Source organism: Hymenobacter perfusus, from assembly GCF_003944765.1.
GTDB classification, from domain to species: domain Bacteria; phylum Bacteroidota; class Bacteroidia; order Cytophagales; family Hymenobacteraceae; genus Hymenobacter; species Hymenobacter perfusus.
Window position 1 is genome coordinate 1 of the sequence record NZ_RWIU01000004.1, and the last position, 54908, is coordinate 54908.

At 61.2% G+C, this 54908-nt stretch carries 57 protein-coding genes (1 of these 57 running past the window's edge); 32 read left to right on the forward strand and 25 right to left on the reverse strand.

Annotation, left to right across the window (positions count from 1 at the left end; genetic code table 11):
• Positions 1 to 410: 410 nt before the first annotated feature.
• Together EI293_RS12295 and EI293_RS12300 are read right to left on the reverse strand one after the other, a co-directional pair.
• Complete coding sequence (locus EI293_RS12295) at positions 411 to 1253, reverse strand: DUF4382 domain-containing protein (RefSeq protein WP_125438089.1); 843 nt, start codon at positions 1251 to 1253, stop codon at positions 411 to 413.
• Positions 1254 to 1364: 111 nt separating this feature from the next.
• Positions 1365 to 4454: an AsmA family protein gene (locus EI293_RS12300; RefSeq protein WP_125438092.1), complete on the reverse strand. Its 3090-nt coding sequence runs from the start codon at positions 4452 to 4454 to the stop codon at positions 1365 to 1367.
• Positions 4455 to 4717: 263 nt separating this feature from the next.
• Here EI293_RS12300 and EI293_RS12305 point away from each other — a divergent pair, with 263 nt between their 5' ends.
• Together EI293_RS12305 and EI293_RS12310 are read left to right on the forward strand one after the other, a co-directional pair.
• Positions 4718 to 5776, forward strand: coding sequence for a PorP/SprF family type IX secretion system membrane protein (locus EI293_RS12305; RefSeq protein WP_125438095.1), 1059 nt, complete (start codon positions 4718 to 4720; stop codon positions 5774 to 5776).
• Positions 5777 to 5844: 68 nt separating this feature from the next.
• Positions 5845 to 7113 carry an SUMF1/EgtB/PvdO family nonheme iron enzyme gene (locus EI293_RS12310; RefSeq protein WP_211339580.1) on the forward strand — a complete coding sequence of 423 codons (1269 nt, stop codon included), beginning with the start codon at positions 5845 to 5847 and terminating at the stop codon, positions 7111 to 7113.
• A gap of 218 nt (positions 7114 to 7331) precedes the next feature.
• Here EI293_RS12310 and EI293_RS12315 read toward each other — a convergent pair whose 3' ends face one another.
• On the reverse strand, positions 7332 to 8036 hold the full coding sequence (locus EI293_RS12315; protein WP_125438098.1) for a ComF family protein: 705 nt from the start codon (positions 8034 to 8036) through the stop codon (positions 7332 to 7334).
• A 137-nt stretch (positions 8037 to 8173) separates the two neighbouring features.
• Between EI293_RS12315 and EI293_RS12320 the strand changes: the two genes are divergently transcribed.
• The 3 genes from EI293_RS12320 to EI293_RS12330 are packed head-to-tail and all read left to right on the forward strand — an operon-like array spanning position 8174 to position 9681.
• Positions 8174 to 8551, forward strand: a complete 378-nt coding sequence (locus tag EI293_RS12320) for a carboxymuconolactone decarboxylase family protein (protein WP_125438101.1) — start codon at positions 8174 to 8176, stop codon at positions 8549 to 8551.
• Positions 8551 to 8910: a hypothetical protein gene (locus EI293_RS12325; protein WP_125438104.1), complete on the forward strand. Its 360-nt coding sequence runs from the start codon at positions 8551 to 8553 to the stop codon at positions 8908 to 8910. Before EI293_RS12320 ends, EI293_RS12325 begins: the two co-directional genes overlap by 1 nt.
• A complete protein-coding gene (locus tag EI293_RS12330; RefSeq protein WP_125438106.1) occupies positions 8911 to 9681 on the forward strand; it encodes an exodeoxyribonuclease III in 771 nt (256 codons plus the stop codon). It abuts the gene before it with no gap.
• A 93-nt stretch (positions 9682 to 9774) separates the two neighbouring features.
• Here the strand turns inward: EI293_RS12330 and EI293_RS12335 are convergent, their stop codons facing one another.
• The 5 genes from EI293_RS12335 to thrA form a co-directional block, all read right to left on the reverse strand.
• Complete coding sequence (locus tag EI293_RS12335; RefSeq protein WP_125438109.1) at positions 9775 to 11052, reverse strand: protoporphyrinogen/coproporphyrinogen oxidase; 1278 nt, start codon at positions 11050 to 11052, stop codon at positions 9775 to 9777.
• A 45-nt stretch (positions 11053 to 11097) separates the two neighbouring features.
• Entirely contained in the window at positions 11098 to 11775 is a 678-nt protein-coding gene (locus EI293_RS12340; RefSeq protein ID WP_170170361.1) for a Tll0287-like domain-containing protein, read from the reverse strand.
• Positions 11776 to 11835: 60 nt separating this feature from the next.
• Positions 11836 to 13128 (reverse strand): threonine synthase, encoded by a 1293-nt coding sequence (gene thrC, locus EI293_RS12345; RefSeq protein WP_125438115.1) that lies wholly within the window; start codon positions 13126 to 13128, stop codon positions 11836 to 11838.
• A gap of 128 nt (positions 13129 to 13256) precedes the next feature.
• Positions 13257 to 14195 carry a homoserine kinase gene (locus tag EI293_RS12350; RefSeq protein WP_125438118.1) on the reverse strand — a complete coding sequence of 313 codons (939 nt, stop codon included), beginning with the start codon at positions 14193 to 14195 and terminating at the stop codon, positions 13257 to 13259.
• Positions 14196 to 14232: 37 nt separating this feature from the next.
• A complete protein-coding gene (gene thrA, locus EI293_RS12355) occupies positions 14233 to 16671 on the reverse strand; it encodes a bifunctional aspartate kinase/homoserine dehydrogenase I (protein WP_125438121.1) in 2439 nt (812 codons plus the stop codon).
• Between the two features lie 516 nt (positions 16672 to 17187).
• On the opposite strand from thrA, the gene prfA reads away from it, so the two are divergent.
• From prfA to EI293_RS12375, 4 genes are all read left to right on the forward strand, one after another.
• Complete coding sequence (gene prfA, locus EI293_RS12360; RefSeq protein ID WP_125438124.1) at positions 17188 to 18258, forward strand: peptide chain release factor 1; 1071 nt, start codon at positions 17188 to 17190, stop codon at positions 18256 to 18258.
• A 160-nt stretch (positions 18259 to 18418) separates the two neighbouring features.
• On the forward strand, positions 18419 to 19948 hold the full coding sequence (locus EI293_RS12365; protein WP_125438127.1) for a hypothetical protein: 1530 nt from the start codon (positions 18419 to 18421) through the stop codon (positions 19946 to 19948).
• A 116-nt stretch (positions 19949 to 20064) separates the two neighbouring features.
• Positions 20065 to 20487, forward strand: a complete 423-nt coding sequence (locus tag EI293_RS12370; RefSeq protein ID WP_125438130.1) for a secondary thiamine-phosphate synthase enzyme YjbQ — start codon at positions 20065 to 20067, stop codon at positions 20485 to 20487.
• A gap of 95 nt (positions 20488 to 20582) precedes the next feature.
• Positions 20583 to 21164, forward strand: a complete 582-nt coding sequence (locus EI293_RS12375; protein WP_125438132.1) for a hypothetical protein — start codon at positions 20583 to 20585, stop codon at positions 21162 to 21164.
• A 91-nt stretch (positions 21165 to 21255) separates the two neighbouring features.
• Here the strand turns inward: EI293_RS12375 and EI293_RS12380 are convergent, their stop codons facing one another.
• Complete coding sequence (locus tag EI293_RS12380) at positions 21256 to 21837, reverse strand: hypothetical protein (protein ID WP_125438135.1); 582 nt, start codon at positions 21835 to 21837, stop codon at positions 21256 to 21258.
• Positions 21830 to 23377 (reverse strand): 2,3-bisphosphoglycerate-independent phosphoglycerate mutase, encoded by a 1548-nt coding sequence (gpmI, locus tag EI293_RS12385; protein WP_125438138.1) that lies wholly within the window; start codon positions 23375 to 23377, stop codon positions 21830 to 21832. The genes EI293_RS12380 and gpmI overlap by 8 nt, the downstream gene beginning before the upstream one ends.
• Before the next feature lie 145 nt (positions 23378 to 23522).
• Here gpmI and EI293_RS12390 point away from each other — a divergent pair, with 145 nt between their 5' ends.
• From EI293_RS12390 to EI293_RS12420, 7 genes are all read left to right on the forward strand, one after another.
• Positions 23523 to 23921 carry a DUF4783 domain-containing protein gene (locus tag EI293_RS12390; protein WP_125438141.1) on the forward strand — a complete coding sequence of 133 codons (399 nt, stop codon included), beginning with the start codon at positions 23523 to 23525 and terminating at the stop codon, positions 23919 to 23921.
• Between the two features lie 147 nt (positions 23922 to 24068).
• Positions 24069 to 24923 (forward strand): carboxylating nicotinate-nucleotide diphosphorylase, encoded by an 855-nt coding sequence (gene nadC, locus EI293_RS12395; protein WP_211339582.1) that lies wholly within the window; start codon positions 24069 to 24071, stop codon positions 24921 to 24923.
• Positions 24924 to 25036: 113 nt separating this feature from the next.
• Complete coding sequence (locus tag EI293_RS12400; RefSeq protein ID WP_125438147.1) at positions 25037 to 25642, forward strand: hypothetical protein; 606 nt, start codon at positions 25037 to 25039, stop codon at positions 25640 to 25642.
• 58 nt (positions 25643 to 25700) lie between these two features.
• On the forward strand, positions 25701 to 26111 hold the full coding sequence (locus EI293_RS12405; RefSeq protein WP_125438150.1) for a hypothetical protein: 411 nt from the start codon (positions 25701 to 25703) through the stop codon (positions 26109 to 26111).
• A gap of 8 nt (positions 26112 to 26119) precedes the next feature.
• On the forward strand, positions 26120 to 26395 hold the full coding sequence (locus EI293_RS12410; RefSeq protein ID WP_125438153.1) for a heavy metal-binding domain-containing protein: 276 nt from the start codon (positions 26120 to 26122) through the stop codon (positions 26393 to 26395).
• A gap of 121 nt (positions 26396 to 26516) precedes the next feature.
• The gene (locus EI293_RS12415; protein ID WP_125438156.1) at positions 26517 to 27257 is read left to right on the forward strand and encodes a class I SAM-dependent methyltransferase; all 741 of its coding nucleotides are present in this window, start codon (positions 26517 to 26519) and stop codon (positions 27255 to 27257) included.
• Between the two features lie 122 nt (positions 27258 to 27379).
• Positions 27380 to 28111 carry a ZIP family metal transporter gene (locus tag EI293_RS12420; protein WP_125438159.1) on the forward strand — a complete coding sequence of 244 codons (732 nt, stop codon included), beginning with the start codon at positions 27380 to 27382 and terminating at the stop codon, positions 28109 to 28111.
• Between the two features lie 53 nt (positions 28112 to 28164).
• Here EI293_RS12420 and EI293_RS12425 read toward each other — a convergent pair whose 3' ends face one another.
• The 4 genes from EI293_RS12425 to EI293_RS12440 form a co-directional block, all read right to left on the reverse strand.
• Positions 28165 to 29238: a TlpA disulfide reductase family protein gene (locus EI293_RS12425; RefSeq protein ID WP_125438162.1), complete on the reverse strand. Its 1074-nt coding sequence runs from the start codon at positions 29236 to 29238 to the stop codon at positions 28165 to 28167.
• Between the two features lie 142 nt (positions 29239 to 29380).
• A complete protein-coding gene (locus EI293_RS22575) occupies positions 29381 to 30949 on the reverse strand; it encodes an OmpA family protein (protein ID WP_125438165.1) in 1569 nt (522 codons plus the stop codon).
• Positions 30950 to 31135: 186 nt separating this feature from the next.
• Complete coding sequence (locus tag EI293_RS12435; RefSeq protein WP_125438168.1) at positions 31136 to 31459, reverse strand: hypothetical protein; 324 nt, start codon at positions 31457 to 31459, stop codon at positions 31136 to 31138.
• 51 nt (positions 31460 to 31510) lie between these two features.
• The gene (locus EI293_RS12440) at positions 31511 to 32419 is read right to left on the reverse strand and encodes a DnaJ C-terminal domain-containing protein (RefSeq protein WP_125438171.1); all 909 of its coding nucleotides are present in this window, start codon (positions 32417 to 32419) and stop codon (positions 31511 to 31513) included.
• A gap of 205 nt (positions 32420 to 32624) precedes the next feature.
• Between EI293_RS12440 and EI293_RS12445 the strand changes: the two genes are divergently transcribed.
• The gene (locus tag EI293_RS12445) at positions 32625 to 33038 is read left to right on the forward strand and encodes a DUF6799 domain-containing protein (RefSeq protein ID WP_125438174.1); all 414 of its coding nucleotides are present in this window, start codon (positions 32625 to 32627) and stop codon (positions 33036 to 33038) included.
• 79 nt (positions 33039 to 33117) lie between these two features.
• On the opposite strand, the gene EI293_RS12450 is transcribed toward EI293_RS12445, so the two are convergent.
• Genes EI293_RS12450 through EI293_RS12460 form a run of 3 tightly spaced genes read right to left on the reverse strand, consistent with a single transcriptional unit; the run spans position 33118 to position 34584 of the window.
• Positions 33118 to 33321 (reverse strand): hypothetical protein, encoded by a 204-nt coding sequence (locus tag EI293_RS12450; protein ID WP_125438176.1) that lies wholly within the window; start codon positions 33319 to 33321, stop codon positions 33118 to 33120.
• A gap of 27 nt (positions 33322 to 33348) precedes the next feature.
• Positions 33349 to 33738, reverse strand: coding sequence for a septal ring lytic transglycosylase RlpA family protein (locus EI293_RS12455; protein WP_125438179.1), 390 nt, complete (start codon positions 33736 to 33738; stop codon positions 33349 to 33351).
• Between the two features lie 15 nt (positions 33739 to 33753).
• Positions 33754 to 34584 (reverse strand): glycoside hydrolase family 25 protein, encoded by an 831-nt coding sequence (locus EI293_RS12460; RefSeq protein WP_125438182.1) that lies wholly within the window; start codon positions 34582 to 34584, stop codon positions 33754 to 33756.
• 134 nt (positions 34585 to 34718) lie between these two features.
• Here EI293_RS12460 and EI293_RS12465 point away from each other — a divergent pair, with 134 nt between their 5' ends.
• Positions 34719 to 34994: a VF530 family protein gene (locus EI293_RS12465; protein ID WP_125438185.1), complete on the forward strand. Its 276-nt coding sequence runs from the start codon at positions 34719 to 34721 to the stop codon at positions 34992 to 34994.
• 146 nt (positions 34995 to 35140) lie between these two features.
• On the forward strand, positions 35141 to 35467 hold the full coding sequence (locus EI293_RS12470) for a hypothetical protein (RefSeq protein ID WP_125438188.1): 327 nt from the start codon (positions 35141 to 35143) through the stop codon (positions 35465 to 35467).
• A gap of 108 nt (positions 35468 to 35575) precedes the next feature.
• On the opposite strand, the gene EI293_RS12475 is transcribed toward EI293_RS12470, so the two are convergent.
• Complete coding sequence (locus EI293_RS12475) at positions 35576 to 36013, reverse strand: Hsp20/alpha crystallin family protein (protein ID WP_125438191.1); 438 nt, start codon at positions 36011 to 36013, stop codon at positions 35576 to 35578.
• A gap of 179 nt (positions 36014 to 36192) precedes the next feature.
• Between EI293_RS12475 and EI293_RS12480 the strand changes: the two genes are divergently transcribed.
• Positions 36193 to 36852 carry a hypothetical protein gene (locus EI293_RS12480; RefSeq protein ID WP_125438194.1) on the forward strand — a complete coding sequence of 220 codons (660 nt, stop codon included), beginning with the start codon at positions 36193 to 36195 and terminating at the stop codon, positions 36850 to 36852.
• 20 nt (positions 36853 to 36872) lie between these two features.
• Here the strand turns inward: EI293_RS12480 and EI293_RS12485 are convergent, their stop codons facing one another.
• The gene (locus EI293_RS12485; RefSeq protein WP_125438197.1) at positions 36873 to 37943 is read right to left on the reverse strand and encodes an acyltransferase family protein; all 1071 of its coding nucleotides are present in this window, start codon (positions 37941 to 37943) and stop codon (positions 36873 to 36875) included.
• A 69-nt stretch (positions 37944 to 38012) separates the two neighbouring features.
• Complete coding sequence (locus tag EI293_RS12490; RefSeq protein WP_125438200.1) at positions 38013 to 38381, reverse strand: VOC family protein; 369 nt, start codon at positions 38379 to 38381, stop codon at positions 38013 to 38015.
• Positions 38382 to 38473: 92 nt separating this feature from the next.
• Here EI293_RS12490 and EI293_RS12495 point away from each other — a divergent pair, with 92 nt between their 5' ends.
• Positions 38474 to 39217: a PPK2 family polyphosphate kinase gene (locus EI293_RS12495; RefSeq protein ID WP_125438203.1), complete on the forward strand. Its 744-nt coding sequence runs from the start codon at positions 38474 to 38476 to the stop codon at positions 39215 to 39217.
• Positions 39218 to 39372: 155 nt separating this feature from the next.
• Here EI293_RS12495 and EI293_RS12500 read toward each other — a convergent pair whose 3' ends face one another.
• The gene (locus EI293_RS12500; RefSeq protein WP_125438206.1) at positions 39373 to 39939 is read right to left on the reverse strand and encodes a GNAT family N-acetyltransferase; all 567 of its coding nucleotides are present in this window, start codon (positions 39937 to 39939) and stop codon (positions 39373 to 39375) included.
• Between the two features lie 80 nt (positions 39940 to 40019).
• Between EI293_RS12500 and EI293_RS12505 the strand changes: the two genes are divergently transcribed.
• Complete coding sequence (locus tag EI293_RS12505; RefSeq protein ID WP_148103279.1) at positions 40020 to 40472, forward strand: hypothetical protein; 453 nt, start codon at positions 40020 to 40022, stop codon at positions 40470 to 40472.
• Between the two features lie 92 nt (positions 40473 to 40564).
• On the opposite strand, the gene EI293_RS12510 is transcribed toward EI293_RS12505, so the two are convergent.
• The 4 genes from EI293_RS12510 to EI293_RS12525 form a co-directional block, all read right to left on the reverse strand.
• Positions 40565 to 40819, reverse strand: coding sequence for a phosphopantetheine-binding protein (locus tag EI293_RS12510; protein WP_125438212.1), 255 nt, complete (start codon positions 40817 to 40819; stop codon positions 40565 to 40567).
• Between the two features lie 57 nt (positions 40820 to 40876).
• Positions 40877 to 41464 (reverse strand): efflux RND transporter periplasmic adaptor subunit, encoded by a 588-nt coding sequence (locus tag EI293_RS12515; protein ID WP_125438215.1) that lies wholly within the window; start codon positions 41462 to 41464, stop codon positions 40877 to 40879.
• Positions 41465 to 41615: 151 nt separating this feature from the next.
• A complete protein-coding gene (locus EI293_RS12520) occupies positions 41616 to 42065 on the reverse strand; it encodes an Rrf2 family transcriptional regulator (RefSeq protein WP_125438218.1) in 450 nt (149 codons plus the stop codon).
• 205 nt (positions 42066 to 42270) lie between these two features.
• On the reverse strand, positions 42271 to 43125 hold the full coding sequence (locus tag EI293_RS12525; protein ID WP_125438221.1) for a pirin family protein: 855 nt from the start codon (positions 43123 to 43125) through the stop codon (positions 42271 to 42273).
• A gap of 215 nt (positions 43126 to 43340) precedes the next feature.
• On the opposite strand from EI293_RS12525, the gene EI293_RS12530 reads away from it, so the two are divergent.
• From EI293_RS12530 to EI293_RS12575, 10 genes are all read left to right on the forward strand, one after another.
• Complete coding sequence (locus EI293_RS12530) at positions 43341 to 44411, forward strand: NADH:flavin oxidoreductase/NADH oxidase (protein ID WP_125438224.1); 1071 nt, start codon at positions 43341 to 43343, stop codon at positions 44409 to 44411.
• A 119-nt stretch (positions 44412 to 44530) separates the two neighbouring features.
• Positions 44531 to 44950, forward strand: a complete 420-nt coding sequence (locus EI293_RS12535) for a hypothetical protein (RefSeq protein WP_125438227.1) — start codon at positions 44531 to 44533, stop codon at positions 44948 to 44950.
• Positions 44951 to 45099: 149 nt separating this feature from the next.
• On the forward strand, positions 45100 to 47202 hold the full coding sequence (locus EI293_RS12540; RefSeq protein ID WP_125438230.1) for a M13 family metallopeptidase: 2103 nt from the start codon (positions 45100 to 45102) through the stop codon (positions 47200 to 47202).
• A 217-nt stretch (positions 47203 to 47419) separates the two neighbouring features.
• Positions 47420 to 49549 (forward strand): M13 family metallopeptidase, encoded by a 2130-nt coding sequence (locus EI293_RS12545; protein ID WP_125438233.1) that lies wholly within the window; start codon positions 47420 to 47422, stop codon positions 49547 to 49549.
• Between the two features lie 280 nt (positions 49550 to 49829).
• Positions 49830 to 50198: a BlaI/MecI/CopY family transcriptional regulator gene (locus tag EI293_RS12550; protein ID WP_125438236.1), complete on the forward strand. Its 369-nt coding sequence runs from the start codon at positions 49830 to 49832 to the stop codon at positions 50196 to 50198.
• Positions 50198 to 51634, forward strand: a complete 1437-nt coding sequence (locus EI293_RS12555; protein WP_125438239.1) for a M56 family metallopeptidase — start codon at positions 50198 to 50200, stop codon at positions 51632 to 51634. The genes EI293_RS12550 and EI293_RS12555 overlap by 1 nt, the downstream gene beginning before the upstream one ends.
• Before the next feature lie 64 nt (positions 51635 to 51698).
• Positions 51699 to 52079, forward strand: coding sequence for a TonB-dependent receptor plug domain-containing protein (locus EI293_RS12560; protein ID WP_125438242.1), 381 nt, complete (start codon positions 51699 to 51701; stop codon positions 52077 to 52079).
• Between the two features lie 123 nt (positions 52080 to 52202).
• Positions 52203 to 52616, forward strand: coding sequence for a hypothetical protein (locus EI293_RS12565; protein ID WP_125438245.1), 414 nt, complete (start codon positions 52203 to 52205; stop codon positions 52614 to 52616).
• Positions 52617 to 53004: 388 nt separating this feature from the next.
• The gene (locus EI293_RS12570; protein ID WP_125438248.1) at positions 53005 to 53316 is read left to right on the forward strand and encodes a hypothetical protein; all 312 of its coding nucleotides are present in this window, start codon (positions 53005 to 53007) and stop codon (positions 53314 to 53316) included.
• A gap of 175 nt (positions 53317 to 53491) precedes the next feature.
• A protein-coding gene (locus tag EI293_RS12575; RefSeq protein WP_125438251.1) for an MFS transporter crosses the window boundary here: on the forward strand, positions 53492 to 54908 show its 5' portion. The gene runs 206 nt beyond the window's last position; only the first 1417 of its 1623 coding nucleotides appear in the window; its start codon is at positions 53492 to 53494; its stop codon lies beyond the right edge, outside the window.

The window sequence follows — 54908 nt, forward strand, 5'->3', positions numbered from 1 at the left end:
CCCGGAGCGCCTATGGTACTGCCTTCATCGGTGGGAGAGTCGGTCGCCGCCAACCTTATCATCCATCCAGCCTCGCGGCGTTCCCCCTCACCGGGTGAATGCGCGAGGCTGAATGCGTTTATACCAGACCCTATACCGCTCACCTCCAGCGTACACCCGTCACCGCCGCCCGTTTACCTTGCTACCTCGGCTACCCATAGAGCCTGCTTAAAGCTGTCGGAGACTTAAGGCGCAAATCAGGGGTTGGTAGGATGCAGTTTGTTCATGATGCTTAGGTAAATAGCTATTGTTTGACTGCTGGACTGAATAATAGCAAAAGCCCTCATTGCTTGTTTGGCAATGAGGGCTTTTGCTATTATATCTATCTGGTTTCAAGTATATCCAGATAAACGCTGGTTCTTGGGTGTACTTCAGTTAAGGGATATTTGTCCAAGGTTTGTGCTTTGGTCGTTCAGTACTGCTACTCCCGATACTGTCTTGTTTTTGTAGGTAGGCTGGCCTGTTGGAGTAGAAGTAGTCGGGTACAATTCAACACGGTAGGTGCCTGAAGGCAGAGCGTACAGCTGAAACGCGCCAGACGCATCAGCTGTGGTACTAAAAGTATCAGGCACGGTGATGGACGAACGAATAGCCAGTACCTGCGGCAGGGACGCTGCCGGTACTACTGTCCCGCGCAAACTACCCTTAATGTCCTGGGCAACCACCCGGACTACGGGCTTGAGCAGATACCGCTCCTTTTTATCGTTATTGGAGTTCCAGTTGCCCCGCTCCACAATGGACTTGGCTACGTCGAAATCGAGGAGCAGCTGGTAAGTTTCTCGGTTGCGGAGCGTGGCTTTATCCAGCTTCAATTTTACCCCGGAGGTCTGACCGCTCGGTGTTTTTAAGTCATAGCGCTGACCGTCCCGGCCGATGACATAGCTGTCTGGGCCGAGCATCAAGCGAATTTCTTTCAAGTCTCCGGCGGCAAAGTCAGTATCTACTAGTAGTGCCGACCGGCCGTTAACGTATTCCATTACGTTGATAGCCTGAGCCTGAAAAGGAAGCGTCTGCCAGCCGTCGGGGTTGCCTTCATCCAGCGTGTGTACTTCGATCTGACGCACATCCAGCACCACTGACCGGAAGTCACCAGGGGCGTCCATCAGGCGCACCTCCAGATTGGCATTGCCAGCTGATTTATTATCGTTGCTACAGGCAGCCAGCCAAAGGGGGGCGGATAAGAGTGCGTAAGCTAGTGGGCGAAAAACAGTCATAGATCAGGTGGTTAAGAAAAAAAAGCAGCTGATACCTAAGTAGGGCATCAGCTGCTTAAGCGGAGCAAGAAACCGGCCAAGTGTGTCAACCTCAGCGCCGGTATCAGAATTCTACTGCCCGGTTCCGATACTATCGGCTTTGCCAGGAGCTTTGGGCTCCTCAGGTGCGGGAGAGGCGGGCTTTGGTACTTCGGTGGGTTTTGGTGCGGGCTTAGGCTTGCCAAAGATGAGGTTATTAAGGCCCTGTTTGGCTTTATCTTGGAGCTTGGCTTGGGCCTCTAAGCGTTTCTTTTCCAGCTCTTGCTGAGCCTTCAGGGTTAGTTCCTGCTGCTTACGCTGCAGTTCGCGCTGGAGGCTATCCTGGGCCACTTTGGCTTGTGCTTGGAGCTTGAGCTTGGCGTCATCAACTTTGGCCTGCACAATGTTCTGGACGAGGTCTTTGGCCTGGGCTTTCACGCTACCGGTAGTGAGCTTGACCACCGGGTTTTTCATGGTGCCCCCGATATTGAGGCCCAGCGTCACGCGGTCGGTGCCTTTGAGGTTTTGCACGCCGGTAAGCTGCGTGAGTTTGCTGTTGAGCTGGTTGCCGACCTGGCCTGTGGGCACGTTCAGGGCCGTCACGTACTCGAGGTTGCCATTCACGTTGCTGGAGCCGCCGACGGTCATCTTGATCTGACCCACGGTGAAGTCGAAGGGTTTTACGATGAAATTGCCGTTGAGAATTTCGGCGGCCACATCCTTATTCTCCACTACCAGTCGCTTCAGCTCCTGAAACTGGGTGAGGCTGCTGATCTGGTTGAGGGCAGTGGAGTTGCCTACGGCGGCCCGTACTACCTCAAACAGCCCCTTCCCGGTGAGGCTACTGTACACGGGCATCATATCGGGGCCCATTTCGCCACTTACGTTGAAGTTGGTGGAGAAAACGCCATCCACTTGCGAGGCTAGCGGCACCAGCGTCTTAATAGAGTTAAAGGCTTTGAAGGCGTTCTGAAAGTTGAGGTTTTTGATGTTGAGCCCGAAGTTGAATTTTGGGTGCGCCAGGTTCTTACTGCTGTAGCTGCCGTTGGTGGCAAATGCGCCGCCGAGGGTGTTGAAGGTGAGGTTGGAAAGAGTAGCCGTTTCGTCGCGGACCGTGACGATACCCTTCATGTTGTCCAGCTTCAGGTTATCGTACACTACTTGGCCCACGGTAGAATTCAGCGTCAGGTCCACGAACTTAGGAATCTGCAGGACGCCCTGGGCGGTAGCGGGAGCGGTGCCACCGGTAGCGGTGGTCTGGCCGCTCACTTCGTCCACCATCCACTCATTCACATTAAAACGGGAACTGTTCACGGTGAGGTTGCCGCGTAACGGCTGGCCGGGCGTGAACAAGTAGCCCATGTAGTTAGACAGCGTACCGGACGCCGCAATATCCGACGAGCCCACCGAGCCGGTCATGTTCTGAAGGGCAATCTGGTTGTTGTTGAAGGTGGCCGTAGCCTGCGTCACCTTCATGCCCTGGGGCAGGTCGGTGCTCTTATAGCTGACGTTGCGGGCATTCACGGTGCCCGAGGCCACCACCGTCTGGTAGCGGCCGGCTTCGATGTCGGCCATGTTGCCCTTAGCGGCCACGTTGCCGGTGAGGCGGCCCGCAACGGTCATACCCTGCAGCGGGAAGATGCGGGTGAGCTTGGTCAGGTCCACGGTGCCACGCACATCGGTATCGAAGGCCAGCTTATCCACGCCCTGGGTGGCCACGCGGCCTTCCAGCGGCTCGCCATCCAGCAGCATTCGGAACTGCGGAATGCTCACGCGGGTGTCGTTCAGCTGGCCGGTGGGGTTCGTGACGGTGCCATTGAGGGTCAGGTTTTCGATGGGCGCCGGAAACTGCTTGCTCTTGACGTAGCCGTTGGTCAGGTTCAGGCGGGCCTGCACCACGGGCATCTGGGTTTTGGAGTACACGCCTTTGGCCGTGGCATCCACGAACAGCTTACCGCGTAGTAACAAATCCTGCACGGGGTACACTTTCATCATCTCAGCCAAGTCCACGTTGGCCTTCACGCGGCCGTCCACCTTCATCGGCTCCAGCCCGTCGATGGCCACGTTGCCGTCGATGGGGTTGGTGCCCAGGTCGAGGTGAAACTGCTTCACGTTCACCTTCACGTTGTTGGTGAAGCCCGAGGGGTTATCCACCACCATATTCACGTTGATGTTGCGGGCCTGCTGAGGCAGCTGCGGATACTTGAAGCTGCCGTCCTTTACCTGCAGGTTCACGCCGTAACCGGGCATCTTCACGGCGTTCTGCACGCCCTTGAAATAGCCATCAAAAGCCACTTTGCCGCTGGCATTCAGGTCTTTGAACTGCGCGTTGTAGGCCCCGGGCACCAGACTCAGCAGGGTTTTAAAGTCGGTTTCGAGGGCCTTGAAGGTGAGGTCGTAGGTGATGTCGGTTTCATTAGGCAGACCGATGGTGCCCTGAAAAGTGGCCGGAAAGTCGTTCAGCTTCACCTTGTTGTCCTTAAAGGTGAAGAGCATCTTGTCTAGGTTCATGGCCAGCGTCACGTCGGCATTGAGGCGCTTGTTGGTCACGTACTCGGTGCCAGCGTACTGCATCGAGAAGCTCTCGGCGGTGGTCTGGCTGACCATGTCGAAGATGTTCTGCTCAAAGTCGCCGGAGCCCGAGTGGTTCACGCCGCGCAGCTGCATGCCGAAGGGAATGCTCAGGTCGTCGTAGCGCAGGCGGCCGTTATTGATCTGCCAGCCCTGAATGGCCAGGCTCACGGCCGTGGTATCCTGCCCCTTGGCCGCTGCCGCCGAGTCCGACACGTACACATCCCAGTTAGCCCGGCCACTTTTCAATACCTTAATATGCAGGTCGGGCTGTTCCAGGGTGATGTTCTTGATTTTGATCTGGCCGCCGCGCACCACGCTCATCAGATCCAGCCCCACCCGCACCTCGGGCAGATAAGCCAGTGTATCGCGCGAAAAAGAATCCTGACCAATGATGCGCAGCTGATTCAGGCGCAAAGCCAGGTTGGGGAAGGTGCTGAGCAGGGTTACGTCCACGTTGGCGGGGTCGTATTCTACCTTGGCCCGCACCCGCTGGGCCAGCTGCTGGTCGAAGGCGGCTTTAATCTTATCCTTAAACAGCACCGGGGCTAAGGCCAAGCCGGCTACCAGAAGAACCAGGAAAATCAGCAATCCGACAAAGAATTTGCGCATAGTGGTAGAAAGAAGGGAGGAGCAAAAAACCAGCGTAACGGCAAAAAAGTGTGGCAGTCAGCCGGGTAAGGCAGTTGGCAAAAGTAGAACGAAACCCATCGGTAGCCCGGCAATGAGAGCAAAAAAACGAGCCGGAAGTTGCTATAAACGCGTTAGGTACCGGGCTTGGTGCCGAAAATCAGGAAAGAAAACGCCACTTTAGACGCATAGCGGCGAGCCGGGGCGTACCAAAGACTACGGTTCGCGCGTTATTGCAGCAGCTTATGAGAGGTCTAAGTCAGGTTTATCATGTTCAGCGTCAGCAACTGCGCTTCCGGAAACGGGGGTTGCTGCTGGTTGCCTGCGTGACTGGTGTAACCAGCCTGCAGGCGCAGGACCTCTATTTCGCACAGCCTTACGCCAACCGCATGCAGCAGAATCCCGCCTACGCCGGCCTGCTCGACGATTACAGCGTGACGCTCAGTTACCGCAATCAGTTTCCCACGCTGGCCGGCACCTTCCAAACCAGCCAGCTCGCCGCCGACTACCGGTTTCGGGACCAGCGTAGTGCTGCCGGTTTGTTGGTGAACTACGACCGGACCGGTGGCGTAGGCTACACGCGTTTTCAGGCAGGAGGCGTGTATGCTTACCATATGCGGCTGAATGAACAGCTCAACCTGAGCGGCGGCGCCTCGGTTAACTACGGCCTGCAGCGCGTCAGTTATGGTAACCTCTTATTCGGGGACCAGCTTTCAGATGACGGGGTTGAGCGGGAATTTAGCCTGGAAGTAGCCGATTACCAGCCGGTACATTACGTGACTGCCTCAGTGGGCGGTCTGCTATACGGGGAGCGGTTTTGGGTAGGAGCCGCCGCCCATCACCTGAATCAGCCAAATCTGGCTTTCGTCACGCAGACCACACTGCCGTTGCGCCTCAACTTGCAGGGAGGCTATAAAGTGTACTTTGCTCAGACAACTGAAAAGCAACAGTATCGGGAAATCAGCCTGACGCCAATGGCCGGCTACACCCGTCAGGGCGGCACTCAACGGGCGGAGATCGGGTTGTACTTTACGACGACCCCCCTCACGCTTGGGGCTGTATACCGGGGCCTGCCACTACCCGGTGCAATGCAGCCGCAGCAGGTCCTGACGGCCATTGCCGGCGTGAGCGTAGGCAGCTTTCGGCTGGGGTATAGCTATGATATGAGCCTCAGTCGGTTCAGCAGCGAGTTGGGCGGGGCGCACGAGATTTCGCTGGCCCTGCGGGAGTTCGATTCGCTGGAAGCGGCTTGGCGCCGGCTAAAACGCCGGAATTACCCGACAATTCCTTGCCCAGCCTTCTAAAATTTTGTATTATTGCAGCTGACTTGCCTCGTCTAAACGCTTTTCTAACAGGTAGTTTCAACTTGATCATGAATTTTTCCAAGTACCTGCGCTTTGCTGTAGTGGGAGCCTGCGCCCTGGCCGCCTGTAAAGGTGGTCCGCCCACGGCTACCAAACCCGGTAAGTACAGCTCCACGACGGGCATTGAGTACAATACCGAGGAAGGTATGAAGGTGTCTGACTACCAAGGCATCCCGGATGGTCCCGGTCTGGTGTTTATCGAAGGTGGCCGCACCGTGCTGGGGTCCGCCGAAGAGGACATTGCCATGACCCACGACAACATGGAGCGCACTGTCACGCTGGCTTCCTTCTATATGGATGAAGCCGAGGTGGCCAACATCCACTGGCTGGAGTACCTGCACTATGTGCGCAAGGACTCGTCGGAGGAGTTCTACCAGTCGGCCCTGCCCGACACCACAGTGTGGGCCCGCGAGCTGTCGTTCAATGACCCGTACGTGGATTACTACCTGCGCTACCCTGGCTTCCGCTACTTCCCCGTGGTGGGCGTGAGCTGGTTGCAGGCTAATGACTATTGCACCTGGCGGACGGCTAAGGTGAATGAGCGGCTGGCCGGCGAAAGCGGCGGTGGCGAAGACAGCGGCAGCAGCGGCGGCGGCGGACTGTTCGGCAAGAAAAAGAAGAAAGGCGACAGCGGCGACGCGGCTGAAGGCACGTCGGAAGACGGTGGCGGCACCAAGATTGCCATCGAAAACGGTAACACCCTGCCCAACTACCGCCTGCCCACCGAGGCAGAATGGGAGTATGCGGCGCAGGCCCTCATTGGCACCCAGGAAACCGGCAACGAAAACCAGGAGAACAAGCGCATTTATCCGTGGGATGGTCGTCAGGTGCGGAATCCTTATGGCAAAGGCATGGGCCAATTTCTGGCCAACTTCAAGCGTGGCCGTGGTGACTACGCTGGTATTGCCGGTTCGCTCAACGACGGCGCCATGATTACGGAGTACATCTACAACTATCCACCGAACGATTACGGCCTGTACAACATGTCGGGCAACGTGAACGAGTGGGTGCAGGATATCTACCGTCCACTTTCGTACGAAGACGTAGAAGATCTGAACCCCTTCCGTCGGAACGGCTTCCTTGATCCCACCGAGAAATACGACAAAAAGGGCTACCAGTCGCTCATCGATGACCACGTACGCGTGTATAAAGGTGGTTCGTGGCGCGATGTAGCCTACTGGCTCTCGCCCGGTACGCGTCGTTTTATGGCGGAAGATTCGGCTACCGCTACTATCGGTTTCCGTTGCGCTATGATCAACGCCGGATCGAACAAATAAGCAGCCCGGATTTTTCGGATTCGTTCTGCATACAAACAGCCCACTCACTTGAGTGGGCTGCTTTTGTTGTATGGCTTCTGTTAAGAAAATCTGGTCCGATAAGCAACTTGGTGAGGCTGTCAGCCTAGTATCATTCCAAGCCGGCACAGCATGATGTTGGACGGAGGGCACACTCAGGACGAATCCGTGTAATCCGACGAATCCGGCTACATCCGTGCTTAGCGGTCGGCGGTAGCGATGGTGGCGATGCTGACTTCGCGGGCGCCGGCGGCGAGGAGCACAGCGCAGCAGGCTTCGAGGGTGGCGCCGGTAGTCAGCACATCATCGACCACCAGAACATGCTGCCCGCGCACAAGGTCCGGCTCGGCTACTTCGAAGACGGTTTCCACGTTTTCCCAGCGTTGCAGACGGTTTTTGCGGGTCTGCGACTTGGTATTAGCCACGCGGCGCAGCGCCTCGGCCTGCCAGGGGCAGCCCAGGCCGGTAGCCAAGCCCTTGGCGAAGCTGTCGGCCTGGTTGTAGCCGCGCTGGGCCAGCTTACGGGCGTGGAGCGGCACCGGTACAATGAGGTCGAAAGTGGCCTGCAAGCCGGCTTCTGCGAGTTCCTCGCCGTACCAGCGGCCCAAAATGCGGCCTACATCCTGCTGGCCCTGGTACTTGAGCTGGTGGAGCAGGTGCTGCACCCGGCCGTGCTTCTGGAAGCGCAGGTAGCTGAAGGCGTGCTGCACGGGCAGCTTGCCCCAGAAACGGCGGGCCAGCGGGTTCTGGTCGGGAAGGAGGTGGTGGTAGTCGGTGTAGGGCAGCTGAGCCCGGCAGCCGGTGCAGATGTGGTCTTCGCCCCGAGCCAGCGGGTCCTGACAGGCCAGGCACACGCGCGGGAAGATCAGGCCAACGAAATCAGAGAGGATAGTAGGTAACGGCATCGGTGGAAATCAGATAGCGGGCCAATAGCAGGCGCGACGCGGGCCACGGAAAACTTCTGCCTAATTTTAGGGTTTAAAGCCGACTTTCAAAAGCACCCGGCCGGGTGCTGTTCACGTCTTCACTACGCCCGTTTTATATGAGCCTCGTTTCCGAATTCAACGACTACCGCCAGCGCATGAACGAAAAGATTCTGGCGGCCGATAACAAGGTCATCAAGCGTTTCTTTAACCTCGATACCAACACCTACCAGGAAGGCGCGCTCGACGTGAAAACCAAGGAAATTGTGGGCCTGGCCTGCTCCATGGTGCTGCGTTGCGACGACTGCATCAAGTACCACCTGGGCAAGTGCTTCGAGGAGAAACTCACCGACGAGGAAGTATACGAGGTATTTGCCATTGCCAACCTCATTGGGGGGAGCATTGTGATTCCGCACTTCCGTCGGGCCGTGGAGTACTGGGAGGCATTGAAAGAAGAATCCGTGACGCCTGCCCCCGAGCACTCGCACGACGCGTAATGCTGGACCCGCAGGAAACCGAAGCCCAGTTTGAGCAGCGCTGGTGGGAGTTGATGAACGAGTTGCGCGCGCGCTTTGGCAAAAAGCCCGATATCAACGCGCTGCTGCTGCTCATTGGGGTGCAGGAGTTGGGCCAGGGCGCCGGGCCCTTCACCAAAGAGCAGAAGCAGGACCTGATGCATATTGCCACCTGCCGCCTGTTCAGCATCTCGGGCTACTACGAGCTGGAACGGGTGGACGAAGAGGGCTGGCCCCACTACCGCCTGCTGCAACAGCTGCCGTTCAGCAACCTGAAAGAGCAGGAACGGATGCTGAAATGGCATATTCTGGAATACTTCGACGAGCAGGAACAGCTGTAAGTGAACATCATCTCCTACAACCTCAACGGACTGCGCTCGGCCCTCAGCAAAGGCTTGGCCGACTGGGTGCAGCAAACCCGCCCCGACGTATTGTGCGTGCAGGAAATCAAGGCTGGCCGGGAGCCGCTCGACGTGTCGGCGCTGACGGCGCTGGGCTACCACGCCTACCTGCATCCGGCCCGGAAACCGGGCTACAGCGGTGTGGCCATTTTCAGCCTGCAGGAGCCCCTGGCCGTGGTGGAAGGATGCGGCCAGAGCTGCTACGACGACGAGGGCCGGGTGCTGCGCCTGGATTTCGAGCATTGTTCCGTGCTGAATACCTACATGCCCTCGGGCACCAGCGGGCCGGAGCGGCAGGCGTTCAAGGTGGAGTGGCTGCACTTCTTCCGGTGCTACGTGCGCGAGCTGCAAGCGGCCGGGGTGCCGCCGCTGGTCATTGCTGGCGACTTCAACTGCTGCCAGGCGGAAATTGACATTCGCAACGCCAAAACCAACCAGAACAGCCCCGGCTTCACCCCCGAGGAGCGGCAGTGGTTCCGGGATTTTCTGGCCGACGGCTTCACCGACTCGTTCCGCCACCACCACGGCCCCGTGCCCGACCGGTACTCGTGGTGGACGTACCGGGGCGGAGCCCGGGCCCGCAACGTGGGCTGGCGGCTGGATCATCTGCTGGTAGATAATGCGCTGGTGCCACACATTCGCCACGCCGATTTGCTGCACGACGCCGTACACTCCGACCACTGCCCGGCCCAGCTGGAGCTGCAGTTTTAGAGCACACCGAATACAGAACGCCGTACTCAGAAATAAGAACGCCATTCCGAGCCTTGCTCGGAATGGCGTTCTTATTTCTGGCTTCTGGGTCGGTTAACTGGCCAAGAGCATTTCGGCTACTTCGCGGCCAGAGGCCAGGGCGGCGTTGAGGGAAGGATAGGCGGCGTAGTCGCCGCAACGGTAGAGGTGGCCCTGGACTTTAAGCGACTGGCGGGCCGGCTGTCCGGCCGGGTACTCGGGCAGGGCGTAGGGCAGCTCGTAGGTGCGCAAGTGCTGCCACTGGGCCGCCTCGGGGCCGAACCAGTCCGTCAGCTCTTGGCGGAGGCGGGCCGTGAGGTCGGCTTCGGAGAGGCCATGCTCGCCGTGGGTGCTCACTGATACCAACCGCTGACCGGCTGGAGCGTAGGCTGAGGCCACATCTGAAGGAAACGCCACGTTGTGGGCCAGGGCCGTTGGGGAAGCGTTCAGGCGCAGCAGCTTATCGGGGCGGCCCTTGGCGGCGGGGGCCGCAAAGTAGGTGCAGGTGGTGCGACGCCAGGCCAAGGTGGGCGCGGTGTTGGCGGCCGGCAGCAGGCGGGCGGCGGCTTCGCCATCCACGGCCAGCACCACGGCGGCAGCATGTAGCGTTTCGCCGTTCCGGAGCCGGACGCTGGTACCTTCCAGCGCCGCCACGGGCGTGTTGAGCCGAATGGTCCCGGCGGGCAGGCGGGCGGCCAGCTGCTCGGGAATCTGCTGCATGCCCAGGGCCGGCACCACGGCCTCGCCTTCCACAAACTGCTTGAACACGAACTCAAAGAAATTGGCCGCCGTGCTCAGGCTGCGGTCCAAGAACACGCCCCCGAAAAAGGGCCGGAAGAAGTTCTGAATCATCTGCTCGCTCCAGCCATACTGGCGCAGGAAGCTGAGCGTGTCCTGCTCGTTGGTGGAGTTGCGGCTCAGCAGCTGCTGACTGGTGAAGCGCCGTACGTGCTGTACCATGCTCACGATGCGCAGCTTATCGGGCAAAGAACCAATGCGCGAGGTGAGGGCCGAAAAGGCGGCGACAGGCTGTTGCAGCGGATTTTGCAGGGTGGTTTCCTTGCCATCGGGAAGCCGGATGACGGCGCCGGAGCGGAAGGCTTTCAGGTGGAGCGCGCCGTAGTCGATGAGGCGTTCCACCTCGGGGTAGCGGGTGAGTAGCACCTGAAAACCCCGGTCGAGGCGGAAGCCTTCGGGCGTCACGTCGGTGCGTACGCGGCCGCCCACGGCGTCGGCGGCTTCCAGCACGAGCACGGGCCGGCCGGCGCGGTGCAGGTAGTTGGCACAGGCAAGGCCCGCCATGCCCGCGCCGATGATGATGATGGGAAGTTGAGGAGAATCAGCTGGAGTCATATCAAATCCAAACTGAAAAAGTCCTCCGAAGGTTGGCCCCAGCCGCTAAAACAGCGGCGTCCGTTTCTTCATCACCTTACGGGTTTTCATGGTCCAGTGCTCAGCCACGCCGGCGCGTTGGAGGCTCACGCGCCACACGCCCATCGGCTGGCCCAGCTGGTAGCCGGTGGCTTGGTCCTGGGGATACTGATTGCGGATGAGGGCGTAATCAGCGGCCGGAATATCCTGCCCTACCGTGCCGTGGCAGCGCAGACACATTTTATCCTGCAGCACCAAAGGGCGCTGATACGTAAATAGCTCGGTGCCGGGACGGGCCACGCGGCGGGTAGTGTCAGCGGGGTTTTGCTCGGCGGCCGTGAGGGTGGCCTGGTGAGTTGGGTTACGCGGGCGGGTCGAGGCCCGGCTTAGCGTGGCCTGCAGCACTTTCGCCAGCGAATCGGTAGCGGGCAGGGTTTCGGGGCGACAGTAGGGCAGGGCTGCTGCCACGCCGCCTTCCTGCAGCTTCTGGGCCAGCACTGTACGCAACTCTCGTTCGGCGGTGCGCGTGAGCGAGTCGCCGGCCCAGCGGGTGGCGCGCAGTAGGTCCTTGGGCATGATGCGCTTCACTTCCCAGTTGGCCGCCTCCACGGCCAGCTCCTTGGTGTTGCTGAGGTGCTGCACCTGATCGGGCCGACAGGCTGAAAGCAGGGGCAGAAGCAGGGCGAAACGGAGAAGGGGACGCATGAGCGGGAGGGATAACAGGTGGTGGAGTAATGACCAGTAGCGTAACAGCCAACAACGCATTTAATCCCACAAATATGCCCGTAAGGCGTCGTATTCCGGCTCCAGCAGCGTGCTTTGTTTGGGCCGGTGCATGAGGTCGGCCAGTTCGGCGGGGATGGGTACGGCACGGCCGGTGGCGGTTTCTACGGCTTCGGGAAATTTCACCGGGTGGGCGGTTTCGAGGAACAGACCGCGCTGCGCCGGGTGGTGACGCAGATAATCCTCCAGCGCAAAATAGGCCACGGCCCCGTGCGGGTCGAGCACGTAGCTGGTTTCCCGGAACACCCGGGCAATGGTGGCCGTGGTGTCGGCATCCGATACGGTGTAGCCGCTCAGTAGCTCGCGCAGCACCGGGTACTGGTGCCCGAACAGTTCCAGAATCCGGCCGAAATTGCTCGGGTCGCCCACATCCATGGCGTTGGAGAGGGTGGCCACGGCCGGTTGAGCAGCGTAGTGTCCCGATTGCAGATAGCGGGGCACGGCGTCGTTCTGGTTGCAGGCCGCCACAAAGTGGGCCACCGGCAGCCCCGAGGCGTAGGCCAGCAGCCCGGCGCACAGGTTGCCGAAGTTGCCGCTGGGCACGGCCATCACCGGCGGCTGCGCGTGGGGCCACTGGGCCAGCGCCGCCACATAGTACACCTGCTGGGGCAGCCAGCGAGCCACGTTGATGGAGTTGGCCGACGTGAGTTGCCGCCGCTGCCGTAGCTCATCGTCGCGGAAGGCCTGCTTCACCAGCCGCTGGCAGTCGTCGAAGTTGCCGCGCACCTCCAGGGCCCGGATGTTCTGGCCCAGGGCCGTGAGCTGCTGCTCCTGCACCGGACTTACCCGGCCCTGCGGGTACAGAATCACCACCTCCACGCCCGGCACGCCCAGAAATCCGCTGGCTACGGCCCCGCCGGTGTCGCCGGAAGTGGCCACCAGCACCGTGACGGGCCGGGTTTCATGGCGGGAAAAGTAGCCTAGGCAGCGGCTCATGAACCGCGCCCCCACATCCTTAAAGGCCAGCGTAGGCCCGTGAAACAGCTCCAGCGCACTCATGCGGTCCGTTACGGACACCACGGGCAGCGGGAAATCAACGGTTTCGGCGCAGATGCGGGCCAGCTCCGGCTCCGGAATAGACGTGCCCACGTAGGGCCGCAGCACCGTCAGGGCTATTTCGGCCGGCGTCAGGTGGGGTAGTTGGGCCAGGAATTCGGCCGGGAAGCGCGGAATGGTTTCGGGGAAGTAGAGGCCCCCGTCCGGGGCCTGCCCCGCCACGGTTGCCGTCCGAAAATCAACGGGCTCCGACTGGCGGTTGAGGCTGTAGTAGTGCATGGCAGTTGAGTGGTGAAGGCCGATGTAGAGACGCGACACTTCGCGTCTCCTCGTTGCTGAGGTTGTTTGGTTGATTGGTGCAGGACCGGGTGGTTCAACGTAGAGACGCGAAGGGTCGCGTCTCTACATCAGGCGGGCAGAATCTGGCAGCCCGTGGTGTTAATCGTCGTCTGATACACGTAATAATCCAGGCCCAACTGCTCGTAGGTAGTGCGCATGATGTCGGCCACGGCCCGGGCGGTGGCTTCGTGCTGGCTGAGCATGAACAGAGAGGGGCCGGAGCCGGAAATACCGCCGCCCAGCGCCCCGGCAGCGCGGCTGCCGTCCTTCACCTGCTGAAAACCCGGAATCAGAATGCTGCGCACGGGCTCGATAATCACGTCTTCCAGGGCCCGGCCGATGAGGGCGTAATCGTGCTTGAGCAGGCCGGCTACCAGCGCGCCCACGTTGCCCCACTGCCGGATGGCGTCGCGCAAAGGCACCTGCTGCTTGAGAATCTGACGGGCGTCGGAGGTCTTTACTTCAATCTGGGGATGTACCACCGTCACGAACAAAGGCGGGGCATCCAGCGGCACCACATCGGGCGCGGGCGTGGTGGCCCGGATGAGCGTAACGCCGCCATAAATGGCCGGGGCAATGTTGTCGGCGTGGCGCACGCCGGAGGCCACTTCCTCGCCGTACATGGCAAATTTCACCAGTTCGGCCTGCGTGAATCGGTTGCCCAGCAGATGGTCCAGCCCCACCACGGCCCCCGCCGCGCTGGCCGCGCTGCTCCCGATGCCGCTACCGGGCCGGATGTGCTTGCGGATGCGTACCTCCACGCCCGTTACCTCGGGCGCGGCCCGCAGCATGGCCAGCAGCGCCGCCCCCGCCACGTTGCGGGCGGGCTCAGTGGGCAGACCAAAGTCGTCCTCGTTCACAATGCGCACCCCCGGCTCGTCAGTCAGGCGCAGGTGCATTTCGTCGTTGGGCTCGTGCAGAGCAAACCCCAGCACGTCAAATCCGCACACCACGTTGGCCACGGTAGCCGGGGCGAGGAGGGAAACGGAATCAGTGGAAAGCGGCATGTTAGTGGGTAAGTATTAATGCAAGGAAATGGTGGGGTCAATGCGCGGCCCGTAGCACGTCGGCAAACACGCCGGAGGCGGTTACCTCGGCCCCGGCCCCGGCTCCTTTAATCACCAGCGGCTGCTCCACGTAACGGTTGGTGTAGAACAGCACGGCGTTGTCCTTGCCCTGCAAGGAGTACAAGTCATGGCCGGGAGCCACGCTTTGCAGGCCCACCCGGGCCCGGCCCTCCTCGAAGCTCGCCACGAAACGCAGCTTTTTCCCCTGGGCGGCAGCCGTGTCGTACAGGTTCCGGAAGTGCGGTTCGTGGGCCGCCAGTTGCTCGTAGAAGGCCGGGACGTCGCCCTCCAGGCAGGCGGCGGGCAGGAAGGAGTCGTTCTGCACGTCGGGCATTTCCAGCGGGTGGCCGGTTTCCCGGGCCAGAATCAGGATTTTGCGGGCCACGTCCACGCCCGTCAGATCGAGGCGGGGGTCGGGCTCGGTGTAGCCTTCCTGCTGGGCTTGCCGCACCACCTCGGCAAAGGGCCGGGTGCCGTCGTAGTTATTGAATACGAAATTGAGCGTGCCCGACAGCACTGCCTGCATCCGCTGCACCTCGTCGCCGCTGCGCAATAAGTCGTTCAAGGTGCCGATGATGGGCAGGCCCGCGCCCACGTTGGTTTCAAACAGAAACTGGGTATTAAACTCCTGGGCCAGGCTTTTGAGGCGGCCATACTGCGCGTATTCGGCCGAGGCCGCCACCTTGTTACAAGCTACCACCGCCACCGAGCGGGCCAGCAGGCCGGCGTACACCTGGGCCACGTCGGCGCTGGCCGTCACGTCCACGAACACCGTGTTGCGCAGGTTCAGGGCCAGTAGCTCGGTGGTGAGCTGAGTCAGGTCCAGGGCTGGGCCGGCAGCCAGGGCTGCTTCCCAGTCGGCCAGGTCGAGGCCTTCTTCCCTAAGCACAAACTGCCGGCTGTTGGCCAGGCCCACCACCCGCAGGTGCAGGCGCAGCTTCTCGCGCAGCCACGGCTGCTGCCGCTGCAGCTGCTCCAGCAGCTTGCGGCCTACGTTGCCCACGCCCGCCACCACCACGTTCACCTGCCGGGTGGTCGCCTCGAAGAAGGTTTCGTGCAGCACGTTGATGGCCTTGCGCACGTCCTGCTGCCGGATAACGGTAGAAATGTTCTTCTCCGACGAGCCCTGGGCAATGGCCCGGATGTTCACCCCGTTCTGGCCCAGTGCCCCGAACATGCGCCCGCTGATGCCGGGGTGGTTTTTCATCTGCTCGCCCACCAGCGCCACAATGGCCAATTCATCCTCCCGGTCCAGCGGATCAAGCAGGCCGTTGCTGATTTCGGCGGTAAACTCCTGGTCGGCGGCCTGCTGGGCGCGGTCGGCATCCGGGGTGCTCACGGCCACGCAGATGGAGTGCTCGGAGGAGCTTTGGGTGATGAGCACCACGTTCACCTGCTCGCGGGCCAGGGCCGCAAACAGCCGCCGCGAAAAGCCCGGTACGCCCACCATGCCGCTGCCTTCCAGCCGCAGCAGCGAAATAGGCCCGATGCTGGAAATACCCCGCACAAATTCCTGGTTGGCCGGCGGGGCCACTTCCACCAGCGTACCGGCATCCTCGGGGGCAAAGGTATTCTTGATCCAGAGAGGAATCCCCGACTTCATCACCGGCTGAATGGTGGGCGGGTAGAGCACCTTGGCCCCGAAGTGGGAGAGTTCCATGGCCTCCTGGTAGCTGATGCGCGGAATGGGACGGGCCGCCCGCACCAAGCGTGGGTCGGCCGTCATCATGCCGCTCACGTCGGTCCATATTTCTAGCTTAGACGCGCCCAAGGCCCCGGCGAAGATGGCCGCCGTGTAGTCGGAGCCGCCGCGGCCCAGGGTGGTGGTGCTGCCGTCGGGGGCGGCGGCCACGAAGCCGGGGGCCACGTACAGCGGCACCTCGCCCGTCACGGCCGCCTGAATGAGCGGGTTGGTGCGGGCAAAATCCACTACGGCGTGGCCGTAACGGGCATCGGTGCCGATAAGCTGGCGGCTGTCCAGCCACTGGTGAGCCGCGCCCCGGGCCGCCAGCCCTGCCGCCACCAGCCGCGACGACAGCAGTTCGCCGTAGCTCACCAGCCGGTCCAGGGTGCGCGCCGATAGCTCGCCCAAGGCAAAAATTCCGTCGCAGAGGCTCTCCAGCTCGTTGCAGTACGTTTTTACCAGACTCAGCACGGCGCTCTGGCCCGTTATCGGCAGCAGGCCGCGCACGGCTTCCAGGTGGCGCAGCTCCAACTCGTGCAATAGTGGGCGGTACGTGTCGTCGTGGGCAGCGGCGCGGCGGCCGGCCGTAATCAGCTGGTCAGTCACGCCGCCCAGGGCCGATACCACCACTACGGTGGGCTCCCGCCGGGCAGCGGCCTGGGCCAGGTCGAGGACGCGTTGCATGTTGTCGGCCGTGGCGACGGAGGAGCCGCCGAATTTCAGTACCTGCATAGTAGGTCGTTGCGTGATGGGCGTAAAAAAACCCGCTTCCGGCCCGGTGCCTCCCGGGAGGGAGGCTTACCGGCGAAGCGGGCGGCGAATCAGAAGGGGTGAGAGTTCCGCAGCCCGCTCTAGCAGGTTGTGGTAATAGTGGTGCCGGTACCCATCAAAGCGACGGGCAAAGCGGAGTAAAAAGCAGGAGCAGCACCGGGCCGGACCATATGCCTGAGGAGGTTAACGTTAGCCAAAGTAGGAATTATTTGGAACGGCCAACGTGCCGGGAAAGAATTATCTACGATTTCTACCGGGTGATACGAACATCAGAACGAGGGTAGAGATGCGAAACTTCGCGTCTCGTCGTCTGCGCCGTCTTACCGATTGTCGTTCAACGAGGAGACGCGAAGTGTCGCGTCTCTACACCCGTGCGGGCAGTTACCGCCATGTCGTCACCGTCAGCTGCTTCCGGCTTATTTGCCAACGACTTCGTTTCCGTACCTTTGCAGTCCCAATACATTTTCTGAAGGCAAGATGCTAGATAAACTGGAGGCCATCCAACGGCGCTTTGAGGACGTGAGCGAGCTGCTCACCCAGCCCGACGCTATGAGCGACATGAAACGCTTCAAGGCCCTCAATAAGGAATACAAGGACCTCGGCAAAATCGTGACCGAGTATAAGGCCTACCAGAGCGTGCTGGCCAACATCGACGGGGCCAAGGAGGTGATTTCGACCGAGAAGGACGAGGATTTCCGCCAGATGGCCAAGGATGAGCTGGAACTGCTCTACCCCGAGCAGGAGCGCCTGGAAGTGTACATCAAGGAGCTGCTCATCCCCAAGGACCCGAATGATAGCAAGGACGTTATAATGGAAATCCGGGCCGGGGCGGGCGGCGACGAGGCGGCCATCTTTGCCGGCGACCTGCAGCGCATGTACATGCGCTACGCCGAGAAGAACAACCTGCGCATGGACCTCATTGATGCCACCGAAGGCACTTCGGGCGGCTACAAAGAGATTATTCTGGCCGTGAAGGGTGAGGACGTGTATGGCAAGCTCAAGTTCGAGTCGGGCGTGCACCGCGTGCAGCGGGTGCCGGCCACCGAAACCCAGGGCCGCATTCATACCTCCGTGGCGTCCATCGTGGTGATGCCCGAGGCCGAGGAACTGGACGTGCAGATTGATATGAACGACGTGCGCAAGGACCTGTTCATGTCGTCGGGCCCGGGCGGGCAGTCGGTAAATACCACCTACTCGGCCGTGCGCCTCACCCACTTGCCCACCGGCCTGGTGGCCCAGTGCCAGGATCAGAAGTCGCAGCTCAAGAACTTCGACAAGGCACTGCAGGTACTTCGCTCGCGCATCTACGAAATTGAGCTGGCCAAGAAGAATGAGGCCGAAGGTGCCCAGCGCAAGAGCATGATTGGGGGCGGCGACCGGTCGGATAAAATCCGCACCTACAACTACCCCCAGGGCCGCGTAACCGACCACCGCATCGGCTTCACGGTGTATAACCTGGCCTCGGTAATGGACGGCAACATCGACGAGTTCGTGGAGCAGCTGCGCCTGGCCGAAAGCGCCGAGCGTCTGCAGGAAGGCGTAGGATAATAAACCCGCTGGCCCATCAGTTTGTCATCCTGAGCGGAGCGAAGGACCTTATCACGTTTGAGGAGTTAGTCTCCTGAGCGCACTCGTAACAACGTGATAAGGTCCTTCGCTCCGCTCAGGATGACCGTTTTATAGAGTATCCAATCACCAACAACCCGTTATGCGTTTCCTCCTTCCGCTGCTGCTCGTTCTCTCGGCCCTGGTCACGGTGCTGCTGCCCGGCTGTGAGCCCAAGGAGGATATTGTGACGACGGACAGCAGCGCCCGACTGGAGTTTGCGCTGGATACGGTAAAGTTTGACACCGTTTTTGTGTCGGTAGGCACCGTGAGCAAGCGGCTGTGGGTATACAACCGCAACGCCCGCGCCGTGCGGGTGGCGGAAATCAGCCTGCAGAACCGCCCCGGTATTACGTACAGTCTGCTGGTAAACGGAGAGGTTACCCTGGCGGCCCGCGACGTGGAAATCAGGGGCAAGGACAGCCTGCTGGTGCTGGTGCGCGCCACCATCGATCCGACCCCGAACGACCTCAAGCCGTTTCTGGTGGTGGATGACCTGAAGTTCCGCACCAACGGCAACGAGCAGGTGGTGAAAGTGCTCAGCTACGGCCAGAACGCCTACTTCCACAATCAGGAAGAAATCCGCCGCAACACCGTCTGGAAAGCCGACAAGCCCCACGTTATCTTCGATTACGCCTTCGTGGATTCGCTCGTGACCCTTACCATTGAGCCGGGCGCGCGCATTTACAGCCACGCCGGCGCAGCGTTGCTGGTGGGCGGTACTTTGCGCTGCAACGCCGACTTCCGGCCTACCGGCGAGCTGAAACCCACGGACCGCAACTTCGTGCGTTTCCAGGCCGACCGGCGGGAGGAGTTCTACCAGGAAATTCCGGGCCAGTGGGCGGGCATCTGGTTTCTCTCCAGCAGCCGCGACAACGTGGTGCGCTTCACCGAAATCAAGAACAGCGCCTTTGGTCTGCTGGTGCTCAACCCCAAAGCCCTGCGGCCCTTCCCTGCCGTGACGGTGGAAAACTCGGTAATCCAGAACATCAGCAGCGCCAAGCAGCAGTTCACCAACGCCGGCGTGAGCGTAGGGCTGGACGGGGCTGCTTTGCTGGCCTTGTCGGGCAATTTTGTGGCTCGTAACGTGCTCATGGCTAATTGTGAGCAGTCGGCCGTAACCGGGTTTCTGGGTAGCAGCGTGCAGCTGGATTACTGCACCATTGCCAATTACACCACGCAGGCCAACCGCCAGACGCCCTCGGTGTTGCTGGCGGCAGCATTGAGAATCAATGGGCAGTTGCAAACCGCCGCGCCACGCCTCACGGTACGCAACTCCATTGTGTGGGGCTCAATGCGGGAAGGCGAGGAGTTGGAGTTTGTGGACGGGGAGCAGTACGCGGCCAATATCAGCATCAGCAACAGCGTGCTGAAAACCAAGAAGTACGATAACACCGGCGTGCTGGGCCAGCGCAAAAGCGGTAACATCCTCAATCCTGTCGAGGGCCCAACTTACCTGTTCAAAAGCACCCCGTTCCGCTTCCGGGGCAAAACGCTGGATTACCAGCTCGATACGCTGTCGGTGGCCGGCAACAAGGCCGTGCCCCTGCCCGGCCTCAGCACCGACTTGCTCAACCGCCTCCGCAACCCCACCACCCCCGATATCGGAGCATACGAGCGGGTAAATCCGTAGGGGAGTAGTGAGTAGAAAGTACGGAGTAATAAGAGGTGCATTCTGCTGAGTTTTTCTTTAGTTGTCGGGGGAATGTCTCACTACTCCATACTTACTACGCACTACTAAATTACCCCATGCACTTCTTCCAGAAACGCCTGCGGCTGCCGGCGGTGAGCCGGGGCTTTCATTTGATTACTGATTTGCTGGTGGCCGAGCTGCCCGAGTTGGAACAGATTCAGATGGGAACGGCGCAGTTTTTCATTCAGCACACTTCCGCCAGCCTGAGCCTCAACGAAAACGCCGACCCCACCGTGCGGCACGATTTCGAGCAGTTCTTCAACCGCTTGGCCCCGGAAAACGCCCCCTACTTCCGCCACACCCTGGAAGGCCCCGATGATATGCCGGCCCACCTCAAAGCCAGCCTGCTCGGTCACGCCGTGAGTGTCCCCATCACGCGCGGCGAACTGGCCCTGGGTACCTGGCAGGGTATTTATCTGGGGGAGCACCGCAACCACGGCGGCCGCCGCTGGGTGCTGGCTACCCTCATGGGGCAATAGGGGTAATTCATCGGGCAACTGACACCAGCTGAGCGGAATATCTGCTCCGAATCAGGCCGACGGCGCGAGTAGTGCGTATAAAGTCGAAAAAACGCATGCTGGTCGCCCTGTTTCTCTCATCTGCAAAAGCCGCTTCGGCCGCGTCGTTGTACGCGGCGGTGCTGCTTGGTGCCGGCGCGGGAGATTCGGATGGGGAGAAGCAGCCGGTTCGTAAAGCCTCGGGTTCCGCTGCCCGTTCCGTTCGGCCGGCGGCCCAGCTACCGGTTCCCACCCGTCTCGTGCGCGTCACTAACGACTCACTGGCCGGTCAACCCTTTGGGCCGGAGCCGACGGTGCAGGAATTGCTGCAGAATGGCGGGATAATCGTGTCGCGCAAACCCTACCGCAACCTCTACGAAGCCGGACAGGTGGATACGATTCTGCTGGTGCGCCACCAGGGTAACGTGTTTGAGTTTTATCGGGCTCCGGAGAAGGATCTGCTCCGCGACGCCGTCGTGACCAACTTTGCGCCGGCTTACGGCCGCCGCCTGCGTACGCGCCTGGCCACGGCCCACCGCCCCGCCCCCGGCAGTACTGACAAAGTCCGCATCGGCGACTCGGAGCGCACCAATTACGTTTCGGTAGTGTACCAGAGCGGCCGCCTCAGCACGGTTCACGTGGAGCCGTACGTGGATTAGCAGAGGCCCAAAAAACGGGCGGGCCGTTCGAACTACTTGGTTCGAACGGCCCGCCCGTTTCAATTTGTTGGCTTACACTCAGCGGCGAATACTACTGTACTTTGGCTTGCACCGCGTACCGCACCGAGTCGAACAGAATGAGCTTCTGCACGCCCGTTACGCGGTAAATAGCCAACTGACCCTGGCGGTAGCTCATTTCCAGGGTTTTGGCGGAGTACACCAGCGGATTATCCTGGGCCACGTTGGCGGTAATGGTCTGGACCTTGGTGCCCTGGCTGACTACTGTGAGTTGCTCTACCGGATGGTCGGTGCCGGGCAGGCGGCGGTAGGTGCGCCGCACGGCCCCGGAGGTCAGGGTGGCAGAGTCAACGGCGTAAAGGCCGCGCAGGGCCGGCTTGTTAATATCGGCCTGCTGAAAAATCTGCAACTCCTTCTCCCAGTCGGTTTTCGGAACGCGGGTGATTTCCTGATTGCCGTCGCGCAGCAGCACCTGCTTTTCCACGGAGGGTTGGCGGCGGTTCAGCAGTGTACTTTGCTCGTTCAGTAACGCCAGCAGATTAAAGTACGCCGGCTTCTGGTTGGCAGGGTTGGGGCGCACCCTAGCGGTGTCGCCGGGGCCACACGCCGCCAGGGCCAGCAACCCCGCCACCAACACCCGGGTTGACTTATGCATTCGGGGTTGCTTCGGGCTGCAGCAGGCTCTGGCCACCCATTACCTCCGGTTGGGGCAGGCCCATCAGCTGCAATATGGTGGGTGCTATGTCGCCCAGCTTACCGTCGGCCACGGTGCCGTGGTAGTCGTTGCTGGCAATGATGCAGGGCACCAGGTTGGTGGTATGGGCCGTGTTAGGCGTGCCATCAGGGTTAATCATCATGTCGGCGTTGCCGTGGTCGGCAATGATGATACAGGTGTAATCGGCGGCCAGGGCCGTTTCCACTACCGCTTTGGCGCACTCATCCACCGCTTCGGCGGCGCGTACGGCGGCTTCAAACACGCCGGTATGGCCCACCATATCGGTATTGGCGAAGTTCAGCACTACAAAGTCGGCCGATTTGGCCTGGAGCTCCGGTACCAGCGCGTCGCGCAGCTCGTAGGCGCTCATTTCGGGCTGCAGGTCGTAGGTGGCTACTTTGGGTGAGTTGCGCATAATGCGCTTCTCGCCCTCAAACTCCACCTCCCGGCCGCCCGAGAAGAAGAACGTCACGTGCGGATACTTTTCCGTTTCGGCAATCCGGAGCTGGGTTTTGCCGTGGGCCTGCAATACTTCTCCCAACGTCTGCTCCAGGTTATCCTTCTCGAAGATGGGCGTGACGCCAGTAAAGGTGGCGTCGTAGTTCGTCATCGTGAGGTAGTGCAGGTTCAGGCGGTGCATCTGGAAGGCGTGGAAATCCTGCTGCGTGAGCGCCTGCGTGATTTCCCGACCCCGGTCGGTGCGGAAGTTAAAGCAAATCACCACGTCGCCTTCCTGAATGGTGGCTAGCGGCTGCCCATCGGCCCCTACTTTCACCAGCGGCTTCAGGAATTCGTCCGTCACGCCCTCCTTGTAGGAGTCCAGCATGCTCTGGATGAGGTTCTGAGAAGGAGCGCCCTTGCCGTTTACCAGCAGGTCGTAGGCCAGCTTCACCCGTTCCCAGCGGTTGTCGCGGTCCATGGCGTAGTAGCGGCCCACCAGCGAGGCAATTTTGCCGCTGGCCCCGCGCTGCAGGTGCTGCTCCAGGTCGTTCACGTAGCTCACGCCGCCTTTGGGGTCGGTGTCGCGGCCATCGGTGAAGGCGTGAATGAACACGTTATGCACATCTTGGTCGTGGGCAATGGTGCACAGAGCCTTCAGGTGCTCCAGGTGGGAATGCACGCCGCCGTCGGACAGCAGGCCCATCAGGTGAACCGGTTTATTGTTGAGGCGGGCGTATTCGAAGGCTTTCATTAGGGCGGGCACGGTGCCCAGCTTCCGCTCCCGGATGGCTTTGTTGATGCGCACCAGATCCTGGTACACCACGCGGCCGGCCCCAATGTTCATGTGGCCGACTTCCGAATTGCCCATCTGCCCGTCGGGCAAGCCCACGGCTTCGCCGGAGGCCTGGAGCTTGCTGTGGGGAAAGCGCTGAAACAGGGAATCAACGAATGGCGTACGCGCCTGATCAATGGCTGATACCTCTTTGTTCTGCGCCAGTCCCCAGCCGTCCAGAATTACCAACAATACCTGTTTGTTCATGGCAGCAAAGATAGGCCAGATGGGCCGAAACGCCCACGTTTTCCCTAACTTGGCAGCAGAGAAGTACGAGCACGGGAAAGAACCAGCTGCCAGTGCCACCTTGGCATAATTTTAGCGAACCGCATGATGAACTCTTACCGCTAATATGAAACGCACTTTCTTTTTGGCTTTTACACTGCTGTGGAGCCTGCTACTGACGGCTACTGCCTTGCCCCAGGGCGAGGCGTTCGGGCCGGTCCGGAGCGCCATCCGCGGCAGCAACTCCCACGATCTGGCGCAGTATTTTGCGCCCACCGTGGAGCTGAGCTTTGATGGTGACAAGCAAAGCTACAGTGCCACCCAGGCCGAGTTCGTGATGAAGGATTTCTTCGCCAAGCACTCCCCGGCTTCCTTTGATTTCATTCACTACGGCGGCAGCAACGAAGGCACGCCCTACGCCGTGGGCAAATACGCCGGCAAAGACGGGGCCTACCGCATGTTCGTGAAAATGAAGCAGGCGGGTGGTGCGCTCAGAATTGCTACCATCGACTTCACCAAGGAATAACCCCGGCGGCCCAGTGGGCCAGCCCAATCCAAAAAGCCCTGCGGATAGCTTCCGCAGGGCTTTTTTGCTTTATGATGGCGGCTGGGCTACGGTTTCAGAAACGAGGACCCGGAAACGGCCTGTTTTTGCTATTTTTGCACCGTGCAAATGCCCTCCTACCTCACCCCGGAAGCTCTCGATACCTTCATTCGCTCGGCGCTGGCCGAAGACATCGGCGACGGGGACCATTCCGCGTTGTCGGCCATTCCGGCCGAGGCCCGCAACCGCGCCCACCTGCTCATCAAGGATGAAGGCGTGCTGGCCGGTGCAGAGCTGGCCCACCACATCTTCCGGGCCGTGGATGCTGAATTGCAGGTAGAGCAGCGCCTCGCCGATGGGGCGCTGGTCAAGCACGGCGACATTGCCTTCACGGTGGAGGGCCGCGCCCAAAGCATTCTGACGGCCGAGCGGCTGGTACTCAACTGCATGCAGCGCATGAGCGGCATTGCCACCCGCACGGCTCACCTCAACAGCCTGCTGGCTGGCACCAAGGCCCGCCTGCTCGATACCCGCAAAACCACACCCAACTTCCGCCTCTGCGAGAAATGGTCGGTGCTGATTGGGGGCGGCGTAAACCACCGCTACGGCTTGTTCGACATGATTATTCTCAAGGATAACCACGTGGATTACGCCGGCGGCATCCGGCAGGCCATTGAGGCCTCGCAGGCGTATCTGACGCGCACCGGCCGCGAGCTGCCCATTGAGGTGGAAACCCGCACACTGGCCGAAGTGCAGCAGGTGCTGGAAGTAGGTGGTATCGAGCGGATTATGCTGGATAACATGGCCCCCGCGCTGTTGCGCGAAGCCGTGGCCCTGGTGGCCGGCCGCTTCCCGCTGGAAGCCAGCGGCGGCATCACCGAGGAAACCATTGCCGAAGTAGCCGCCACCGGCGTCGATTACATTTCGGTGGGAGCCCTCACGCACTCCATCCGCAGCCTCGACATGAGCCTGAAAGCATTTTAAATTTTCAATGTGAGGAATGTGGGAAATGTGCTGAATATGCTCTTTTCATAGAGTCAGCAAGCAACATTTCCACATTCAAGAACACATTCACCACATTTTCCACATTACCCCTCATGCAACTCCCCAACCAACGCGGCGGCTACCGGCAGCAGCAACAGCAGCAAGGCTCGTCGCCCCTGGCCATTCGTACCAAAAAGCACCAGCTCGACACCGATACCTACACCAAAATTGCCATGGCCCGGGTGTGGCGGCGCGAGTGGTGGTACGCCCTCATTCCGCTAGCCCTGGGCCTGCTGCCCGCTCTCATTTGGCCCTCATGGTGGTGGGTGGCCGTGGCCCTGCTGCTCACGCTGCTCTACGTGCTGTTCCGCTCGGCGCAGGTAACGGGCGTTACGCAGGTGGAGCAGACCAAGCCGCTGTTCGAGAAGCTGACGTATGAATTTGATAATAAGCAGATTGTGCTGCGGCGCAACGAGAAAGAAGGCATGCGCCTGACCTGGGACATGATCGGGCACGTAAAACGCGAAGCCGACAGCTATCTGTTGTCGTTGAAGGCACCCGAAATGCCGCAGGAGCTGAAGGGCTGGCGGCTATGGGTGGCCAAAACCTTCGATACGCCCATTTTCATTCAGGTACCCGACCGAATCTTTAACTCGCCCACCGACCAGAAACTGTTCGACTCGATGCTGCGGCGCAAAAACCTGCTGCCCGGCGCGTAAGCGGCCAGCTGCTTTCCTTTTAGAAACCTAAGTCAAGTAGATAACCGAACCCATCATCATGACCAAGCAACTCGTACTTTCCGCCCTGGCCGTGGCTACTCTGGCCCTGAACGCATGCAGCAGCGAACCATCGGACTGGCGGGCCGATAAAAAGGTATCGGTGGATATGGTAGAGCCCGGCACCCGCGCTTCCGATAACTTCGACCAGCACGCCGCCGAAGGCGCGCATCAGGCGGGCACCGCCGAGCATACCAACGCGGCTGGAGCCCACGACGAAACCAGCGCGGACAAGCACGTTACCGCCGAGGAAAACCGCTCGGCCGATGCTACCGACGCGGCCCAGACCAACAGCTCGGAGGCCATTGAGAGCGTGCGCAAAACTACCACCGCGCCCCAGAACAACTCCACGACGACCGGCGCGACCAACGAAAGCGCGACCTCCAACAACACCACGGACGTTAAAAAATAAGCGCCCTGATGATGTATTCCTTCTGGAAAAGCACCCTGCAACTGGGCGCATTGGTAGCCATAATGGGCCTGAGCAGCTGCGAAACCAAGCCCGCTACGCAAGAAGCCGCCGCCACCGTGGCGCCTGCTGCTACCGATAGCACCGCTACCACGCCCGCCGTTACGGCGGCCTACATTTGCCCCATGGGCTGCGAAGGCAGCGCCAGCGACAAACCCGGCAAGTGCCCCGTTTGCGAGATGGATCTGGAGCCCAATCCGGCGGCTAAATCAGCCACCAAACTTTGATTTGACTGCGGGGGGCTCCATATTTGCAACATAATTGCAAATATGGAGCCCCCTATTTGTTTTCTGAAACGATGCCGGGGCGTGTAAGCGCCCTTTTTTTGTTTCCTAGAATACCCGTTGTATGCTTCCTGCCGCCGCCGAATGGTTTAGTACCTGGTTTGATTCGCCCTATTACCACCGGTTGTACCAAGACCGCGACTACGCGGAAGCCCGTGACTTTCTGAGCCGGCTGCTGGCTCACCTGCATCCCAAGCCTACGGCCCGTCTGCTGGATCTGGCGTGTGGTAAGGGGCGGCACGCCATGTACCTGAGCGAGCAGGGCTATGACGTGACGGGCGTAGACCTGTCGGCCCAGAGCATTGCACATGCCCGGCAGTTCGCGCATCGGCACCTGCACTTTCAGGTGCACGATATGCGGGAGCCTTTGCCCTACGGCCCGTTCGACTTTGTACTGAACCTGTTTACCAGCTTTGGCTATTTCGAACACGAAGCCGAAAACGTAGTGGCTCTGCGGAATGCTGCTGCTGAGCTCAGGCCGGGCGGAAAAATGGTCATCGACTTCCTCAACACGGAGCAGACGATTCAGGCCTTGGTGGCGCACGAAACCAAAACGGTCGGCGAAACAACCTTCCACCTGCACCGGCATTTTCATAACGACTTCATCGTGAAGGAAATCAGCTTTCGGGACGACCAGGGGGAGGAGCAACACTTCGAGGAACGGGTGCGGGCGTTGAGCCGGGAGCGGTTTGAGGAATACTTCCAGTTGGCCGGACTGCGCCTGGCCGAAATACTAGGCGACTATCACCTGCGCCCCTTCGAGCAGGCCACCAGCCCCCGCATGATTTTCGTGCTGAAAAAATGAGAAGGGTAAAACACCGCTAGCTGTCAGAGGCGTAAACGGCTACCGGCTTGCGCATCTTCCTGCTCTCTACTTAGTTCTTCCTCAGTTTTTTACTGCTACTACTTCAACACCCCGTCTTCGCTATGTGGTTTGCCGTTTTTGCGTTGTTTCTGACGGTGCTGGGAGCCGGCTGGCTGACCCGGCTGCTGCCAACGGCCCGCACCACCTGGATGAAGCCGCTGCTGGCTTTCAGCGGGGCCTATCTCTTCACGCTCACCGTTACCCACCTGCTACCCGAGGCGCTGCAGATGCTGCCGGGCCATGAGGTAGGTTATTTCGTGCTGGCGGGCTTTTTCGGGCAGATGGTGCTGGAGGTATTCTCGCAGGGGGTGGAGCATGGGCACGTGCATCACCACACGGAGCACGCGGGCCGGGTACCGTTTTTGCTGCTGTTCTCCTTGGTGCTGCATTCGTTTCTGGAGGGGAGCATCCTCATCAAAACGCCCGCCGCCGGCGACGTGAGCCAGAATTTCTACGCCATTGTGGCGGGGGTTGCCTTGCACCATATTCCGGCGGCGTTTGCCCTGATGGCAGCGTTGCTGCTGCGACTGGGCTCGTTTCGGCGGGCGGTGCCGTACCTGCTGCTGTTTGCGGTGGCCGGGCCTGCAGGTATCATCGTGAGCAATTTTGTGGTGCTGGAGCAGCTGCTGACGGGCGGCCTGTACGCGGGGCTGCTGGGGCTGGTAGCCGGTAATTTTCTGCACGTATCCACCACCATCCTCTTCGAAACCAGTCCCGACCACAGCCTGAACGTGCGCAAGATGCTGGCCACGCTGGCGGGCTTGCTGCTAGCCCTGGCAGTCGATTTAGTCTAGAGTGTCCCCGCCGCAAAACGTCCCGTTCCAGCTGGCCATCGTGTGAGAGCCATCTATTTCAGGGATAGGCCGGCCATGGTCTTCTGCACTTCCGTGAGGTCGGAAGTACGCATGATAACCACACCTTTGGGGTCGAGGAGCAGATAAGTGGGGAAGGCCGTGATGTTGTAAGCGGTGAGCACCGGGCTTTCGTCACCGGCTAGTTCGGAGAGCTGGGGCCAGGCCGGCTGGTGCTGGCGGATGGCGCGGAGCCAGGGCTGCCGGTCCCGCGGGCTTTCGGCCGCTACGCCCAGAAAAGCCACCTGCTGCCCGTACTGCCGGTGCAAAGCGGATACCGTCGGCATGGCCCGCAGGCACGGTCCGCACCAGTGCCCCCAGAAATCGAGGAGTACGTAACGCCCCTGGTAGCTGCTGAGGGTAGTAGCTACGCCGGCCGTATCAGGCATAGTGAAGTTGGAGGCGGTTCTGCCAACTACCGGCATATCGCGCAGAATAATGAGCCGCTGGGCAATTTCGCGCCCTTGTACGGTGGTTTGTACGGATTTCGGTAGCTGATTGTACAGGGCTTGGTACGTAGATAGTTGAGTGTCGTCGTAGCGGGTCTGCCACAACAGAATTTCGGCAGCGGCCTGTGATGCCAAGTGCTTCCCCACAAAATCCAGGGACTTCTGTACGCGCTGTTGACGCAGAGGAACGGTGGATTGGCCGGCCCGCAGTCCCTGCTGCACTTTTTCCTCAAAGGGCCACTCAATCTGCTGGTTGTACTGCGTGAGCACGTCGTTGTTGGGCGTACCGGTAATCAGGAGCTGGTGCGGCGTGGCAGCGTTGCCGCTGACCTGCAGACGGCCGGGCTCATACCAGAACGTCGTCCACTGGGTCCGGTCAATTACCAGCTCAATCAGCCCGTCATCCGAGGGCCGGGCAGTGTAGCGGAACCGGTCATTGGTGGCCCGTACAGTATCGGCGTGTGCTACGCCCTGCTGTTGGTAGCGAAAGATGACGGGCCGATGGCCAAGGCCCGTGATAGTTCCCGACAACTGGCAGTGAACCGGCGGAACAGAACGGGATGAACCCGTGGAATAGGAAATCAACAGGCCGGACAAGGCCAGTAAAGCGACGGAATACATAGCCAATGGGCTGGAGGAAATGAGCGGATGGACACGGGCAACAGGTAAAGGATAGGGCGGAAGTTTAATGAGGGCAATTATAACAAAAAAGCGGCCCGCTCAATTGAGCGGGCCGCTTTTTTAGTGGCTGAGCCAGATGGAATTACTTCCGGCGCACGGGGGCTTTTTTCACCGGAGCCTTTTTCACGGGCGCGGCTTTTACCGGAGCAGCCGGAATTTCGGGAGCTGGGCCGTACTTGGTTTCGGCGGGGTTCGGGTCACCGGGCAGGTACACGTCGAACTCTACGCGGCGGTTGAGGGCACGGCCGGCATCGGTGGCGTTGGTGGCAATCGGCTTGGTTTCGCCGTAGCCATGCGACACGATACGGTCTTCGGGAATGCCTTTGCGCAGCATGTAGGCACGGGCCGAAGCAGCACGCTCATCCGACAGACGCAGGTTGTAGGCGTCGTCGCCCTTGTTATCGGCGTGGGCCGAGATGCCGAGGAAGTAGTCGGGGTAATCGTTCAGGATTTGCACCAGGCCATCAAGCGTTGGGAACGAAGTAGGCTTCAGCGTGGCCTTATCGAACTCGAACTGGATGAACTTGGTAGCTTCCTGCAGACGCTTCTTCTCTTCTACCTTCATTTCCGGGCAGCCTTTGTTCGAGGCGGGGCCGGGACGGTTGGGGCAGCGGTCCTGGTAATCCGGAACGCCGTCGCCGTCGGTATCAATGGGGCAGCCGTTGGCATCTACTTTGGTTCCGCCGGGGGTGTCGGGGCACTTATCGTTCTGGTCGATTACGCCGTCGTTATCCGAGTCGGGGCAACCTTGCAGCTCCGCTTTACCGGGGGTGTCGGGGCACTTGTCGTCGCCGTCGCGCACACCGTCACCGTCACGGTCGGGGCAGCCTTCCAGCGCCGCCAGACCTTTTTCGGTGGGGCACTTATCCTGGTAATCCGGAACACCGTCGCCGTCGCCATCAAGTGGGCAGCCGTTCATATCCACGGCCACACCGGCGGGAGTGCCGGGGCACTTGTCCTTTTTGTCGGAAACTCCGTCGTTGTCTTCGTCCTTCATTTTACCGAAGGCCACGTTCAGGCCCACGGTGTGCTGCAGGAACCGGTCATCAAACTTGTTATCGTCGCGCGGCTCAACCCCATCAATGTTGGCGTTCAGCGGAATGTGCTGGCCGGTCTGGATGAACAGGGTCACGGCATCTCCCAAACGGAAGTCGATACCAGCAGCCCCGAACAGGTCGAAATGGTTCTTGTCGTTGGCAATGTTCGTGCTGGTGCCATTGCGGTTGAAGGTTCCCTCGCGGCTCATGTACGAGAGGCCGGGGGCCGCCAGCAGATACGGACGTACGGGAGAGTCTTCGCCGAATAGCTTGAATTTCAGACCCAGGTTTACGTTCACCACGTTGGTGGTGAAGTTGCTGCCGAAATAGGGGGCACTGTTCGGGGCGTTCTTCTTAAACTCCACGTAGTTTCCGCTCAGCTGCACGTCCAGGCCTTTCGAGATGTAGCGGCTGAAGGTGATACCGGGAGCATACTTGTTCTCGCTCCAGTCCCAGTAGTCGGAACCGAAGTTACCCTTGTACTGCATGGCACTCACGTTAATGCCAATGGCCGTCTTGCGGTCAGCATTCTGGGCCTGAGTGAGGTGAGGGGCTAAAGCACAGGCCGACAGGCCCAGCAACAGCACCTTCGGGAGGGGAAGGCGTGGTAGCATAAAAAAGTGAAAAAAGGTGGCTTGGGAAGACTGCCTGCCGGGCAGGCTGGGCTTTTATACCTCAACTGCAGAGAAAAGTTGTGCCGTGCGTCCAAGTTTGCCTTAGGAGGTTGCAAACGCCGCGGTTTTTTCCTGTAATCCAGCTATATAGCGCAGCTTCAGCATTAGCGCAGCTTCTGCCCGAAGCTAATAATCCAGCACTGGGCCCGAGCCGCGCAGAAAAACTTCCAGCTGCCGCACCCGGGCCTGTTGCTGCACCAGTTCCAGCTGCAGCTGCTCCAGCCGCTGGCACATGGCCAGTACTACTTCCAGGCTGTCTTTGCTCAACCCCAGTTCATGATAGAGGCGCGCTACCCGGGCGACGTGCAGCGGCTCATCGTGCAGGGCATCGGGCACATTGGGGGCGGGGTGTAGTACGCCCAACTCCACAAAGTCGCGCACGTCCGTTTCGCTGAGGCCGTAGCGGGTAGCGCAGTCCTGAAAAGTGATGGTGATGATGTGGGTTTCCATAGCAGATGCCGGTTGGGGGTAAGGCAGAACTGGATGAAATTTTTGGCGCGCTTATTTTCGCAGGTCGGCCAGCTGGCGGAACAGGGTTTTCTCCTGGTCGGTGAGCTGCTGCGGCAGCGTGAGGCTCAGGCGCAGGTACAGGTCGCCGAACTGGCCCGCTTGGCGGTACACCGGGAAACCCTTGCCGCGCAGCCGCAGGCGGGTGCCGTTCTGGGTTTCGGGCTTGATGGTGATTTTCACTGGTCCCGAGAGGGTTTCCACGGTCTGCTCGCCGCCCAGCAGGGCCGTGTAGATGCTGATGGGCACGTCCATCGTCAGGTCGGAGCCGGTGCGGGAGTAGCGGGCATCGGGGCGGATGCGCAGGGTGATATAGAGTGAGCCGGCGGGGCCGCCGTTGCGCCCCGGGCCGCCCTGTTCGCGTAGCCGGATAACCTGGCCGTCCTCCACCCCCGGCTGAATGGTGAGGCGCAGGCTTTTTCCGTTGACGGTGAGCGTACGCGGCCCGCCCTGGTAGGCGTCTTCGAGGGATAATTCCAGCTCGGCCTGGTAGTCCTGGCCGGCGCGGGGGCGGGCGCTGCCGCCCTGGCTGCCCCCCATTCCACCGAACATAGAGCCAAAGAAATCCGAAAAATCGGCTCCGCCAAACGGGTCGCCGCCCCCGTCACCCTGCGCGTACTGCGACCAATCGAAACCGCCGCCGCCGGTGCTGCCGCGGCCTGCGCCGGCCTGCTGGTAGCGCTGCCAGTCGGCCCCCAGCTGGTCGTACTTCCGGCGCTTCTCGTCGTCGCTGAGCACCTCGTTGGCCTCGTTGATTTCCTTGAATTTGCGCTCCGCCTCGGGGTTGTTGGGGTTTACATCGGGATGGTACTGGCGGGCCAGCTTGCGGTACGCCTTCTTGATCTGATCCTTGGTGGCCGTCTTCCCGACGCCCAGCGTTTGGTAATAGTCCTGGTAGTCCACAGTGGTTATTGGGCGAAAAGCGGGAGGAAAAGAAGCCAGAAGCGGCGACTGAAATATAGCCCTGTCAGATGTGAAACGAATACGCGTGACGCGGGGTTACTGGCCCAACCGCCGCTGAAAAACAGCGTAGGATTCGTAGTTTAGGCGGCAGTGTTGCAACGCCGTTATTTTTCCCACCTTCTCTAATTCCCCAACCCCTCTCGTTATGAACCTGTATCGTACTCTCGGGGCGGCCCTGTTACTTGTGGGCGCTGCCTCACTCACCGCTGAGGCCCAGACCAAAGTAGCCCCGCGCAAAGCCGTGCAGCCCCGGCCCCGCGCCGCCGCCCCCAAAGGCGAAACCATGAAGGACGGCTTTCTGATGAAAGACGGCAAGGTGATGATGACCCGTGACGCGCACACCGAAGTGCTGGCCTCGGAAACCGCTCTGGTCAACGGCACCAAAGTAAACGGCAACGGCACCGTTACCCTGGCTGATGGTACCAGCGCCATGCTCAAGGAAGGCGACTACGTATCCCTCACCGGCCGCATGACCACCATGGCTATGAAGGCCGAGCAGGACAGCCTGATGCAGCTGGCCAAAAACGGCAAGGGCAAAGCCAAAATCAAGAAAAAGTAATAACTGGTCAGGCCTGCTCAGGCAGCCCAGCCAAAAAAGGAGCCGACCCGCATACGTGGGCCGGCTCCTTTTTTTGCCGTTAGCGGCGGGCGTGTTGGGTGTAGTCCTGGAAGATGAGGGCTACCTCGGCCTCGTCGCGGGCTTCTACTACCTCATCCAGCACAAACTGCACTTCTGCTTCACTCCACCCCTGGGCTTCAGCGGCTTTTACAAACGCACCCAGCTGGGTGAAACGGTCCGCCTCGGCGGGAATGGTCCATTGTACTTTCTTGCGGATACGCATCGGGGGAAAGGAAAGAAAAAGGAATGATTACCGGACCTTGCGCACCACTTTCAACTCTACCGGGGCTACCCCATCCTCCACAATGCCAATTTTGCGGGCGGCTTTTTTCGATAAGTCGATGATGCGCCCCTTGGCGTGGGGGCCGCGGTCGGTGACGGTGACTTTTACGGAGCGGTGGTTGCGCGGATTGGTTACGCGTACCACCGTGCCGAAGGGCAGCGTGTTGTGGGCGGCCGTGCGCTGACCGGCCCGGTACACCGTGCCGCTGGCCGTTTTGCGGCCCTCGAATTTGTCGGCGTAAAAAGAGGCTTTGCCCGATTGGGTGAAAGCTCCCGCGCCACCCGCGCAGCTGGCGAGCAGCGAGGCAGCCGTCAGCAGGAAAAGGCCGGTGCCGGCCCGTAAAACAGAAAACCGCATACGCAAAAACCAGAATTAGTTAGGCACCGCCCCCCGCCCGCGCGGAGGAATGCGCATGGCCAGGAGCCGCTGAAAATTGCCCTGAAACACGTTGAAATCAACGGTGCCCCGGATACCTGGTACGTACGCTTCGTCGGAATGCTGCCAGATCAGCCATTTTTCGCGCGGCAGCCGGGGCTGGCTTACCTCGTAGTGCGCCAGCCACAAGGGGTACTTATCAAAGTGGCCGGCCAGGTGCCGCTGGTAGAAGCTGTAGTTGGAGTAGAGGATGGGCCGCACGCCGTAGTGCCGCTCTACCAGCCGCAGCCAGGTGGCCACGCCCCGGCGCATCTGGGCCACATCATGAAACTCGGCGTGCTCCACATCCAGTACCGGCGGCAGGTCGCCGGGAGCCAGCGGCACGGTGCGGGTGAACAGGTTAGCCTGCCGGGTAGCGTCGTAGTTAGGTTGAAAGTAGTGGTAGGCTCCCCTGTACACGCCTGCCCGTTGCGCCCCGCGCCAGTTGCGCTGGAAGCGGTTGTCGCGCAGGGTCACGCCTTCCGTGGCCTTGATGAAGGCAAACCGCACCCGGTGGCTAGCTACCAGCGGCCAGTCGATTTTGCCTTGGTACGCCGATACATCAATGCCATGCACGGAATAGCCGGCCAGCAACGGCGTTTTCTCGCGGCCCGTGAGGCGGCGGCTGATGAATGAGGCGTAGGCCCGGCGCACATGCCGGTTGATCTGCCGCTGATACCGACCGTACCCGAGCAGGCCCAGCAACAGCAGACCCAGGAGGGCCAGCGGCAGCACGCGCCGCCCCCAAGGGCGGGCAGCAGGCGAAGAACGGCGGGAGGATGCTGGCATAAGGGGAAGCCGGTAGTTGCCAAAGGTAACGTCGGGCGGGGCTTTTCTGGTGCCCGGCCCGGCTGAAAACCCACCGGCCCGCTGCAAAAAGCCCCGGGGTTTTTCGCAATTTTGCCACGTATCTTTCTGTTGCCATGCTCAACCTATCTAATCTGCCCCAGGACGCCCGCGACGAATCGGGCCGCCTCATCCGGGAACTGCACGGCGTTACGCTGGCCCAGATTCTGGAGTATCTGGTGGCGGCGTACGGCTGGCCGGAACTGGATAGCCGCATCCGCATCAATTGCTTCGCCGTGAATCCGAGCATCAAATCCAGTCTCACCTTTCTGCGCCGCACGCCTTGGGCCCGCGCCAAAGTGGAGGAACTGTATGTGCAAACCCGCACGGCCGAAGTGCTGGGGCGGAAATAAGGGTAAGAGGGCATGGGGGTGAGAATGTAGGAGTTATGCGAGGCGGGTTCTGGAATCTCAGGAACCATCATCCGAACAGGTATCCAACACTCAACTCTCACCCTCCCACCTTCTTCCCCTCATACCCCAAAAAATACCCTACCCTTATGGCTGACGTACAGGAAAAAAACGGGCCGATGGCGGTGGTAGCCGGGGCGGCGCTATTCGTGGTGTTCGAGGTAGGCGCGTACTATCTGCTGAAGTTTGCCACTTCCGGTCTGGGCATTCAGGACCAGATGCAGCCCGAGAATACCATTGTTAGTAACTGGGTGAAAACAGTGGTCTTTCTGCTGCTGCACCTGGCCCTGGTCATTGTGGCCTTTCTGGTGCTCAGCAACCAGCTGCCCCGCCGCTTCCGCAGCCAGCTGATGCGGTGGGTGTACCTGGCCATTATCATGAGCTTCGTGCTGCTATGGCCGTTGTTTGACTACTAAGAAACTGCCAAAACGATTCCTGAGGGCATGAAAAAGCCACTGCGGGGTAGCAGTGGCGGGTGAAACCATGAGCCGGTCGGTCCCGGCTATATAGGCAGCTGACGTGGTTTAGCGCTGCTTGATGTCGATTTCGCGCGACTTGGAACTGGCCGTCAGATACGGAATCCGGACGTGTAGCTCCTGGCCCTCAAACACCGCGTCGATGCGGGTGAGGTCGAGGCCGGCGGGGAGTTGCAGCACCCGGCTGAACAGGGGCGCGGCCAACTTATCTTCGGGCGAGTGACGGAATTCGGCAAATACCGTGAGCACGTTCTCGTTCAGCACTACGTGGAAGTTTTCGGGCTGCACCGAAGGAGCGGCCACGTGGACCACTACGCCTTGCTCCTGCTTATCAATCCGCATGGCCGCTTGGGCAATGCCTCCCCCCAGCGTATTGAGCAGGTCGAGTTGCGGAACGATGTTGCGGATGAAGTCTTTGCTGATCAGGTTCATGGAAGGGATTCCTTTCTTGATGTACCAGACGTATTTCAAATCCTGTACCAACATAAGAAAGAGTCATACTTGGTGAAATTCGTGTCATAAAGTCTGCTAAAGACATCTTTATGCTGATTTTAATAGACACAATGTCTGTTTTTTCATCCGTAATGTGAGATTTATGGTCGGCTCAGCCGTAGCGGGCTTCTGTTGCGTAAAAGCAGGCACTCCTTTTCCCGATGCCTTTGCTTATGCTGCCTTCGTCCTTTACCACCGCGCGTACCGCCCGCTACATCAGCCTCGGCGAGCCGGGGCCAGCCATCCAGCACGTTTGGTTTTGCCTGCACGGGGAAGCCCAGCCGCTGGCCGAATTTACCGCCCACCTCATCAACCTCGATACACCGGAACGGCTCCTTATCCTGCCCGAAGCTTTATCCCGCTACCCGCTGCCCGCCCCGGAGCCGGGCGCGGCAGCTACTACCGCTGCCTGCTGGTTTGCCCCCGACTCCGTAGAGCCTGACCTGGCTGACCTCGGCGCGTACCTTGATGCGTTGGCGGCCCAGGTGCTGGCCCAGTGCCCGGCGGGCGTACCGGTTACGGTGCTGGGCTGCGGCCACGGCGCGGCGGCGGCGGCTTGCTGGCTGGCCGCCGGCCACACCACCTACGACCGGCTGATTCTCTACGCTTCGGTTTTTCCGCCCGAGCTGGACCGGCAGGCTACGCTGGCCCGCCTGCCCAAGCGTCCCGTCACGCTGGTAGCCACCACTACCGATGTCTTCACGCCCGAAGCAAGTGCCGAAGGGTTGCTCCACGACCTACATGAGGCGGGCCTCCCGGCGCAGCTGCGGTACGTATCGGAAGGGCCGCTGCCGCTGGCTTCACTGGGAGCCGCCGGGGAAGGAATAAGCTGAAAACGGGCGGCCGCGCTGCTTCAGGCGTAGGTCAGGTGGCGTTTCAGGCGGTCGAGGGGACCTTCGATAAAGTGCCAGGAAGCCGCGCTGAGCAGAATCAGGAGCGGGGTCAGGACCAGTAGGGTGGGGCCGGGGCCCAGCAGGATTTCGCGCCACGCGGAGCCGGCCGGCCAGAGCGTGTATACCACCCGCTGCCAGAACACCGGCAGCAGCAGATGGTACAGGTACACCCCAAAGCTGCGCTGACCCATCCAGACCAGTGCCGGGTGCAGCAGGCCGGCCCGGCGGGCGGCGGCGGGGTTGCGCAGCAGCCAGGCCAGCGTCAGGAAAGCGGCCCCGGCCCCGGCCGTGGGAAACACCACCAGCCAGATATTGCCGCTGCTGAGTGGGTGCAGGGTGGCCCACAGCGTCCACCAGCCGGCCCAGGCCAGCAGCACGTACCGGCCGCGCGCCCAGCGGCCCAGGGCCGGAGCGGTTTCCAGCAGGCGCAGCAGCGTGCCGGCAGCAAACAAATCGAGGGAGGCGGGCAGCAGCACCAGCACGAAGCCAGGCGTCACCAACAGGCTCCAGCCCACCCGAAACAGCAGCCCGCTGGCTCCAATCAGCAACAGCCAGCGCACTCGTCGGCCCACCAGCCCCAGCAGAGCCGGCCACGCGAGGTAGAACTGCTCATCCACGGCCAGGGTCCAGAGGTGGCCGCAGCCTTCGCCCCAGCTTTGCAGATGGTAGAACAGCTGGTTGGCCGCCGGCAGCAGAAACCACAGCGGATGCTCCCGAATGGTGGCCAGCGGCAGCAGTGCACTCAGGGCCAATGCGCAGTAATAGGGCGGAATGATGCGTAGCAGGCGCCGCTTATAAAAGGTGCCCAGTCGCTGCCGCCAGGGGCCAGGTGCCCCGGGGTAGGCCTGTTGCTTCCACACAATGCCCGAAATCAGGTAGCCGCTCAGGACAAAAAATACCAGCCGGCCCATTTCGCCCATCATGATAGGCGGGGTGGCCCAGTGCTGTACCACCACCAGCCACACGGCAATAGCCCGTACGCCATTCAGCTCGGGGCGGTAGGCAAGCGGAGCGCCGGGCGGCGTAGGCATAAGTAGAAGATACTGGTGAAGTGCAGCCGCAAATTACCACGTTGGCAGCGGCTAGCGGCTGCGGGTACGCTACGGCGCTGCCGGCAGTTGAAAGTGAGGATTCTGAATGATGCCAAACAGATTGCCAAACGGGTCCTGCACCGTACCCAGCCGGATACCACCGCCCACATCCTGCACGGATTGGTGGGGATGCGCGCCAAGTTCCACCAGGCGGGCGAAGGCGGCATCGGCATCGGGCACGCCCCAGTACGTGGCGGGGCCGCACTGCCCGGCTACGGGGCCATCGGGGTCGAGCCCCAACTCATAGCCGCCCACGTTGAAGCCTACGTAAAACGGCTCATCGAAATAGGGTTCCTGCTCCAGTACCTGACTGTACCAGGCTTTGGCCTTTGCCAGATTGCCCACGGGGTACACAACGGTGCGTAGTCCTTGCAGCATACAAAATAGTGTGTAAAGGAGTTCGTAGGGCTGAATTGCCCGGGCAAAGCTGCCATATTTTCTCTCAATTACAACCCATCATCTTCCCATCTATGGCTGCCCTCAACCTGGCTAAACTGCCCACCCGCGCCCCCGCCGACTACCACAAAACCACCACCCTGCGGGAGCTGAAGAAGCTACGCCAGGAGCTGATTGATTTGCAGGACCGCCTGTATGCCGAAAATAAGCACAGCGTCCTGATCATTCTGCAGGGCATGGATGCCAGCGGCAAGGACGGCCTGATCCGGCGGGTATTCAGCGGTATCAACCCCCAGGGCGTGCGCGTTTTCTCCTTCAAGGAGCCCACCGAGATGGAACTGTCCCACGACTTCCTGTGGCGGGTGCACCAGCAGGCGCCGTCCCGGGGCATGATGCAGGTGTTCAACCGCTCCCACTACGAGGACGTGCTGATTACGCGGGTGGAGGGCCTGATAACGGCAGCGGAAGCCAAGCGGCGCTTTACAGCCATCAATGCCTTCGAGAAGTTGCTGCAACAGGCGGGCACTACGGTGCTCAAGTTCTACCTGCACGTTTCGGAAAAGGAGCAGCAGGGCCGCCTGCAGGAACGCCTGACCGACGCCACCAAGCAGTGGAAGTACGAAAAGGCCGACCAGCGCAAGGCCGGCCAGTACCCACAGTATCAGGCCGTGTACGAGGACGTATTCCATCACTGCAACCCAGGCAGCTGCCCCTGGCATATCGTGCCCGCCGACCAGAACTGGTACAAAGCCTACGTAGTAGCCCGCACCCTCCGCGACGCGCTGTTGAAGCTGGACCCGCAATACCCCGGAAATTAGTGTTTAGTGCCTGTGGCCTGGTACTGGGTGCTTAGTGATGGAAAAAAGAACAAAAAAACCAAGCCCCGCCGTAACCCGGCGGGGCCTGTTTCATACACCCTAAGCCCTAAGCCCTAAGCCCTAAGCCCTAAGCCCTAAGCTCTAAGCTCTAAGCTCTAAGCTTTCGGTGGGGTTTTGTCGGCTTCGGATAGGTCGCGGCCGTAAAGCTGGCGGCCCTCAGCGTCGAGGGCGTCGGAGATGCGCTTGAAGCCGTTGGCTTCCAGCACGCGCCGGGCCCCGTCGTTGGTGGGGGCGGTGCGGGCCGTGAGGTAGCGGACCATGCCCGTATCGGCGGCGTGACGGATGAGGCCGGCTACCAGCTCGGTGCCCAGGCCCCGGCCGTGCCAGTCGGTGGCAATGGAAAACCCGATTTCGGCCGTGTCGTCAACGGGCGGGCCATGAAAGCCGCCGGCCCCGATGAGCGTGTTCTTGGGCGCTTCGGAGCCGGCCCGCAGCAACGCGTACCAGCCGTACCAGCCCGCCGCCGTGCGGCCGCCGGCCGTGAGCTGCTCCAGGAAAAACTGCTGGGCCTCGGTGTCGTACTCGCCGGGCGGCCAGTGTTCGGGCATTTCGGCCCCCAGCAGAATGGGGAAATAGCGCGGTTTCTGCAGTTCAGCCGTCAGCAAGGCCCGGCTGGCGGCCACCAGGGTGAGGCGCGAGGTATAGGCAATCAGTGGAATCATGGGCAACTATACGAATTTGGTCGAATTTCTGCCAAAGCAGCCCGCCGTTGCCGCCCGGATGCTCAGCTCAACCGTTATCTTTGAGGAGTTCTTTTTTCGTGCTGATGCCGCTACCCGCCCCCGACTACCTGGACGTTACGTACCGCGCCGACCTCGATGTGCTGCTGGCCCGCTGGATGCGCCGCGTTACGCTGGAAGAAATGCAGCAGGGCTACCTATATCTGCTGGAAAAGGCCGAAGCGCACCGCTGCCGCTACTGGCTGCTGGATGCCCGCCGCCGCTCCAACACTGACCGGGAAGGGGCCGGCTGGATGGTGAACAGCTTCCTGCCCGGGCTGCACCCCCGCTTGGGCGGCCGCACCTACATGGCATATCTGCTGGTGCCCGCCATCATGCGCGACGTGGAAGCCGACGCCGCCTTTCCGCCCGCCAGCTTCTTCGTTGGCAAACCATACATAGGGGAGCGGTTCATTGATGAGCGGGAGGCCATTGCGTGGCTGCAGGCCGCCCACCGCGAACCAGCTACCACCTAAATCCGGGCCCGTTAGGAAGGAAAACGTATCATCTAAAAAGCCCCGGCCCACCCGAATGAGCAGGCCGGGGCTTTTCACGCGGGGGCAGCCGGCTACTCAACCACCAGATTGCTGAGGTGATGGTCCACGCAGTCGAGCACATCCTGCACGGTGCGCAGCTGCTCCATCTCGGCGTCCTGGATTTCAATGTGGAAGCGGTGCTCCAGGTTGATGGCCAGCTCCACCAGATCAATGGAATCGAAACCTATATCTTCCTGTAAGCGGGAAGATGGAGTAAGCGTGAGGGCCGGATTGCGGCGCTTGCGGCGGAGCATGCGCTCTACCTGGTAATGAATGAGCTGTTCCATATCAAAAACAGTGCGGCAAAAACGAGAGAAAAAGGCAAATCAGGCAACCCGGCGGGGCTACCTAACGCTGGTAAGTAGCAGTGTGGTATCGGCGGGCAGTTCGGTGGAAAGAGTACCCACGGGCGTTTGGGGGGTAAGTCGGTCACCGGGCGCGGCCGTCCGGCTGGTAATAATGCCCTCGGTGGGCGCCGTCACGAACACGAAGCTGAGCATGGGCACCTGCCGCGCCAACAGCTGGCGAGTGGCCACGAGCTGCTGCTGCGCGGCGGTCAGTTCGGCGGTAGTAACGGCTGGTACCTGCTGCTGAAGCACCGTTAGGGCCGCCTGTTGCCGGTTCAGGCGCAACTGCAACTGCTGCTGCTGCACGCTGGGCAACCGCTCTACCACTTTTAATAGTAGCTGGCCCGGGCGCACATGCTGCCCTTCGTGAAAGTACACCTCGTGCACCTTGCCCGTTTGCCGTGCCAGCACCGGCTGGCCGACTACCGGAGGAGAAACCGCTGGACCCTGCGAAACAGCCAGAAACTGCGCCGAGGTTGCCGGCAGCTCATCGGCCCGCGTGTCGGTGGGCGTCAGCCAGAGGGGCAGCACCGCGCTGCTTGCCGCGACGAACAGGACGAACCCTACGCCAACTAATTTTTTCATGGGATGGAAGCCGGGGTAACCGGCCGGGTCCGCGGCCCTTCTGGGGCAAGGCCGCGGCGAAAGAATCCGGCCCGGGGGAATGGGACGCGGAAGTGGGTGAAAAACAGAGGGTAACCACTGTGGTTACATTTTTGGGGAAATAAAAAAGGCGTTAACCGGTGGCACCGGGGCAGCCTTTAGGCAGGCGCTGGGCCAATTCCTGCGTAACGTGCGCCACCGACACCGCCGCCAACGCCGTCCGCATGGCCTCAATGGCCGGCCCGAACATGCCCTCAAGGGTTTCCTGCATCACGCGGCCCAAATCACAGTGCGAGTTGGGGTTGGTGCTGCCCAGCTGGAACAGATCGGGCTCGGTTTCCTGCACGGCCCGAAACACGTCGAGCAACGAAATATCGGTAGCCGGGCGGGCCAGTAGCGTACCGCCGCCGGCTCCGCGCTGGCTGTGTACCAGGCCCGCTTCGCGCAGCGTGCTCACCAGCCGGCGCACCACCACCGGGTGGGTGCCCGCGCTGCTGGCCAGCACTTCCGACGATACCGGCTGCCCCTGGGTGTGCGCCAGGTAAGCCAGAATGTGCGTCGCAACGGCGAAACGAGTGTTCATTAGAGGATACGTAACAGATTCGGTTACAAATGTACGGCGCGAAATGGTTGTGTGCAACCTTTCTGCGGTAAACCTTCCACAACTGAGCGTGCAATGTTGTCATCTGGCCGAAGGCGGAACATCAGGTTCCGCCTTTGGGCTGACGATTGAGCAGGCGTTTTGCTTTACCGGGCCGGCTGTTTTTTTACCGGCCGCCGGCGTGGGCTCACTCCTCCCAGGTACCAAACTTGCCGGCCTGGTAGTCCTGGTAGGCTTCGCGGATTTCCTGCTCGGTATTCATCACGAAGGGTCCGTGGGCCAGAATGGGCTCCTGGAAGGGGAGGGCATGGCCCAGCAGCAGCACGGCGTCGTCCAGGGCTTCCACTTGCAGCTCGTCGCTGTCGTAGTTGAACTCCACCAGCCGGCGGGCTTCGGTTTCCTGGCCGTTCACGCGCAGCCGGCCCCGGATAACGTAGAAGAATACGGTCCGCTCGGCCGGAATGGGCAGGTTCAGGTGGCCGCCTTGCCGGAAGTCGATGGTAGCCAGCTGAATGTCGGCCAACGGAGTAACGGCCCCGGCGGTGCCGGCCCACTCGCCCGAAACGGCGTGCACGGTTACCCGGCCCTCATCCAGCGTTACGTGCGGAATTTCCGGCTCCTGCAGCCCAATGTAGCGGGGCTCCACCATCTTGTCCTTGGCCGGCAGGTTCACCCATAGCTGCAGGATTTCGAGGGGGCCGCCGGTTCGCTTAAACTCGGGGGAGGACACTTCGGCGTGAATCAGGCCGCGGCCAGCCGTCATCCACTGAATACCGCCCGGCCCGATGATGCTCTGGTGCCCGCCGGTATCCTGGTGCATGATGTCGCCCGCCAGAATAAACGTGACGGTTTCAAAGCCCCGGTGGGGGTGGGGGCCGAAGGGCAGCCCCCGGTTGTGGGGGCGGTACACCTGCGGCCCGTGGTGGTTGAGAAACAGAAACGGGTCGAGGTGCTGCACGGCGTTGGTGGGCAGGGCGCGGTACGTCACGAGGTCGGCAATGGGTGCGCTCTGGGCGCGGTGCTGGGCTTTGATGGTGCGCATGTGGTCAGTTGTCGGGTGTGAGTTATTCGTTGTCAGTTGCTGTAACCTGCTACTGGCGGTGGTTAGAAATAGGGTACAGTAAAACATTCGCCCCCGTTTTTGTTATGAACCCTTCCAATCCGATACTGCCACGTAAGACGGGAGGTTGCCGTACACCGGCAACGAACAACTGCCAACCGACACCTGGCAACTCACACCTGACAACTCAATCTAGAATGACTCAGCTTTTCACGCCGCTCGTGCAGCGCGGCATTACGCTTAAAAACCGTCTTGTTATCTCCCCCATGTGCCAGTACAGCGCCCAGGACGGGTTCAGCAACGACTGGCACCTGGTACATCTCGGCTCCCGGGCCGTGGGCGGGGCCGGCCTGATTCTGCTGGAAGCTACCGCCGTGGTACCCGAAGGCCGCATCACCCCCGACGACCTGGGCATCTGGCACGACGACCACGTGAACAACCTGCGCCGCATCGTGGAATTCCTGAAAAGCCAGGACTGCGTGGCCGGTATTCAGCTGGCCCACGCCGGCCGCAAAGCTAGTCACGCCAGTCCGTGGAAAGGCGGGCAGCAGCTTGGCTCCGAGGAAGGCGGCTGGCCCACGGTGGCGCCCTCGGCACTGGCCTTCAGCCCCGAGGAAACTGCCCCCGACGCCCTAGACGCGGCCGGTATTGAGGCCGTAATAGAGGCGTTCCGCCTGGGCGCGCGCCGTTCCGTAGCCGCCGGGTTTGAGGTGCTGGAAATCCACGCCGCCCACGGCTACCTGCTGCACCAGTTTCTCTCGCCGCTCAGCAACCAGCGCACCGACCAGTACGGCGGCTCCTTCGAGAACCGCAGCCGGCTGCTGCTGGAAGTAGTGGCCGCCACCCGCGCCGAAATGCCCGACCACCTGCCCTTGTGGGTGCGCGTTTCGGCCACCGATTGGACCGAAAACGGCTGGACGGCCGAAGACACCGTGCAGCTGGCCGCCATTCTGAAAGATAACGGCGTGGACCTGCTCGACTGCTCCACCGGCGGCAACGTGCCCAAGGCTGATATTCCCGTGGGCCCCGGCTACCAGGTGCCCTTCGCTGAACAGGTGCGCCGCGAAACCGGCCTGCCCACCGGCGCCGTGGGCCTGATTACCGAAGCCCAACAGGCCGAAGATATCCTCACCAGCGGCCAGGCTGATGTGGTGCTGCTGGCCCGGGAGTCGCTCCGCGACGCGTATTTCCCGCTGCACGCCGCCCACGAGCTGGGAGCCGACGTGGCGTGGCCGCCCCAGTATGAGCGCGCCAAACCGCGCCGATAAACTTCTGGTACTAATTTCCTAGTGGATTTTAGTGGAAAATTGCAGCGGCGGCCGGTCCGGCGGGTACAACCCCGGGCCGGCCGTATGCGTTGGAAGAAAGCGCCACCGTAACCGCCCGCATGTCCGCTTTTTCTACGCCCGAGTTTCCCATTGTCTATCGTCCCGACCTGAATATTCTGGTGGGCCGGTGGATGGTGGAAATCAGCCGGGCCGAGGAAGTGAAACAGAACTACGTACAGCTGTTCAAAGCCGCCGTAGAAGTCGCAACGTGCCGGTTCTGGCTGCTTGATGCGCGCCGTCGGTTTCGGACCACCGAGGAAATTACCGGTTGGGTAAATCAGCAGGTCCCGCATCTGGCCCTGGAGCAGTTGGGAGCTGAAATCCGGGTGGCATTCCTGCTGGCCCCGCACCAGCTGCTCACCGATTCGCCCCCGTTTCCGGTCCTGCACCATCCAACGGCCGGCCACGCCATGTCGGCCCAGTTCACGGATGAGGGCGCAGCCATTGCTTGGCTGCGGGCCGAGCAAAGTCAGTTGTAGGAAGAAAGCAAAGGCGCATTTCGCCCCAGGCCGGCGGCCGGTAGTCCAGCAGGGCTGCCGGCCGCTGTGCTTTTGGTGGCCCGATAGTCGGCGGCAACCTTTCCCGGCCCGGCGCGACCTTAGGCGAAGCCTACTCTGTATTTCGCTGCATGAAACACCTTTCTGCTCCCAACCTGGCCGGCGCCGCGGCCCTGCTGCTGGCCCTGGCCGGCTGCGCCACCACCCAGCCCGCCGCTACCAGCACTACGGCCACGCCTACGGCTACTGCTGTTGCCACCACCACCGGCGGCCGCAGCATCAACCCCCAGGACGTGGACCGCGCGGTGTCGCCGTGCGAGGACTTCTTCCGGTTTTCGGGCGGCAACTGGCTGAAAAATAACCCCATTCCGGCCTACGCCAGCAGCTGGGCCCCGCGCAACGAGCTCAACGACCGGACCCAGGCCACGCTGCGCCGCATCCTGGAAGATGCCGCCGCCGACCGTGCTGCCATCCCGGGCTCGAACCGCCAGAAAGTGGGCGACTACTACGCCGCCGGCATGGACTCAGTGGGCCTCGAAAAAGCCGGCCTGACCTACCTCAAGCCCGAGCTGGCCCGCATTGCGGCCGTGAAAGACCGGCCCGGCCTGCTCACCGAAATTGCCCGCCAGCAGACGCTGGGCACCGGCGCGTTCTTCCGGGCCGGCGTCACGCCCGACCGCAAAAACAGCTCGGTGTACGCCGTGAACATGAGCCAGGGCGGCCTAGGTATGCCCGACCGGGACTACTACCTCAAGGACGACGCCCGCTCCAAAACCGTGCGCACCGCCTACATCACCTACCTCACCAACACCTTCAAGCTGCTGGGCGACGCGGAAGCTACGGCCGCCGCCAAAGCCGCCACGGTGGTGCGCGTGGAAACCCGCCTGGCCCGCGCCAGCAAAGACCGGGTGTCCCTGCGCGACCCGTACGCCAGCTATAATAAGATGACGGTGGCCGAGGCCGACAAGCAGTTTCCGAACCTGCAGCCCTCGGCTTTGCTGAAGCGCAACGGCCTGGGCGCGGCCCAGGAGGTGATTGTGGGCCAGCCGGAGTTCTTCAAGGAAGTCAGCGCGGTGCTGAAAGAGGAGCCGCTGGCCGACCTCAAAACTTACCTGAGCTGGCAGCTGGTGTCGTCGGTGCCGGCGGCTTTGCCCCAGGCGTTTAGTGATGAGGCGTTCCGGTTTGCGCAGGTGCAGAGCGGGGCCAAGCAGCAGCCCACCCGCTGGAAACGCATGCTTTCGGCCACCGACGGCACCCTGGGCGAGGCTTTCGGGCAGCTGTACGTGGACCAGGCGTTTTCGCCCGCGGCCAAGCAGAAGGCGCTGGATATGCTGGCCAATATCCGCGAGTCGATGGCCGAGCACATCCAGACCAACACCTGGATGAGCGCCGCCACCAAGCAGGAGGCCCTCAAGAAACTCAGCGCCCTGCGCGTGAAAATCGGCTACCCCGACAAATGGAAGGACTATTCGGCGCTGAATATTTCGCGCGAGTCGTACCTGAAAAACGTGCTGGCGGCGCGCCAGTGGGGCTACCAGCAGAACGTGAAGAAGTTTGGCGGGCCGATTGACCGTACCGAGTGGAGCATGACGCCGCCCACCATCAACGCCTACTACAGCCCGCCGATGAACGAAATCGTGTTTCCGGCCGGCTACCTGCAGCCCCCGTTCTTCGACCCCGAGGCAGACGATGCGGTGAACTACGGCGCCATCGGCGGCGTGATGGGCCACGAAATGACCCACGGCTTCGACGACTCCGGCCGGCAATACGACTCGGAAGGCAACCTGCGGGACTGGTGGACGCCCGCCGACGCGGCCGAATTCACGAAGCGCGCCGCCGTGGTGGGCACCCAGTACTCAGCCTTCTCGCCGCTGGATTCGGTGTACGTGAACGGCAAGCTGACCATGGGCGAAAACCTGGCCGATTTCGCCGGCCTCACCATCGTGTACGCCGCCCTCCAGAAGCAGCTCGACAAGCAGTACGGCAAGGGCAACCGCCCGCTCATCGACGGCTTCACGCCCGAGCAGCGCTTTTTCCTGAGCTGGGCGCAGCTGCGCCGCCAGAACATCCGCCCCGAAGCCCTGCGCCAGCAAATCCTCACCGACCCCCACTCGCCCGGCCAGTACCGCACCATCGGCCCCCTCATGAACATGCCCGAGTTCTACCAAGCCTTCGGCTGCACGCCCGGCCAGAAAATGGTACGCCCGGATGCCGAGCGGGCGGTGATTTGGTAAGCTGAAGCCCAGCCAAAAAGAATGTCATGCTGAGCGGAGCGAAGCATCTCGCGTGCTGATGTTATTAAATCGTCGAACGATACCCGCTCCGTAGCCCAGGGTTTAAACCCTGGGCTAGTAAGGCAACGTCAGCACGCGAGATGCTTCGGCAAGCTCAGCATGACGTTCCTTCCTTTCCCAATTTCAACTTCTTCCACAACCTCCAATCTTCCACCAAATGACCCCACAACGCACCTTCCTGCTCTCCCTGGGCACGGCGGCTGGTATGGCCCTGGCCGGCTGCGCCGCCAGTACGCCCGCTACCACCGCCACCACGCCTGCTGCAACTCCAACTGCCACGGCTGATGCTTCGGCTACGGCCCAGCTCGGCCCGGTACTGCCCGGCGTCGGTATTGATCCGGCCAATATTGATAAGTCGGTGAACCCCTGCGACGACTTCTTCCAGTACGCCTCGGGCACCTGGCTCAAGAACAACCCGATTCCGGCTGCCGAGTCGCGCTGGAGTTCCTGGAACGGGCTCATCAACCAGAATGAGGCCGTGATGCGCCAGATTCTGGAAACCTCGGCCGCCAACAAAACCGCTGCCAAGGGCACCAACCTGCAGAAAGTAGGCGACTACTACGCCACGGCCATGGACTCGATGGCCATCGACAAAGCCGGCCTGAAGTACCTGCAGCCGGAGCTAGCCCGCATTTCGGCGGTGAAGGACCTGCGCGGGCTGCAAACCGAGTTGGTGCGCGCCCAGCGCCTACAAACCCGCTCGGTATTCGGGCTGGGTGTGAACCAGGACCGCAAAAAGAGCGACGAGTACGCCCTCTACCTCAGCCAGGGCGGCCTCAGCCTGCCCGACCGGGACTACTACCTCAAGGACGACGCCCGCTCCAAAACCATCCGCACGGCCTACACCACCTACCTCACCAACACGTTCAAGATGCTGGGCGAAAGCCCGGCCGTGGCCGCTAAAAGCGCCGCCACGGTGCTGCGCCTCGAAACCCGGCTCGCCCGGGCCAGTAAGGACCGCGTAGCCCTGCGTGACCCGTACGCCAACTACAACAAGATGACGGTGGCCGAGGCCGCCCAGAAATACCCCAACCTGGGTTTGCCCGTGATGCTGCCTGCTCTGGGCCTCAGCTCGGCCAAAGAGGTGATTGTAGGCCAGCCCGAGTTCCTGCAGGAAGCCAGCACCGCCCTCAAGCAGGAGCCCCTCGGCGACTGGAAAACCTATCTGCGCTGGCACCTCACCTCGTCGCTGATGTCGGCTTTGCCGCAGTCGTTTGGTGATGAGTCGTTCCGGTTTCAGCAAGTGCTGAGCGGGGCCAAGCAGCAGCAGCCTCGCTGGAAGCGCATGCTTCGCGCTACCGATGGTGCGCTGGGCGAGGCGTTCGGCCAGCTGTACGTAGACAAGGCCTTCGCGCCCGAAACCAAGGTGAAGGCCCAGCAGATGGTGGCCAACATCAAGGAAGCCATGGGTGAGCATATCCGCGGCCTGGAGTGGATGAGCGCCGTCACCAAGGAGGAAGCCCTCAAAAAGCTCAATGCCTTCACCGTCAAAATCGGCTACCCCGATAAGTGGAAGGACTATTCGGCCCTCTCGATGAGCCGCGAATCGTACCTGAAAAACGTGCTGGCCGCCCGCGAGTGGGAATCGAAGGACAACCTGAGCCGCTACGGCAAGCCGATTGACCGCGAAGTATGGGGCATGACGCCGCCCACGGTGAATGCCTACTACAACTCCTCGCTCAACGAAATCGTGTTTCCGGCCGGCATCATGCAGCCCCCGTTCTTCGACCCCAAGGCCGACGACGCGGTAAACTACGGCGGTATGGGCGCGGTAATCGGCCACGAAATCACCCACGGCTTCGACGACCGGGGCCGGCAGTCGGATGCTCAGGGCAACCTGCGCGACTGGTGGACCAAGGAAGACGCGGCCGAATTCACGAAGCGCGCCGACATGGTAGGCGCCCAGTACTCGGCCTTCCAGCCCCTCGATTCGGTGTTCGTGAACGGCAAGCTGACCATGGGCGAAAACCTGGCCGACTTCGGCGGCCTGGCCCTGGCCTACTCGGCCCTCGAAAAAGAGCTGCAGAAGAAATACGGCAGCAACCCGCGCCCCCGCTACGACGGCTTCACGCCCGAGCAGCGCTTCTTCCTAGGCTGGGCGCAAGTGTGGCGCACCAACGCCCGCCCCGAGTATATTCGCCAGCAGGTCCTCACCGACTCACACTCCCCGGCCCAATACCGCACCAACGGCCCGCTCATGAACATGCCCCAGTTCTATGAGGCCTTCGGCTGCAAGGAAGACGCCAAGATGGTCCGCGCCCAGAACGTCCGCGCCAACATCTGGTAACAGAACGTCCCGGTCCGGCGGCTTTTTTCAGCCGTCGGGCCGGGGGGGCAAAGGCTTGTAGAGACGCAATATTTTGCGTCTTATCGTTGCTGACTTATGTGCTATTAAACCGTTCAACGATGAGACGCAAAATATTGCGTCTCTACAACGTTCCTTCAAAAGAGAGAGGCCGCCTGCGTGATGCAGGCGGCCTCTCTCTTTTCTGATGAAAAATTATTTGCCGTTGATAACCAATAAGTATGATTTATTCGTAGAATTACGAAAAGTTCGTAATAAGAAAATGGAACGATTAACTCAACCCGAGGAAGAGGCCATGCGGGGCTTCTGGCAGCTGGGCGGCGGCTTCATCAAGGAAGTGCTGGAACTGCTGCCCGAGCCGCGCCCGCCCTACACCACGCTGGCCTCCACGGTGCGCAACCTGGAGCGCAAGCACTACCTCACCAGCCGCAAGCTGGGCAACACGTTCCGGTTTGTGCCCAGCGTCACGGCCGAGGAGTACCGGCGGCGCTTCCTAGGCACGTTCGTGGGCGACTACTTCCGCAATTCCTACAAAGAGCTGGTGTCATTCTTCGCGCAGGAGCAGAAAATCAGCCCCGAGGAGCTGCAGGACATCATCGACATGATTGAAAACCGCAAAACCCGGCCCTGATGCCCGTGCTGCTGCTATATCTGCTGCAAATGCAGGGGGCGCTGCTGCTGCTGCTGGCCGTGTACTACGGGCTGCTGCGCCGGCTCACGTTTCATCAGCTCAACCGGGCGTATCTGCTGGCGGCGCTGGCTCTGGCGGCTCTGTATCCGGTGCTGGATCTGGGCTGGCTGCGGCCCGCCGTGGCCCCCGTCGCCCCGCTGCCGCTGGTGTTTCCCGCCTGGGCTGAGGCAACCGGCGCGGCTGTTCCGGCTGCTTCTGGCCCCGACTATGGGGTGTGGCTACTGGGGGCTTATGGGCTGGGCGCATTCTTGCTGCTGCTCCGGCTGCTGGTGCAGGGCGCATCGTTGTGGCGGCTGCACCGGGCTTCCCGGCCCGTGGAGGCGGCAGGCGGGCGGTTTCGGGCGGTGATGGGGGAGGTGAGCCCGTTTTCGTTTGGGCGCGCCATCTACCTCAACCCGGCCCACCACGCGCCGGCCGAGCTGCCGGTGGTATTGCTGCACGAACAGGTGCATATCCGCCAAGCCCACACGCTGGATGTGCTGCTGGGCCACCTGCACCGCGTGCTGGCCTGGGTTAGTCCGGCGGCCTGGCTGTGGCTGCGGGCTACTCAGGAAAACCTGGAGTTCATTGCCGATGCCGCCGTGCTACGCGAAAGCCAGCTGGCCCCGAAGCAGTATCAATACAGTCTGGTCCGGCTGAGTACGTTGGCGGCCGGGCCGGCTTTAGCAACACCTTTCTCCTTTATTACCCTCAAAAACCGTATTCGTATGATGAATTCCCTTCCTTCCAGCCGCCGGCAGCTGCTGCGCTACGCCGCTAGTTTTGCCCTGCTGGGCTTGGTAGCTGTGGGCTGCGCTACCCCGAAGCAGGCTGAAATGCCCCAGCCTATTGGCGCGGCTGATCAAAAGACAAATCCCAAGCTGGATAAGGTCACGTTTGTATTGGATGGCAAGCCGTCTACCAAGGAGGAAGTATTTGGCCTCGACCCGAAGCTGATAGCCAGTATCCACGTCATTAAAGGCGATAAGGCCAGTGTTGGCGTAAATATGAAAGCCTTGCGTCAGGATTTTGGGAGCAAGCTGGATGATGGAGTGCTATTTGCCTTCACGAAAGCCGGAGTGAATGCCCCGGCAGTGCAGCAGCTCCTTGTTAAATACAATATCAAGCTTGAAAACGCCGCTGCCGCCCAACATCAGAAAGGTGACACGGGTGCATTGTACCAGAAGCTGGTGGACGGTAAAGGCCTGACCGACGCGGAAATAGGCGGGCGCCTTCTGCTGATCAACAGTCAGCCGGCTACCGCTCAGCAGCTGCGGGCATTACCGGCCGGGGTAGTTTCGGCCTTGTCCGTGTCCAATGATCCGATAAAGAAATATGGCGAGGCCGGCCGTAACGGATTGATTTTCGTGCTGACGAAAGACCGAAATAAACTGTAAAACTAGGGTGGTGTCGCGGGCTTTTTGCCGCTTGCGGCACAAACTTTGTGAGCCGGTTGGGCCTATGCGTATTCTTACTGCCTTCCGTTCTACTGCCTTCGGCACCAGCCTGCTTTTAACACTAGGCCTCGCCGCTCCCGCCGCTCAGGCCCAAACTACCCCGGCCGCTCCGGTCCAGGCCAGCGGCCCCAGCCTGTATTTCCTCGACGGTCAGCCCTCTACCCAGCAGGCCATCAATGCCCTTAACCGCCGCACTATTGCCAGCGTGAATGTGGTAAAAGGCCCCGATGCTACCCGCATTTTCGGGGCGGAGGCCACCGATGGGGTGATGATTGTAGTGACCAAGCGCAACGTGGGCTCCGAAGCCGTGGCCGAGTTCAACCGCCGCTACGATATCCGGCCAGTGGAAGCACCTGTGCCGCCTGCGCCACCAGTACGCCCGTAGCCGGCGGGGTAGGGGCGGGAGGCCGGGTTAGCCGGTGGCCCCCGGCTCCATAACCAACGTAATGCCCCGATACCGCGTATCGGGTAACCTCTCCTCGTTGGTTTTTCACTCAGCGCTGCTTGCATGACTTCAACCACGCTTGCCGATTTTCTTCAGCTTACCCACCGCCCTGACCTGGGCATTGTAACGGCCCGGTGGACGCGGCCCACTACCTCCGATGAGCTGCGCGCCGGCTACCAGGAACTGCTGCGCTACGCCGGCACCTGCGAAACCTGCCGCCGCTGGCTGATCGACTCGCGCCGCCGGGTGCAGGTGGATTCCCGGGATGTACACTGGCTCACGACCGATTTTTACCCGATGCTCCGCCAGCAACTCGACGGGCATGTGTACCTGGCCTTCCTGATTGCGCCCTACCAGGCCGACCATGTGCAGGACGAGAGCCTGCCGTCGCTGCCCCATACTCACGGCGACTATTGCTCCCTGAACCAGTTCACCGATGAGGGTGAGGCGGTGCGTTGGCTGTGTTCCCGCGTGTGAGGATTGTAAATAAGGCCCCTGTACCGGCTAACGGTTTACCGTAGAGGCCGGGGGGCGGCCAATATCAGTACAACCGGCTTCTTTAGAGAGCCTTGCAACCCTTCGTCGGCAACGACGAGGGGTTTTTATTTTTCGGGATTCCACTATTCAGGTGGTATCTATTCAGGAGTGGCTTGTGTATTGACTGGAAAATGCAAGTAGCTACATGTTTATATAATGGGATAAGTCAATTAATTGTTTTTAATATTAGATGTGCAAAATATTCATGAAAATATGAATTTTTATAGTTATTGACTTTGCTATACCTTCACTTTGAGTAAGATACCTGGCATGGATGCAAATGGTTTCTATTCACCGGATTCCTTTCACCACCTCTTAATCCTTTCTTATGTTCAAAACGCTACTTCTGTTGTTTTTGGCCTTTGTGATGTTGCTGGAGCCGGAGGCGGTTCTGGCCCATGCCAGCGGGACGGCCAGTGCGGCCGGTACGGAAATGGTATCGGGCGCTTCTCTGTTCCGGCGGAGTGCCAAGCGGGGCCGCCCCAACTACAAGCCCTACCGCGGTAATAGCCGCCATAAAATGAAAAAGCTGGGCGTGTACAAACGGTGGCGTCTGCGGGTGAAAGCCCAGAAAAAGAAGCGCAGCCGTGGCCTCAGCCCCAGCGTAAAAGCCGGTGCCCCCGTGCGGAGCGCCAAGTAACGCCTGACTCAAACACGAACTATTGGTAAAAGCCGCTTCCCGACCGGGAAGCGGCTTTTTGTTTGTTGCCGGCCCTGATGGTGAACTGAGGCGTGAAGCGGGAAGCGGAGTTGCGCCGGGCCTGCAACCTACGGCCGGAGCCAGTGGTTATTCACCGTTATTGCTGCTGCCGTCTATGTACCCTCCCTTGGTTCCGCCTCCTTCGCTCCGCACCCCTTTCCTGTACGCGGTTTTTCGGGCGGTCTGGCTGGCATCGGTGGTGTCCAACATCGGAACCTGGATGCAGAACGTGGCCGGCGTGTGGCTGGTGACCACCCTCACTACCTCGGTGCTGCTGGTAGCCCTGATGCAGGCCGCTACCAGTCTGCCCGCCTTTTTGCTGAGTTTGCCGGCCGGGGCGCTGGGTGATTTGGTGGACCGCCGCCGGCTGCTGCTGTTCACACAGGCATTCATGGGCGTGGTAGCCTTCGTACTGGGCGGGCTCACGCTGGCGGGGCAGGTGTCGGCTCTGGGCGTGCTGGGCTTTACGTTTCTGCTGGGGCTGGGCTCAGCCATCAACGCGCCCATCTGGCAAACCGTGACGACTGAGCTGGTGCCCCGGCCGGTGCTGCCCTTCGCCATTACCCTCAACGGCGTCAGCAACAACATTGCCCGGGCCGTGGGGCCGGCGCTGGGCGGCCTGATTATCGCGCACTACTCGCCCGGCTACGTGTTTCTGCTCAACGGTATTTCCTTCGTGGGTACCTGGGTGGTGGTGCGCCGCTGGCAACGTCCGCCGGAGGTAGCTGGTGGCTCGGCCGAGAGTTTTCTGGGGGCGGTGCGGACGGGCCTGCGGTACGTGCGGTACTCGCCGGGGATTTACGCGGTGCTGGTGCGCACGTTTGCCTTTGCCTTCGGGGCCAGTGCCATGTGGGCGCTGCTGTCGGTCGTCACGGCCCGGCGGCTGCACCTGAGCTCCGGTTCCTACGGCGTGTTGCTGTCCTGGCTGGGGGCGGGGGCTATTGCGGGGGCGTTTCTGCTGGGCCGGGTCGGCAACCGGCTACCGTACGGGCGGCGGGTGCTGCTGGGGTCCGGCGTATTCGTGGGCACTAACCTGGGGCTGGCCTTCATGCCTTCGGAGTACGGGCTGTTTCCGGTGATGTTCCTCTCGGGCGTGGCCTGGCTGACGGCCATGACGAGCTTCAGCACCACTGTGCAGCTGGCCGTGCCCCGCTGGGTGCAGGCGCGCATTGTGAGCATCTTTATGCTGGTGTTTCAGGCCGGCCTGTCGATGGGCAGCATCGCCTGGGGCGAGCTGGCCGACCGCACCACACTGGTAACGGCCCTGGTAGCTGCCGCCGCCTGGATGCTGCTGAGCCTTCTGCTGGCCTGGCTCTTCCCGATGCCGGCCGCCGCCAGTCTTGATCTGGAGCCGGCCGCCACCGGCCCGGCCCTGCCCGGCCTCCCCAACTCCGCCACCGGCCCCGTAGCTGTGCTGACGGAGTACACCGTAGCCCCGGCCGACCAGCCCGCTTTCCGACGGACGGCGGCCCGCCTTACCCGCCGCCGTCTGCGCGACGGGGCCTTGCGCGCCGGCATTCTGGCGGAGGAAA

Bases quoted from the DNA above. Each gene is read 5' to 3' on its own strand.
- EI293_RS12295 (WP_125438089.1), bottom strand. From the start codon at position 1,253: ATGACTGTTTTTCGCCCACTAGCTTACGCACTCTTATCCGCCCCCCTT.
- EI293_RS12300 (WP_125438092.1), bottom strand. From the start codon at position 4,454: ATGCGCAAATTCTTTGTCGGATTGCTGATTTTCCTGGTTCTTCTGGTA.
- EI293_RS12305 (WP_125438095.1), top strand. From the start codon at position 4,718: ATGAGAGGTCTAAGTCAGGTTTATCATGTTCAGCGTCAGCAACTGCGC.
- EI293_RS12310 (WP_211339580.1), top strand. From the start codon at position 5,845: ATGAATTTTTCCAAGTACCTGCGCTTTGCTGTAGTGGGAGCCTGCGCC.
- EI293_RS12315 (WP_125438098.1), bottom strand. From the start codon at position 8,036: ATGCCGTTACCTACTATCCTCTCTGATTTCGTTGGCCTGATCTTCCCG.
- EI293_RS12320 (WP_125438101.1), top strand. From the start codon at position 8,174: ATGAGCCTCGTTTCCGAATTCAACGACTACCGCCAGCGCATGAACGAA.
- EI293_RS12325 (WP_125438104.1), top strand. From the start codon at position 8,551: ATGCTGGACCCGCAGGAAACCGAAGCCCAGTTTGAGCAGCGCTGGTGG.
- EI293_RS12335 (WP_125438109.1), bottom strand. From the start codon at position 11,052: ATGACTCCAGCTGATTCTCCTCAACTTCCCATCATCATCATCGGCGCG.
- EI293_RS12340 (WP_170170361.1), bottom strand. From the start codon at position 11,775: ATGCGTCCCCTTCTCCGTTTCGCCCTGCTTCTGCCCCTGCTTTCAGCC.
- thrC (WP_125438115.1), bottom strand. From the start codon at position 13,128: ATGCACTACTACAGCCTCAACCGCCAGTCGGAGCCCGTTGATTTTCGG.
- EI293_RS12350 (WP_125438118.1), bottom strand. From the start codon at position 14,195: ATGCCGCTTTCCACTGATTCCGTTTCCCTCCTCGCCCCGGCTACCGTG.
- thrA (WP_125438121.1), bottom strand. From the start codon at position 16,671: ATGCAGGTACTGAAATTCGGCGGCTCCTCCGTCGCCACGGCCGACAAC.
- prfA (WP_125438124.1), top strand. From the start codon at position 17,188: ATGCTAGATAAACTGGAGGCCATCCAACGGCGCTTTGAGGACGTGAGC.
- EI293_RS12365 (WP_125438127.1), top strand. From the start codon at position 18,419: ATGCGTTTCCTCCTTCCGCTGCTGCTCGTTCTCTCGGCCCTGGTCACG.
- EI293_RS12370 (WP_125438130.1), top strand. From the start codon at position 20,065: ATGCACTTCTTCCAGAAACGCCTGCGGCTGCCGGCGGTGAGCCGGGGC.
- EI293_RS12375 (WP_125438132.1), top strand. From the start codon at position 20,583: ATGCTGGTCGCCCTGTTTCTCTCATCTGCAAAAGCCGCTTCGGCCGCG.
- EI293_RS12380 (WP_125438135.1), bottom strand. From the start codon at position 21,837: ATGCATAAGTCAACCCGGGTGTTGGTGGCGGGGTTGCTGGCCCTGGCG.
- gpmI (WP_125438138.1), bottom strand. From the start codon at position 23,377: ATGAACAAACAGGTATTGTTGGTAATTCTGGACGGCTGGGGACTGGCG.
- EI293_RS12390 (WP_125438141.1), top strand. From the start codon at position 23,523: ATGAAACGCACTTTCTTTTTGGCTTTTACACTGCTGTGGAGCCTGCTA.
- nadC (WP_211339582.1), top strand. From the start codon at position 24,069: ATGCCCTCCTACCTCACCCCGGAAGCTCTCGATACCTTCATTCGCTCG.
- EI293_RS12400 (WP_125438147.1), top strand. From the start codon at position 25,037: ATGCAACTCCCCAACCAACGCGGCGGCTACCGGCAGCAGCAACAGCAG.
- EI293_RS12405 (WP_125438150.1), top strand. From the start codon at position 25,701: ATGACCAAGCAACTCGTACTTTCCGCCCTGGCCGTGGCTACTCTGGCC.
- EI293_RS12410 (WP_125438153.1), top strand. From the start codon at position 26,120: ATGATGTATTCCTTCTGGAAAAGCACCCTGCAACTGGGCGCATTGGTA.
- EI293_RS12415 (WP_125438156.1), top strand. From the start codon at position 26,517: ATGCTTCCTGCCGCCGCCGAATGGTTTAGTACCTGGTTTGATTCGCCC.
- EI293_RS12420 (WP_125438159.1), top strand. From the start codon at position 27,380: ATGTGGTTTGCCGTTTTTGCGTTGTTTCTGACGGTGCTGGGAGCCGGC.
- EI293_RS12425 (WP_125438162.1), bottom strand. From the start codon at position 29,238: ATGTATTCCGTCGCTTTACTGGCCTTGTCCGGCCTGTTGATTTCCTAT.
- EI293_RS22575 (WP_125438165.1), bottom strand. From the start codon at position 30,949: ATGCTACCACGCCTTCCCCTCCCGAAGGTGCTGTTGCTGGGCCTGTCG.
- EI293_RS12435 (WP_125438168.1), bottom strand. From the start codon at position 31,459: ATGGAAACCCACATCATCACCATCACTTTTCAGGACTGCGCTACCCGC.
- EI293_RS12445 (WP_125438174.1), top strand. From the start codon at position 32,625: ATGAACCTGTATCGTACTCTCGGGGCGGCCCTGTTACTTGTGGGCGCT.
- EI293_RS12450 (WP_125438176.1), bottom strand. From the start codon at position 33,321: ATGCGTATCCGCAAGAAAGTACAATGGACCATTCCCGCCGAGGCGGAC.
- EI293_RS12455 (WP_125438179.1), bottom strand. From the start codon at position 33,738: ATGCGGTTTTCTGTTTTACGGGCCGGCACCGGCCTTTTCCTGCTGACG.
- EI293_RS12460 (WP_125438182.1), bottom strand. From the start codon at position 34,584: ATGCCAGCATCCTCCCGCCGTTCTTCGCCTGCTGCCCGCCCTTGGGGG.
- EI293_RS12465 (WP_125438185.1), top strand. From the start codon at position 34,719: ATGCTCAACCTATCTAATCTGCCCCAGGACGCCCGCGACGAATCGGGC.
- EI293_RS12470 (WP_125438188.1), top strand. From the start codon at position 35,141: ATGGCTGACGTACAGGAAAAAAACGGGCCGATGGCGGTGGTAGCCGGG.
- EI293_RS12475 (WP_125438191.1), bottom strand. From the start codon at position 36,013: ATGTTGGTACAGGATTTGAAATACGTCTGGTACATCAAGAAAGGAATC.
- EI293_RS12480 (WP_125438194.1), top strand. From the start codon at position 36,193: ATGCTGCCTTCGTCCTTTACCACCGCGCGTACCGCCCGCTACATCAGC.
- EI293_RS12485 (WP_125438197.1), bottom strand. From the start codon at position 37,943: ATGCCTACGCCGCCCGGCGCTCCGCTTGCCTACCGCCCCGAGCTGAAT.
- EI293_RS12490 (WP_125438200.1), bottom strand. From the start codon at position 38,381: ATGCTGCAAGGACTACGCACCGTTGTGTACCCCGTGGGCAATCTGGCA.
- EI293_RS12495 (WP_125438203.1), top strand. From the start codon at position 38,474: ATGGCTGCCCTCAACCTGGCTAAACTGCCCACCCGCGCCCCCGCCGAC.
- EI293_RS12500 (WP_125438206.1), bottom strand. From the start codon at position 39,939: ATGATTCCACTGATTGCCTATACCTCGCGCCTCACCCTGGTGGCCGCC.
- EI293_RS12510 (WP_125438212.1), bottom strand. From the start codon at position 40,819: ATGGAACAGCTCATTCATTACCAGGTAGAGCGCATGCTCCGCCGCAAG.
- EI293_RS12515 (WP_125438215.1), bottom strand. From the start codon at position 41,464: ATGAAAAAATTAGTTGGCGTAGGGTTCGTCCTGTTCGTCGCGGCAAGC.
- EI293_RS12520 (WP_125438218.1), bottom strand. From the start codon at position 42,065: ATGAACACTCGTTTCGCCGTTGCGACGCACATTCTGGCTTACCTGGCG.
- EI293_RS12525 (WP_125438221.1), bottom strand. From the start codon at position 43,125: ATGCGCACCATCAAAGCCCAGCACCGCGCCCAGAGCGCACCCATTGCC.
- EI293_RS12530 (WP_125438224.1), top strand. From the start codon at position 43,341: ATGACTCAGCTTTTCACGCCGCTCGTGCAGCGCGGCATTACGCTTAAA.
- EI293_RS12535 (WP_125438227.1), top strand. From the start codon at position 44,531: ATGTCCGCTTTTTCTACGCCCGAGTTTCCCATTGTCTATCGTCCCGAC.
- EI293_RS12540 (WP_125438230.1), top strand. From the start codon at position 45,100: ATGAAACACCTTTCTGCTCCCAACCTGGCCGGCGCCGCGGCCCTGCTG.
- EI293_RS12545 (WP_125438233.1), top strand. From the start codon at position 47,420: ATGACCCCACAACGCACCTTCCTGCTCTCCCTGGGCACGGCGGCTGGT.
- EI293_RS12550 (WP_125438236.1), top strand. From the start codon at position 49,830: ATGGAACGATTAACTCAACCCGAGGAAGAGGCCATGCGGGGCTTCTGG.
- EI293_RS12555 (WP_125438239.1), top strand. From the start codon at position 50,198: ATGCCCGTGCTGCTGCTATATCTGCTGCAAATGCAGGGGGCGCTGCTG.
- EI293_RS12560 (WP_125438242.1), top strand. From the start codon at position 51,699: ATGCGTATTCTTACTGCCTTCCGTTCTACTGCCTTCGGCACCAGCCTG.
- EI293_RS12565 (WP_125438245.1), top strand. From the start codon at position 52,203: ATGACTTCAACCACGCTTGCCGATTTTCTTCAGCTTACCCACCGCCCT.
- EI293_RS12570 (WP_125438248.1), top strand. From the start codon at position 53,005: ATGTTCAAAACGCTACTTCTGTTGTTTTTGGCCTTTGTGATGTTGCTG.